Below are 41,363 nucleotides of genomic sequence, written 5' to 3'. Positions count from 1 at the left end.
ATGGAAACAAAAGAAATTAATGCAACTATTTGAATTTTTCTAAATCTTCTTTTAACATTTTCATCTTTTTCGTTAAAATTTTTATTGTTTTTTATATTATTGTCTCTAATAGAATATATTTTTGACTTGAATTTCCCCATAATAATTATCAACTCAATTTCTATTAATATTTTCTAAAGTAAGAATATTTTTTGCATCTCTTCTACCCATTTCATATAAATTTTCTAGCTGTGCGTGATCCTGTGTCAAAGTTTTTAAATTTCCAATATATTCTGGAGCGACAATTATAACTTTATTCTCATTCTTCAGTTCAATTGCCTCTTTCAAACTTTCGTTATAGACATAAGCCCTTTTTGCTAAAACTTTTGCAGCTACTGGATAATTTTTTTTCAAAATTCTGACAAGTTTTTTATCCTTTCTTGCTTTTCTAAAATAATCTCTTGGTCTTGTTAGAACTATGATTACTTTGTCACATCCTGCATCAAAGGCTCTTTTAAAGGGAATGGGATCGCTTAATCCTCCATCAAAATATGGAATTCCCTTTATTTCATAGGGTTCACAAAGAACTGGCACACAACAAGACGCCTTTATTGGATCATAATTATCTATTGTAAGATCGCTTTTGCTAAAATATTTTGCTTTTCCAGTACTAGCATCTGTTGCAACTATCTCGAAGTCCATTGGATTTTCCTTTAGTGTTTTGTAATCTAGTGGATATTCCCCATTAGAACTGCTTAATTCTGAATAGATATAATCTAAATCGATGTATGATCCAGTCCTTAGATAATTTTTAAAACTCATGTATTCTTTTCGAAAGGCATAATTATTGTAAAATACAAAATTTCTCCTAGGTTGCTTTGCAATAAAGGAAGCACCATTAGCAGCACCTGCTGACACTCCAATAAAATAATCTCCGCCAATGTTTTCTTCCATCAAATAATCAAAAACTCCTGCACCATAAATTCCTCGAGTTCCACCGCCTACATCTACAAATCCTAACTTCATAATTCATCTTCTTTCTTTATGTATTAAAAATTTTATTATTTTTATATATAGTATATAATATATTTATTATATTTGGTATTGTCAAAGACATAAGGATGTTTATATACTTTAAAACTAATTAAGTCTTTGAAAAAATGCTACAAGTAAAACTCATAGCATAATCTCTCTTATATTTAATTATTAGCCCGGTGGCCACTGTAAACTTCGTCCACCTAGTACGTGAAAATGAAGATGATCTACACTTTGACCTCCATCTTCTTTGCAATTATTTACAATTCTGTAGCCCTTAGTAAGTCCTTCTTCAGCACAAATTTTTTTTGCAACTAAAAATACATGGCCTATTAATTCCTTGTGTCTTTCCTCAAGTTCATCTGCTGATGCAATATGTTCCTTTGGCACAATTAAAAAATGCGTTGGAGCTTGCGGGTCTATGTCTCTAAAAGCATACACAAGATCATCTTCATAAATTTTGTCTGAAGGAATCTCTCCATTTATTATTTTACAAAATAAACAGTCCATTACTACCTCCTTATAGCTTCAACTTCTTTGCAAAGTTCATTCCACTGACAATCTTTGCAAATTTCCTCTCGTCTATCTTTACTAAATATTATATCACAGGTTAAAGTTCTAATGTCATTCCAAAAATATTTTTCATCTGAGCTTAAATTTAAAATTTTTAAAACTTTCTCATCATAGTTCTTTACTTTTTCATTGCTTTTACAGTAATCTCCAAGATTTTCAAGGCAGTGTTTACAAATATCATCTAAGTCTTTTATTAATTTTACCTCTGAATTTTCCCTTAATTTTTTTATAACTTCACTCATGTTTTTTGAAAAGTCTTCGCTATAACCTTTGTTCACAAAGTTTTCTGTGCAAAGTAAATGATGCGCCCTTATTTTTAACATTTAATCACCAATAATTTCACAATTTGCAATTTCACCAGTGTCTAAAATTTTTACATTTTTTATTTTATTTTTTAAATTCACATTACTTTTTGTCTTAACTCTAATGTAATTTGTTGTGTAACCATAATACTCTCCATCGTGTTCTTCTTCAAATAAAACTGACTGATAATTTTTCATATTTTCCCTTTCAAAAATTTCTTGATACTTTTCTCCAAGAGCAATTAATTTTTCTGACCTTTCTTTTTTTACATTGCCATCAATTTGGTTTGGCATTACAGCTGCCTTTGTATTCTTTCTCTTAGAATATTTGAAAACGTGAATTCTTGAAAACCCGACTTCCCTTACTATATTCATAGAATCCTCAAAGTCTTTTTCGCTCTCACCAGGAAATCCCACAATTATGTCAGTAGTAAGACCTGCATTTGGCATATATTCTCTAATAATATTTGCTTTCTCAATATAATCTTCTCTAGTATATCTTCTGTTCATTGCACTTAGGATATTATTTGATCCACTTTGCAAGGACAAGTGAAAGTGATCACAAAGCTTTCCAGTCTTTACTGCCCTTTTCATAAAATCGTGTGAAATAATTATTGGCTCAACAGATGAAAGTCTTATCCTCTCAAATCCATCAACTTCTGCAATACTTTCTATTAAATCTATTAACCTAATATCGCCAATATCCATGCCAAAGGATCCAATATGAATTCCCGTCAAGACAATTTCTTTAAAGCCACGATTAGCAAGTGTCTTTGCTTCTCTCACTGAATCTTCAATTGTTCTAGACCTAATTGGGCCTCTCGCAAAGGGAATTATACAATAAGTGCAAAATCTATTGCATCCATCTTGTACCTTCATGTAGGCACGAGTTCTGTTGTTGCTGTCAAAGTTTGTAGTATTTGCAAATTCACGAATATTTTTTAAATCCTTTACAATATTTATTTTTTTATGAGATTCCCTAGACTCTTCTATTAAATCAACAATTTTATCTCTTTCAGTAGTTCCAATTACTACATCTACACCATCAATATTTTTAACTTCTTCTGGGCTTACTTGTGAATAACAGCCCACAACTGCAATTACAGAGTCTGGATTTTTCTTTTTTGATTTTCTAATAAATTGTCTTGATTTTCTATCTGATAAATTTGTAACTGTGCAAGTATTTACAATGTACACATCGCTAAATTCATCATTATCAACTTGTTTATAGCCTCTCTTTTCAAAAATTTCGCTCATAGCTTCTGATTCATATTGATTTACTTTACAGCCAAGAGTTAAAATTGAAAAAGTTTTTTCCATTACTCACACTCCTTCGCGTGTATTATATAAAAAGATGCAGTGATTGCAGCTGTCTCTGCTCTCAAAATTCTCTTTCCAAGACCAACTTTTTTTGCTTCCTTTAAAACTTTAAGTTCTCTATCCGATATTCCGCCTTCAGGTCCAATTACAAGTCCTATATTGTCGCCTAAATTTGATATAATTTCTCTAAGCTGATTTTTATTTTCATCTTCATAGCAAAGGACTATATCGCCCTTAAAATTTAAAATATCATCAGTCTTTATTATATCGTGGACTATTGGGATAATATCTCTCTTAGATTGTTTTGCCGCAGACTCCACAATTTTTTGAAATCTTTCTTTTTTCTTGTCTACTTTTTTTGAAAGGTCAGAAATTGTCCTATCCATTAAAACTGGATAAAAATCGCAAACCCCTATTTCTGTTGCGTGACGCAAGACATCTTCTGATTTATTATTTTTTAAAACACCAAAAAATAAAGAAAGTCTTACTTTTGATTCATTTGAATCTTCTACCCTGCCAATTTTTTTTATTTTTTCATCAAAATATGCAAAGGAAAAAATTCCATCTTCAAATACAACTTGAAACTCTTCACCGTCATTAATTCTAATTACATTTTTTAGATGATGCAGAGTTTCCTCCTTTAAATTTGTATTTCCTTCAAATTTTCTATCCTCAAAAAATCTATACATTTAATTTTCCCACAATGGCAACCCAGTCATTTTTTTCAATTTCATCTACTATTTCAAATCCATTGTCCTTTAGAGCATCAATTACCATTTGTCTTCTTTCTTTAATAATTCCTGAAGTTATAAAAATTCCGCCATTATCCATGTGGTTTTTCAAATTTTTAATTTCATCTACAATTATTTCTGCAATTATATTTGAAACAATTAAATCTGCTCTTCCCTTTACAATGTCGAGAAGATTTCCCTTTTTGATTTCCATTTTATCTTCTACATTATTTAATTTTGCATTTTCATAAGATGCTTGAATGCACTTCTCGTCAATGTCTATGGCGAGGGCTTTTTTTGCTCCAAGTTTAAGTGCTGCAATTGCAAGTATGCCAGAACCACATCCAATGTCAAAAATTTCGTCATCTTCACGCACATATTTTTCCAAAAGTTCAAGACACATATAAGTGGACTCGTGAGTTCCAGTGCCAAATGCCATTCCTGGATTTATTTTTATAATTTTTCTTTCACTTTCATACTCTTCCCATTCAGGGACTACTGCTAAGCTTTCTCCGATTTCAAGAGGTTTGTAATATTTTTTCCAATTATTAGCCCAATCCTCGTCGTCTTTTTCTTCTATTGTCAAGCTTCCTAAATTTTTATCTTCAATTTCTGTTTTTATTTTTTTAGCATCTTCTAAATTTTCTGGATAAACTTTTATTTCAAAAATTTTTTTATCTGAATTAAAAAGAGGATAATCTATAAAATCCCAATCTTTATCATCTTGGTCAAGCTCCTCAAATAAATCACTGGAAACTTCTTCACAGTTATAAATTCCATAGTCAAAAAGAATGCCTTCTATTAAATCTTTTTTATCCTTTGAAGTATCTATTGTCATTTCAATGTATTTCAATCTAATCACCTGAATTCATTATATATTACCTTAAATTTTTATACAATTTAAAAAATGCGAATCAGTGATCCGCATTAGTCAAATAAATCCTTTAACTTGTCTAAAAATGATTTTTTATTTTCTTCAACTTCTGGCTCAGTTTCTCTTAATTCTTCCAAAAGTTTTCTCTGCTCATCAGATACTTTCTTTGGAATAATAATATTAACTTTGAAGAATAAATCTCCTCTTTGATTTTCCCTATTTACATAGGGAACACCTTCGCCCTTTAGTCTAAAAACAGTTCCACCAGTTGTGCCCTTAGGTATATCATAATCTACTATTTTTTTAAGTGTTGGAACTTTTATCTTTGCTCCAAGGACAGCATCTGGATAGGAAATTGGAATGTCAAGATAAATGTCATTGCCTTCTCTTTTGAAAACTGCATCAGATCTTACTCTAATGTAGACAAAGACATCTCCATTTTCTCCCCCATTTTCACCAACAGAACCCTGACCTCTTAGCGAAATAATATTGCCAGTGTCTACACCCTTAGGAATATTTACTTTTAATTTTTTGCTCTTTAAGACTGTACCTTTGCCTCCACATTTTTTACATGGCTTCTCTATAACTTCGCCAGTTCCATTACACTTGTCACATGATGAAGTCCTAACAAATCTACCAAAGGGTGTGTTTTGTTCTGAAGTTACTTGACCAGTTCCATTGCACTTGTCGCACTTGTGCTTTTCTGTTCCCGGTTCCATTTTAGTTCCATTACAATGTTCACACTTTTCTTTTACCTTTACAGTAATTTCTTTTTCAACGCCAAAAATTGCTTCAAAAAAATCCAAAGTTACATCCACTCTAGTGTCTGGTCCCTTCTTTGGTATGTCCCTTCTATTTGTATATTCATATCTATTGGATCTTGAACCTCCAAAAATATCAAAAATATCGTCAAAAATATCAGAAAATCCTCCAAAACCACTAGTTCCAGAGCTTCCAACATTGCCCTTTAAACCCTCTTCTCCATAGACATCGTAAATCTGCCTTTTTTCGTCATCAGAAAGAACCTCATAGGCATAAGAAATTTCTTTGAACTTTGCCTCTGCAATTTCGTCTCCTGGATTTAGATCTGGATGATATTTTTTTGCGAGTTTTTTATAAGATTTCTTTAATTCCTCTTTGGTTGCATTTTTTTTAACTTCAAGAATTTCATAAAAATTTCTCATCTTCCACCTCATTAGTTTTCCATTCTAATATAAAGTCTTGAAAAAATAAAGTTTATTTTAAAATTTGCTAAAAATCTATAAATTAATTATCAAAAATAAAATAAATTAATTTTTAAACATAAAAAAAGTTGCAGCCTAAACTGCAACAATTCTATTTAATTATTATTCTTCGTCATCATCTACAACTTCATAGTCTGCATCAACTACATCATCATCATTTTTTGCTTCAGATGATCCTGAGCCAGCTTGTCCTTGTGCACCTTGTTGTTTATAAATTTCTTCAGAGATTGCATAGAAAGCTTGAGTTAACTCTTCAGTCTTAGACTTAATTGCTTCAAGATCCTCGCCATCTTTTACGTCTTTAAGGTTCTTAATTGCATCTTCAATCTTAGTCTTATCAGCATCTGAAATTTTTCCTTCAACATCTTTTAATGTGTTTTCAGATTGATAGATCATTGAGTCAGCATTATTCTTTGCTTCAATTAATTCCTTCTTCTTAGCATCTTCTTGCGCATACATTTCAGCTTCCTTAACCTTCTTTTCGATTTCTTCTTCATTTAGGTTAGTAGAAGATGTAATTGTGATGTGTTGTTCCTTACCTGTACCAAGGTCTTTAGCGCTTACATTTACAATTCCATTTGCGTCGATGTCAAATGTAACTTCGATTTGTGGCACTCCCCTTCTTGCTGGTGCAATACCATCAAGTGTAAATCTACCAAGAGTTACATTGTCCTTAGCCATTTGTCTTTCACCTTGAAGTACGTGAATTTCTACAGAAGTTTGATTATCTGCTGCAGTTGTAAATACTTGTGACTTCTTAGTTGGAATAGTTGTATTTCTTTCAATAAGTCTTGTAGTAATATTACCCATAGTTTCAATTCCAAGAGATAGTGGTGTTACGTCAAGCAATAATAAATCTTTTACATCACCTGATAGAACTCCACCTTGAATTGCTGCACCAAGAGCAACACATTCATCTGGGTTGATATCCTTTTGTGGTTGTTTTCCAGTTAATTTTTTAATGCATTCTTGTACTGCAGGTATTCTTGTTGAACCTCCAACTAAAAGAACTTTATCTATATCATTTGCAGTAAGTCCTGCATCTGATAATGCATCCTTAACAGGTCCTTCAGTCATTTTTACAAGATCAGCTGTAAGTTCATCAAATTTAGCACGAGTTAAGTCCATATTTAAGTGAAGTGGACCAGCTTGTGATGCTGTAATAAATGGAAGATTGATATTAGTTGACAATGTAGAAGAAAGCTCCTTCTTAGCTTTTTCAGCAGCTTCTTTAAGTCTTTGAAGACTCATCTTGTCAGCCTTTAAGTCAATACCATTTTCTTTTTTAAATTCTTCAGCAATATAATCGATAACTCTGTTGTCAAAGTCATCTCCACCTAATTTGTTATTACCACGAGTTGCGTGTACTTCAAATACTCCATCAGAAAGTTCAAGGATTGAAACGTCGAAAGTACCACCGCCAAGGTCATAAACCATTACAGTTTGTGCTTCAGTGTCCTTATCTTCTCCATAAGCAAGAGCAGCTGCAGTTGGTTCATTTACAATTCTTTTAACATCAAGACCTGCGATTTTACCTGCATCCTTAGTTGCTTGTCTTTGAGCATCTGTGAAGTAAGCTGGAACAGTGATAACTGCTTCAGTAATTTTTTCTCCAAGATAAGATTCTGCATCAGATTTTAATTTTTGTAAAATCATAGCTGAGATATCTTGTGGTGTATAAGTTTTTGAATCTATTTTTACGTTAAAGTCAGAACCCATGTGTCTTTTGATAGAAGATATAGTTCTGTCAGGGTTTGTAATAGCTTGTCTTTTAGCAGTTTCTCCTACTAATCTTTCTCCATCTTTAGTAAAAGCTACAACAGAAGGTGTAGTTCTATTACCTTCGATGTTTGGAATTATTACAGCGTCTCCTCCTTCCATTACTGCTACTGCAGAGTTAGTTGTTCCTAAATCAATACCAATTATTTTTCCCATAATATATTTCCTCCTAAATAAATCACTTATTGTGAAACTTTGACCATTGCAGGTCTTAGCGTTTTGTCATTAATTAAATAACCTTTTTGTAAAACTTCAATTACGTAGCCACTGTCGTATTTATCAGAATCTTCAGTGAGCACTGCGTGGTGATACAATGGGTCGAATTCTTCGCCCAGAGCTTTCATTTCAACTATACCTTCTTTTTTAAGTACCTCAGTAAGTTGATCCTTTATCATCATAATCCCGTCATAAGTTGAATCCCTTTCACCAATAGAATCCAATGCTCTTTCAAAATTGTCAATGACAGGAAGTAAGTCGTTTACGACCTTTTTAACTCCTAGCTCAATATATTCAGTCTTTTGATCCTCAGTTCTTCTCTTATAATTTGCAAAATCAGCTTGAAGTCTCATAAACTTATCAGTTAGTGCTTGATACTTTTCATCATCGCTTACCTCATCTGTAACTTCTTCTGAATTTTCTTCTGTATTTACATCATTGTTAATTTTCTCACTGTCTTTATTTACATTATCTTTATTTTCATTATCTATATTTTTATTTTCATCAATAATTTCTTCTTGAATATCTTCTTTTTTTATATCATCATTTGTCATGTACTCCCTCACATTTCTTTTAATCCTTTAGTAAGTGCATCGCTAAAAATTTTAACGAGCTTTACTAATCTCATATAGTCAATCCTAACTGGTCCAATAATTCCAAAGCTTCCATAGATGCCATAATCCTTGGCAAAGGGTGCTCTAATAATAGTATTTTCTTTCATTAGACTTGCACTGTTTTCTGAACCAATTATTACCTCCACATCTCCTGTAAAGTTATCATCTTTTAAGATTTGAAATAAACTGTCTCTATCCTCAACTAAACTCATAAAATTTTTAGCCTTGTCAAGATCCCTATATTCGTCAAAATTCAAAATATTAGTGAGACCATCATAATAAATTTCAATGGATGAGACCTTTTTATTAAATTTGCTTGCAATTTTTATAACATTGGAAATAAAATTCCCATATCTAATCATATTATCAGAAAGAGAAATTTTAAGTGATTCAATTTTGTCAAAATCAATTCCCGACATTTTTTCATTTAAAACTTTCTCAATATAATAAAAATCTTCATCTGGGATATTTTCTATTTCTAAAAAATATCTTTCTATTACTCCCTTGTCCCCTATTAAAACTAATAGCACTGTATTTTCATCAATTTTTACAAGAGTAAGTCTTTTTATTTTTGTATCAGCCTTTTGTGGTGTAATTAAGTATGCTGTGCAATTGCTGATATTGGCGAGCAAATTAACAGAATTTTTATAAAAATCTTCTAAATTTCTAGAAGTATATAAAAGTCTATCTTTGATTTTTTGTGAAGCATCTATATCATGAAATTCACTAAAATTATTAAAAATTTCATCAACATAAAATCTATAAGCCTTGTCAGAAGGAATTCGTCCCGCTGACTGATGCGGCTTATTTAAAAAACCAAGATCTTCAAGATCCGCCATTTCATTTCTTATAGTCGCAGAACTAACTCCAAGATTATATTCTTTAGATAAAGTTCGTGACCCGACGGGAGTTGGCATATCGATGTATGCTTCAATTATGGCATTTAAAATATTTATTTTTCTAGCATCCATAATTTCCTCCTTTGTTAGCACTCATCAATGTCGAGTGCTAATCTATTTATATAGTACCCTCTTCTTTCCTCTTTGTCAAGGATTTTTCAAAATTTTTTTATTATTTTTTTCACAAAAGTAAAGAGTTGTTAATTGTAATAAATCAAAAATTTTCCAATCTTCTATATATTTATGTTAAAATTAGTTATTGGAGATGATTTAATTGAAAAAAAATGAAACTTTGTCTTTTATTCTTACAATTGTTGCTGCAGTTTTAATTGCACTATTTGTTAGGAATTTTATTTTTAATATAGCTGTTGTTAATGGAGAGTCCATGAACCCGACATTAAATGAAAAAGATAAGTTAATTTGTCTTTCTTACAAAAGATTCACTGACATACCTCGAGGCGAAATTGTTGTAATAGACGCACCAAATGACAGTAGAAATTACATTAAAAGACTTATTGGAAAGCCTGGTGATACAATTGAGTTTAAGGAAGGAAAAGTTTATTTGAATGGAAATCTATTAAAAGAAAACTACACTTCAACTGATGTCACAGAATCTGACCAAAAAAGTTTTACACTAAAAGACGATGAATATTTTGTTATGGGAGACAATAGACTGCCGGGCATGAGCATTGACTCAAGATACTTCGGACCAATCGAAAAGAAAAGAATAAAATCAGCTGCAGTTTACAGAATTTTACCTCTTAAAAGTAGAGGGAAAATTGAAACTTTGATAAAATAAAAAATATCCCCTAAAGTATGGAGGTAAAAATTTGAGAAATCAAAATAATATTAGAAATTTTTCAATAATAGCACATATTGACCACGGCAAGTCTACTCTTGCCGATAGACTTATTGAGTCAACTGGTATGCTCACAAAAAGAGAAATGGACGAACAAGTCCTCGACTCCATGGATCTTGAACGTGAGAGAGGAATTACAATTAAATTAAAGGCTATTAGGCTTATATATAAAGATGATAGAGATGGCAAGGAGTACATTTTAAACTTAATCGACACTCCAGGTCATGTTGACTTCAACTACGAAGTTTCTCGTTCCCTTGCAGCCTGTGAAGGTGCCATTGTAGTTGTAGATGCTTCACAAGGCGTTGAAGCACAGACTCTTGCAAATGTATATCTTGCCATTGATCAAGACCTTGAACTTGTGCCAGTAATAAATAAAATTGATTTGCCAAGTGCAAGGCCTGATGAAATAAAGGAAGAAATAGAAGACATTATTGGCATTGATACTGAGGGTATTCCCCTTATTTCTGCAAAGGAAGGTATTGGAATTGACGACGTACTTCACGCAATCGTAGATAAAATTCCTGCACCAAGTGGCGATTACAATGCACCACTTAAAGCACTTATTTTTGACTCAATTTATGACTCTTATAGAGGAGTTATTTGCCACGTTAGAGTTGTCGATGGTTCAGTAAAACCAGGTGATGAAATACTTATGATGGCTACGGGCAAAACTTTTGAAGTAGTTGAAGTTGGTGTAACTTCCAATGGTCATATCCCTCTTGACTCCTTAAACGCAGGCGAAGTTGGTTTTATAACTGCTTCAATTAAAAATGTTAAAGACGCAAGAGTTGGAGACACTATAACATTAAAAAATAATAGAACAAGTGAGCCAATGCCTGGCTATAAAAAAGTTGTGCCAATGGTATTCTGTGGTGTATATCCTGGAGAAGGCGAAGAATACAACAATGTTCGCGATGCCTTGGAAAAACTACAAGTAAATGATGCTGCCCTAGATTTTGAAGCAGAAACTTCTGTTGCCCTTGGCTTCGGATTTAGATGTGGTTTTTTGGGACTTCTTCACATGGAAATTATCCAAGAAAGACTAGAAAGAGAATTTAATTTAAATATTGTTACTACTGCTCCATCTGTTATTTACAATGTAATGAAAAAAAATGGCGAGATGATTTCTATTCAAAATCCATCAAACTTGCCTGATCCAACAGAAATTGATTATATGGAAGAACCAATTGTAAAGGCGGAAATTATGACTCCAACAGATTATGTTGGTCAAGTTATGGAACTATGCCAAAATAGACGTGGCGTCTTTAAAGATATGCAATACTTAGAGGAAACTAGAGCACTTATAACTTATCATATGCCTCTAAATGAGGTAATTTATGATTTCTTTGACGCACTTAAATCAAAGACTCGTGGCTATGCTTCCTATGATTACGAATTAATTGGCTATGAAAAATCTAATCTCGTTAAACTTGATATTTTAATTAATGAAGAACTTGTAGATGCTTTCTCACTAATTGTCCACGAATCCAATTCTTACCTTCGTGCGAGAAAAATTTGTGAAAAATTAAAGGATGTAATACCGAGACATCAATTTGCGGTGCCTATTCAAGCTGCAATTGGAAATAAAATTATCGCCAGAGAAACTATTCGTGCACTTAGAAAAGACGTCCTCGCTAAATGTTACGGTGGCGATATTACTAGAAAGAGAAAACTTCTTGAAAAACAAAAGGAAGGAAAGAAGAGAATGCGTACCGTAGGTAATGTTGACATTCCACAAGATGCTTTCTTGTCTGTATTAAAGTACGATGAAGAAAAATAAAATTTCAATTTACATTCATATACCTTTTTGCGAGAGTAGATGTTACTATTGTGACTTCTGCTCTTCTCTTTTAAATAGAGAAAATGAAGAAAAATATTTTCATTATTTGGAAAGAGAAATAAAATTACGAGAAAATATTTTAAAAGAAAGAACTATTGACACCATTTTTATTGGCGGCGGTACTCCCTCTTCTGTGAACGAGAAATTTATCGCAAAAATTTTAAACATTTTAAAAAATTATGATATTAGTGAAAATGCAGAAATTACAATAGAGTCCAATCCCAATTCTCTCACAAGAAGAAAAGCAGAAATCTTTTTTAGTTCTGGAATTAATAGAATTTCTATTGGAGCTCAATCCTTTAACGACGAAATATTAAAAAAGATTGGAAGGATTCATAAATCCGATGATATTTATAAAGCTGTTGAAAATGCAAGAGCTGCAGGATTTACAAATATAAATTTAGATCTAATGCTTGCACTTCCAACACAAAAATTTTCTGATATATTAAAATCAATTGATGAAGTAAAAAAATTAAATCTTCCTCATATTTCTTATTACTCATTGATTTTAGAAGAGGGTACAATTCTTTATAAAGTGCACAAAAAAACTCCTCTCGCCTTTCCTAATGAGCTTGAGGATAGAAAAATGTATCACTATGTAGTAACAGAGCTTGAAAAAATTGGTCTACACCAATATGAAATTTCAAATTTTGCAAAAAGGGGTTTTGAATGCAAACACAATTTAATTTATTGGAAACTAAAGGATTATATTTCCTTTGGGCTAAATGCTTCATCAAATATAAAAAGTTTGAGATACAGAAACTTTTCTGACTTTAAAAATTATTATAATTCAATTGATAAAAATAATTTGCCCATAGAATTTTCTGAAAAATTATCTAAAAATGATAGAATTAATGAATATATAATGTTGGGACTTAGGCTTAATTCAGGAATAAATATAGATGAGTTCAATGAAAAATTTCAAAAGGATTTCCTTAAAGTTTATGAAAGTGAAATAGAAAAAAACATTACTCTTGGACTAATAAACTTTAGTGAAAATAAAATCTATCTCACTGAAAAAGGAAGAGATTTATCAAACCAAGTAGAATTAGATTTTTTTAGATAAAAATAAAAGTTAAACTTAATATTCAAAAAACAAGGTGATATAGATGCTATTTTCATTTACTAAAACGATAACTCGTTTCCTTGAATAGATATCTATAGCTGTGGTTTGATAGTATCTATGGCAGTTACTTGAAAAACTATACAATTGTTAAGTGTATACTTAACATCTATATGAACCATATCCCCTGGATAACTACAGAGCCTTATTTTCTTCTTTTTATTTCTCTTATATATCTTTTTTCTTTTTTGTTTAACTTCATTTTTCTTATTTACCTGCACATGGAGTCATAACTTCTAATGTAACCTTCATCTAAGCACCTACAACAAATATGGGCTAAGCCACTATGCTCTGCTAGCTCATCTTTGGTATGCTGATTGGAATGTGAATATGATCTAATAGATTTTTTTCTAATAGATTCTTAATGCCATCATATCTATTTCACCAATAACTAACATATTGACTTGTTGTCCCATACCTTCTTGCAGCTTCAGCATTATTGTTTTATTTTTAAATCTATTTTATTATTTTATGAAATTATCTAAATTTATATCATATCCAAATCCTGTAATCTTTTTTACGTTAGAGGGATTTTTATATTAAAAATTATCTTTAATTGAATTGTGTCATTAACTAGTATAAAATTAGTTAATGTCAATGTATGTTTTTAATTTTCATCTATACATTGTATCAAAAAAGACGAGTTTTTTATTATCCTCGCCTTTTTTTGGTGTTTTTGCAATAGCCCCATAATAATCTATATTCAAATTCAATTTATATTATATTAATTATTTAATTTCCATGATTCAGCCTTGCTCTTTGCATTAATTAAATCTGAATAAAGTCCATTATTTTTAATAAGTTCATCGTGATTTCCACGCTCTACTATTTCTCCATCTTGTAAAACTAAAATCTGGTCTGCATTTCTAATTGTCTTTAGTATATGGGCAATCATTATCACTGTCTTATCTTTTGTCAAGGACTCTATGGCTTCTTTTAATTTGTCTTCATTTTCCGGGTCGATATTTGCAGTGGCTTCATCAAAAATTATTATAGGTGCATCTTTTAGCATTGCTCTTGCTATGGATATCCTTTGTTTTTCTCCTCCTGAAAGGCTTGCTCCTCCTTCTCCAATGATAGTGTTATATCCCTCTTGAAGACCAACTATAAACTCATGACATCTTGCCTTTTTCGCAGCTTCTACAACTTCCTCATGACTTGCACTTTGTTTGCCAAATTTTATATTATTTTCTATGGTATCTTCAAATAGATAGACATCTTGAAATACCATGGAAATAGACTTCATTAGATTTTCTATTTTATAATTTTTTATATTTTCGCCACCGATTAAAATCTCGCCAGAGTTTACATCCCAAAATCTAGCAATTAAATTACAAAATGTAGTCTTGCCAGATCCAGATGGTCCTACAATAGCAGTCATGGTATTTTCATTTATCTCTGCTGAAACGTTTTTTAAAATGGGTCTGTCATCATAAGAGAAGCTGACATTTTTAAAGACTATATCATGATTTTTTATAGGATCTGTAAGACTTCCTTCTCTCATATCAGGCATAGAGTCGATAAAACCTACAGAATCTATAGCATTTTCGCAAGCTCTTAGGATTGCCATGTTTGATCCTGCCCCGATTAAGCCTTCAAAGATAATAAAGGATGCCATAATCATAAGAATTGTTTCAGCAAGTGGAAGTTCACCAGATAAATTTAATTTTAATGATACATAGACCATAGCTACTGTTGTTATTCCCATTACAATTCTTTGGATAACTGTGTATGGTGCTACAGATTTCTCCAGGTCTAAGAGTATTCTTGATGTATCTTTTATAGACTTTCTTAAGGCTCTGTTATTTTCTCCACCAAGATTATAGGATTTTATAACCTGCATTCCTTGTAAAGTTGCTAATACTTCTTTTGTAAGTCTTGTTTGTGTTTCTGTCATTTTATTTGCATTAGCTGATGATTTTTTCTCCATCATTGATGTTACTATAAAGAATACTATTACACCCACCACTGCAACAAGCCCTACCTTTACATTAAATATTAAAGTTCCAAGGACAAAGACTAAAGTATTTAAAACTCCACCAAGTACAAGAACCAAAAGCATAGGCACCCACATTTCTGCTTGGGAAAGTGAAGATGTAGCAATAGTAGTTAATCTTCCTAATGAAAAGCTTGAAAAGAAACCCATAGGAACTCTTTTAATTTTTTCTCCTATTTCTATTCTCTTGTGAGCTGCCATAAAATATCCAGCGTGTGTTTGTGCCATTTGTGATGATTTTTGTGTCATTATCTTTCCAACAAGGGATATAACTAATATTCCAAGACAAACAAAGATAGCTTTATAGTCTAAAGTTTTAGAGAAAATATTTACTAACATATAGTAAATTGCACCAAACTCAAGAGCATTAAATACTGCGTGCAAAAATCCAGCGAGAATAGATTTCTTAATATTTACCTGTTCTTCTTTTGAAAAATTCCATATCTTTTTAAACACATTAAGCATTTTCTTCACCCCTTAAATTTGCAGCATACATTTCCTTATAAAGTTCTGATGACTTTAATAGTTCTTCATGAGTACCATAAGAATTTAATTTGCCATCTTTAATAACAAATATCCTATCTGCATCAACAATTGTCTTTAACCTATGAGCGATTATGATTAAAGTTTTACCCTTAACTAGATTTGCCAAGGCGTTTTGTATGAGAGCTTCATTTTCAGGATCTATATAAGAAGTTGCTTCATCTAAAATTACGATTGGTGCATTCTTTAGCATGGCACGAGCAATAGATATTCTTTGTCTTTCTCCTCCAGATAGATGACCTCCACCTTCACCAACTCTTGTATCATAACCATTAGATAGATTCATAATAAAATCATGGCAGGCAGATTTTTTACATACCTCTATGATATCTTCATCGGTAGCTTCTTTATTTCCAAGCCTAATATTTTCCTTTATAGTCATATCAAAAAGAAAATTATCTTGGGATACGAAAGAAATTAATGAAGACAAGTTTTCGAGAGACAAATCCTTTGTTTCTACTCCACCGATTTTAATAGAACCTCTATCTACATTCCAAAAACCAGCAATAAGTTTTGCTATTGTGGACTTACCTGACCCAGAAGGTCCAACGAGGGCTGAAACAGAAGATTCTTTTATTTCCATAGAAAGATTATCAATGACTTTCTTTTCTCCATCGTAAGAAAAGTCTACGTCTTGAAGTTCTATATTATAGGATTCTATTTTTTCTCCCTTGTCAATATTTTCTAACTCTCTTGAATCTAAAATTTTTCCTATTTCAGAAGTTATAGTTGATATTCTTGACATATCATCCATATAGTTCATGATTTTTAAAATGCTAGAAACCGTAGCAAAGGATAAGACGATTAAGGTAATTAAATTTCCTAAATCAATACTTCCATTTATATAAAATAAAATCCCAAAGGGTATGATTGTAATAATTCCCACAGGAGAAAGTAATCTACCTATGGCAACCCTATTCATAGATTCACCCATCCAGTTATAATAAAAGCTTGCATTGTCATAAACTGCATCAGCATATTTTTTATAAGATGATTCGCTTTGATTAAATGTCTTTATTACTTCTATCCCATTTATATACTCAACAATGGAATTATTCATATGTTGACCAATGGCAACTGACTTCCCAAACATTTCCTTATAATGAGCATTCATAACAGACATCATTGTAGCCATTCCTACTACAAATGGAATTAGTGATAGCAAAGTCAATCGCCAATCTAAGGTAAACATATAAATAAACAATAGAACAGGTCCTACTAAGTTTGCCGTAAATTCTGGCACAAGGTGGGCAAGTGATGTTTCCATAGAATCAACTTGCTCAACTATAATATTTTTTAATTCTCCAGATGATCTTGATAACACATCTCCCAATGGCATCTTAAATAATTTTTTGGAAATATCATTTCTAATTTCTCCTAATGAATTAAAGGTTGCCGTATGAGAAATACTTGTTGATATTCCTGCTGCCACTTCTTTAATAACAAACGTTATTAAAATACTTATGCAAAGTGGAGTGTATAAGCTTATATCCTTTATGCCATTAATCAAATTTACAATAATTTTTGCCATGTATATATAAGAAAAAAGCCCAGCCACTACTCCAATTATTGCCAGTAAGATTGACATAAAATATGAGCCTTTTCTCTTTTTTACATATTGTTTTATTAGATCCATCAAATCCCCTCCTTAATAAATCTTCGTAATAATAAGATAGGTCTATCCATTCACTACTTTATAGATAGACCTGCCTTAAATTCAAATTATTAACCTATTCTCATTTAGCTTTTACACTATAAATATTGAAAAATTGTGGTGTACTTGTAAAGTCATATCCACCAATTTTGTCATTTCTATACAAAATCATTTCTTTTGAATAAGAAAGAGGCAAATCCATAGCATTTTCGTTTGAATATACTATAGCTTTTTGTATATTATCTTTAATCTCCCCTTCGTTTGTAGAAGTGGAAGCCTTCTTTATTGCATCAATATATATGTTTGAATCAGAAAGTGCTTTTAACGGCATCAAATGTGGATCCATTTCAGTGATTGATTCTTGTAAGAACTTATGAGGTTCAGTATAAGAACCCTCTGTATTCCAGGTTGTCAAATGGAATTCTCCCTTTATACCATCTGTCCACCATGACATTTGATCTTTTTCAACTAGGTCAACATCTATACCTACTTCTTTTAATTGCGTCTTTATTGCAAGTGCAGTTTCCTTAGCAAGTACTAAATCTGACCAGTAAACATATTGAAGCTTTAATGGACTTCCGTCCTTTTCTCTAATTCCTGTATCTTTATTGAATTTCCAACCCGCTTCATCTAGCAAGCTATTTGCCTTTTCAGGAGCATAACTATAATTAGTTGGATAATTTGCATCACAATAAGCTACATCTTTAGGGAATAAAGTTTCAGCTACATCTTCATATGAGTATGTTAAACTGTCGACAATGTCTTTTTTGTTAATTGCATAATTAATTGCTTGGCGAACTTTTAAATCTTCTAATTCTTTTTTACTTGGATTTAAAATTAGATTCTTAGTCAAAGTCCTATTTTTATTGACTTCTCCAGTAACATCCTTAATTTCAGAACCTTTTTTGAAGTCATCATAATTTATTAAATCTGCTCCATAAATTAAATCTATTTCCCCCTTATTTAAGGCTTGAAGTCTTGAGGAAGCATCGGGAATATATTTGACAATAACTTCATCATAATAAGGTTTTTCCCCATGATAATTTTCATTTCTAACAAATTTTGTATATTCTCCAGATTTAAATTCTTCATATACATAAGGACCTGTTCCTATATTTTCGTTAAATGTCTCAAAGTTTCCCTCAGTAAATGACTTTGGAGATGGCATCCCCAATACATTTTGGAAACAAAAGCCATTTATATAAAATTTAGACGGATTTTCATAGTGAACAGCAATCGTATTATCATCAATAACTTCTGTTGATTTTATCTCTGCAACAGCCCTAATGCCTGCAAAATTAGGGTTAGACTTATCAAAATCTAATATCTTTTTTACTGCATCAGCATTAAAATCTTCACCATCTGAAAACTTTACCCCGTCCTTTAATTTAAAGACTAAAGTTTTGCCATCATCTTTATATTCAAAGCTTTCAGCAAGTTTTGGTACAATTTCACCGTTTTCATAAGCTACTAGGGTTTCGTAAATTAAACCACAAGCCATATTATTTTCCTTATTCATTGTTAAAGTCGTAAGGTTTGTCAGTTCTTTAGCAGTACATAAGGTTAAAACCTTCTTGCTTTCATCTTTTGTGTTTTCACTTGCTACATTTGAATTTTCTTGTGCTTTTTCTTGATTCTTTTGGCAACCTCCTAGTAAAATTGAAAAACTAAATACAAGTGCCAATAAAACCATCATATTTTTTCTAAGTTTGATCATTTCTATCTCCTTTGCAATTTTCCTTCTCTCAATATTTTTCCTTTCTTTATCTCTATGATATAATCTGAAATCTGTTTTGCTTGATTTATATCATGAGTGATAAAAATATAAGAAATACTATGCTTAGATTGATAATAAAAAAGTAAGTTTAATACTTTTTCAATCGTCAGTAAGTCAAGCCCAGCTGTAACCTCATCTAGTATTAAAAAATCAGGATTAACCATAAGGGCTCTTATGAGCGACAATCTTCTTTGCTCGCCTCCAGATAGTTGGTGAACGGGCACATCTAATATTTCCTTTTTTAAATGTAAATCCTCGCAAAATAATAACACCTTTTCCTTTCTTTCCTTTTTCGACAAGTTTGTTAAATTAATAAGCCCTTCTTCCAAATTTTTAAAAGTGCTTATACCAGGATTTAAAGTACCAGATGTATCCTGGAAAACAGACTGGATATTTTTTCTATATTTCCTTATTTTTTTTAATTTTAATTTTGAGATATCTACAGAATCATAGAGTATAGATCCTTCATCTATTCTTTCTAATCCTATTAATGCTTTTGCAATGGTGCTTTTACCAGATCCACTTTCACCAATTAAACTTAAGTTATCTCCTCTTTTTAGTGAAAAGGAAATTTGATCTAGAGCTTTAAATGTCCCTTTTACTGTTTCAAAAGAAAGGCTAACATTACTCATAGCTATTTCGTCCATTTCCATTCACCTCCAGAATCTAATATTTTCTGACTACAGATAACAAATTTTCTTGTCCATTCTTCTTTAGGGCTTTCAAATATATCTTCATTATTCCCCTTTTCTATAAGGCATCCATTTTCTATCACATAGATGCAATCGCTATATTTTTTAAGAATATCAGCCTCGTGTGTTATTAACAAAATTCCTTTGCCTTTGAAATTTGTTTTAATCAATTCAAAAAATAATGATGAGTTATAATTGTCTAAGGCTGATGTTGGTTCATCAGCAATTATATAATCAGTATTTAGCCCCATAGATATCGCTAAAATCACACGCTGAATCATGCCTCCAGAGAGTTCAGTTGGATATGAATCTAAAACTCTTTCATATTCAAGATTGACGCTTTTGAGCTTATCTTTTGCTATACTTAATGCTTCTGATTTATTTATATTAAGATTAGCAATATATGTTTCAACCATTTGACTTTTTATCTTTTTTCTTTTGTCAAAAGAAATCATGGGAAGTTGAGGAATAAAAGCGATGTTTCTATTGTTGCTATTGATATTATCTTTTTCCAATATATCGAAATCATTTATAGTAATTGTTCCAGAACTTACTTTTAAATCCTCTGATAAAATCCCAAGTATTGTGTTTACTAATGTAGTCTTCCCTGCACCACTGGGTCCAGTGAGACCAATAATTTTCGCCATAGGAATACTAAGGGAAATATTATTTAAAAGATTGTTTCCTTTTTTATCTGTAACTTGTAATTGATTAACCAAAATCATATCTTCACCTTCTATTCGCTTCTTTTGCAATAATATTAAAAGACATTGTAGTAATAAAAACTGCAAAAATCGGGTAAATTATGAGTTCTGGCTTAATAAATATTGAATCTCTCGCTTCTAAAATCATAGAACCCCACTCTACAACATTTTCTCCAAGTCCAATTCCTATAAATGAAAAACCAGTAATTGCTAAAATCATATCCGCACAGGACAAACAAATATAATGAACTAAATCTAATAATATATTTGGTAGTATATGAACTAGAACCAACCTAGTCTTTGAAGCACCAAGTGAAATCATACAAGTGCAATAAGCTTTATCATATTCAATATTTATTTGAGTTCTAACAAGTCTTAAAAATCTCAATATATATGAAACAACCAAAGCGATTAATGTAGTTTTTATTCCATTTCCCCAAGATGCTATAAATATGATTAAATAAGCAATTGGTGGTATAGCCGTTACAGCATTAATAATCGAATCTACTATTACATTCTTTTTCATGGTAACTTTTGACGTTAGTGTTCCTAAAAGCAAACCTAAAGTAAAAACAATAATTGATGCCGTCATAACCATAAATAATGTAGTTTTTCCCCCGTACAGTATTCTCGATAAAACGCACCTGCCCATGCTATCATTTCCCAAAAGATACTTAGAACTTGGATTGGCAAATCTAAGGGGAAGATTAACTTCTAAGGGATCATTAGGGGCAAAAAAACTTCCAAAAAATATAAATAAAATCACTAGGAAAGGAAATAATGTCCTTTTGTTTATTTTCATTAATCTCCCCTTTCCTTTATCAAAAGATCGTTTATCAAATCTGATATTATATTAGTAAGTGCAATAAATAATGCTAAAAAGAAAACCAACCCATGAATCATCGTTGCATCACGATTTATTACAGAATTTACAATCAAATATCCAAATCCTGGAATAGAAAAAACTCCCTCAACTATTGCCACGTTTGCAATCATAAGTCCAATACTCTGAAAGAAATTTGGAATTAACTTTACTATCGAGTTTGGCAATATATGTTTCACGAACAAAGTAAATTCCTGTAGACCATTTGCTCTAAAAAACATAATATAATATTCACCATTCTCTTTGTCTAAAGCATCTTTAAATAGTGGATAATAAAAAGAAGCCCCAAATATCCCTAAAGTTATTGCAGGAAGTAGATAGTTTGTAATGCCAATATTACCTGCTACTGATAGCAAATCCCACTTTACTGCAAATATATCAAGTAAGATAATAGCAATATAAAAGCTAGGAATTGAAACACCAATAAGGCATAAAAGATTTATAAGCTTATTGATTATCTTGCTCTTCCATAAGAAAGTAATGCATCCCAAAGATAATACTAAAATTACCTGCAATATTGCGGAAAAGAAAACAACAGATAAAGTTTTTGGCAAAGCCAACATTATATTATCCCAGACTGGTTTGCCATTGCTTAAAGACTGTCCTAAGTCTAGAGAAAAAAGATTTTTAATCCAGTTAAAATATTGCTTATATACAGGTTTGTCAAAACCAAATCTTATTCTTACTTCTTCAATTTGCTCAGGTGATGGACTTCCGATATGTCTTTTAGCATATGCAGTGGCTGGATCGACGGGAGATAATTTCATTAAAACAAATGATAAAACACTGACAATTAACAATGTTAATATTAGTTCGCAAAATTTTTTTAATATTGTTTTTTTTATGCTCATTAACTTATCTCCATATTTATAATCACTCAAATTCTTTAGACAGCTTTTCTCTCAAATAATTTTCTAACATGTTTTTTATTACTTTTTTATTTTCAATGAAAATTTCTTTTTGATTTAAACTTTCATAGCCTAAGATAAGAGTATTTACAAAAGTTACTAAAAACTCATCTTTAAAAATATTTGACACCTTATCATTTGTCGGAAAAATAGAGGATAAAATTCTTGTATTTGTTTCTTTTAAATCCTCAAACATTTCATATAATCTCTTATCTTCATTTTGTAGTTTTAAAAAAATCGCATAGACACTTTTAAATTTATTTTCATCGAAAATTCTATTCATCATCATTTCAGTGATAGCTTCTATAGTAGTTAACTTAGATGTATCTATGTTTTTGCTTTTTTCTCCTCTATATTTGATACCTAATTTCATAAAATCATAAATCATGTCATAGGTTGAACCGTAGTGATAATAAACCCCGCCCTTGCTCAATCCAACTTCTTTTATAACATCTTCCATAGTGGTATTCTGAAAGCCTTTTTCTAAGAAGCATTTCTTTGCTGCTTCTTGAATTTCCAACTTCCTTTTTTCTCCAACTTTTAATTTTTTATTATCCAAAATTAAACCTCCCTTTAATTATTCCGACGGTATCGTCAGTTTTATTGTAGCCTATTTGATATGGATTTTCAATAGCAAGAAGTTAAAAAATAAAAAACAATACATAAAATTTGTACAAACAAAAAAAGCTTGATAAACTCCTAAACTAGGAATCATCAAGCTTTTTAACTAGTCTTATTAAATTAACTTATTTACTCTTTTCTGAACTACATAATAGTCATGTCCAGCTTGAGTAAATCCTTTTTTCTCCACACCATTATTTTAATGACTTCCATATTTAACTGATCGATTGTTTTATCAAAGGGATAAATTATCTCTACCTTTGTGTCAAATTCTTTTAGTCCAAATCTATCGGCTCATCTTTTAGACATTGGACACCATGATATTCTAGACAAGTTTTGACAATAAGTCTAAATAAATTAGCGTCAAAAAAAATAAAAAAATCTAAAAAACCATAAAATAAAAAACTACCTAAAAAAATTTTTTAATCAAAAAGGTAGTGGATAAATTCAAAATTTAATAAAAAAGTGAAGCAAAATAGATATTTTATTCTGTACATCACTTTTATTCTCTCAAACAAAAAAGAGAAACTTTCCCGGGAAAATTTCTCTTAGCCAGCGATTTTGCTGTTAAGTTCCTTAGCTAGTCGACTTAGCTTTCTGGAAGCTTGTTTTTTATGAATTACATTTTTATTAGCAGCTTTCTTTAATTTTTTATCTGCAAGGATTAAAAGTTCTTTTGCATCATCAATTCTATTTTCATCAAGTGCGATTCTAAAATTTTTAACTGCATTTTTCATTTCAGTTCTTATAGGTTTGTTGCGCTCAGAATTTCTTCTAGCTACATCTATTCTCTTAATAGCTGATTTAATATTTGCCATTATTTCACCTCCATATTTAACGCTTTTGCTATTTTACCACGAATTTACTTTCATTGCAAGGTTCTTTTTTGCACAACTTTGAATAGGAGTTTAAAATCATAAATTATTGCAATATTTTATAATAATTGTTTCCAAAATAACAATTTCATCCACAGAAGAAGTTTTTAGTAGCTCGTCTGCTTTAATTAATTCATCATGAAATTCTAATAAAAAATTTTTTGAAAAATTTCCCTCGTAGATTAATATTTTTTTTTCAAATTCAAATTTCTTTACATCCATTTTATTCATAATGTCATTTCTGCTCAAATTTTTTTCAGATAAAATTTTATAAGACAATAGGTTTTTAACTTGTCTAATGATCATGTGAAAAATTAAAGGAAGAGGCTCTCCTAATTTGTCGAGATTGTGAAGTTCTTTTATTGCAATTTCTGTATTTTTGCTAAGGAGTGCATCTAAAAATTTAAAAATATTTGTATCTATATTATCTGAAATTATACTTCTTATATCACTTTCTTTTATAATATTATCCTTGGCTACTGCTGCAATTTTATCCATTTCAGAATTTAAGTCAAGAAGTCTTACATCTTCATTTTTTGAATTATATCCACTTTCTTGGATAAAAATAGCAACTTCACTATCCTTAATTGATTTTCCCTTTCTTATAAAATATCCCTTAATAAAATTTCTAAGATCAGCTGAACCAAGCTTGTCGAATTCCATATCTATATTTTTTTTGTGAAAGTATTTATAAAATTTTGTAGTCTTTTTAATGCTTTGAGTATCCCAAAAAATTAAAATGACAAAATCAGATAATTTGTTTAAAAAATCATAAAAAGAATCCTTTAATTCATTTTCGTTTAGAAAATCACAGACATCTCTAAGAAGTACAATTTTTTTTTCATTCATAACGGGATAAGTTTCGCAGGCAGAAATAATATCTTCTGGCTTTACATCAGAACCCTTAAATTTGGTATAATTAAAGGCTTCTGTACCCTTTACATATTTGTTTATTAGATAACTAAGGGCATTTTCTATTAAATATTTTTCTTTTCCAAAAAATAAATAGGCTCCACTATGTGTCTTATCTCTGTAAATTTGTTTGTAATTCATAATTTTCCCTCGCTACAATATATAGTAAAGTTGTGTTTAAAATTATTAGCAAAATATAAAATCTTAAATCTACTTCTTCCTTTTTTGTGTCAATTCTAAGATTGTCGCCCTGCATTTTTAAATCCACTTCGCCGTCTTTTGCAGTAACATAATATATGATACCATGTTTTTCCAAATTCTGTATCACTTCTTGATGTGGATGACCATAGGAATTGTCGACTCCTGCTGAAATTATGGCAATTTTTGGCTTTGTTTTGTACAAAAATTCATTTGAGGTTGAAGTTTTTGAACCATGATGGGCAACCTTTAAAATATCAATTTTACTATTTATTTTCTTTTCAACTTGTTCTGAAATATCGCCAGTAAAAAGTGTCTTAAAACCTCTGTGATTTATTAACAATACCATTGAATTATCATTTTCATCTTCGCTATTTAAAACATCGCTTATTACTTCAATAGTTGTTTCTTTGGAAATTTTTATAATGTCGCCCTTTTCTAGCATTGTAACCTTAGAAAATTTTTTTGCATCTTCTAAAATTTTTGGATCTTCTGGCAAGTGATTTATATATACATTTTTTACATTATATTTTTTTACGAGTTTGCTCAAGTTACCAGCGTGGTCTTCGTCAAAGTGAGATAAAAATATTCCGTCGATTTTTGAAATTCCTCTCACCTTTAATGTTGGAAATAAAAACTTTTCTGCAATTTTATTTTCAAATCTCGCCCCGCCAGTGTCTATTAAATAATTTTTATCGCGAAAACTAATTAATGTTGAGTCCCCTTGGTCGATGTAAAGATGACATTCTTTGTATGTATTGTAATCCTCAAATATTCCTAAAGATGTTGCTACAAAAAATACTACCATATAAATTTCAATTATTTTAATATTTGGCACAATAATTTCTTTTAACTTATGTCTATATAAAATTAATATAAGTAAAATGTAGTATATAAAAATGTACTCAAATTTAAAAGCCCTCAGTAAAAGGAAAAAACTTCCCTTTGAAACAAATAAACTTTCCAATCCATAAGTTGCATTCATTAAAGTATTTAAAATTTTGCCAAATAATCTCGGTAAAATGCCCACACCTAGAAGAAAACCAAGAGAAATTATAACCGAATAAATTGGCACTATCACTAAATTTGTGATAAAAACCAAAATAGAAAAACCGTCGAAATAATAATTTATTATTGGAAAAAGTGAAATTAATGCAGATGCTGTTCCCAAAATTGATTTTTTAATAATTCCATTGCCAGCCACCCTATTATTTAACGCTGGATAGACAAAAACTAATCCAAAAATTGCACCGTAGGACATAATCATTGAAATTGAATAAATTGCCATGGGATTAATAAATAAAATTATGGACAAACTTAGAAAATAAATTTTTTTCACATCTAAGTCTTTTTTCAAATAGATATTTCCCTTGTACGAAAGAAAAAATAAAAAGGCACGCAGAGCCGAAATTGGAGCACCAATAGTAATTATGTAAAAAAGTATTGCTATTGTAACTATTAAATCTGTGAGTTTCCTATCTTTAATAAGTTTCTTTGTTATGCTTTCTAAAAAAATAACGAGAACGCCAATGTGAAGACCTGACACAGCCAAGATGTGACTAATGCCAAGATTATTAAATCTATCTCTATCTCCCTCTCCCATTAAAGATTTATCGGCAAGGACAATCGAAGACATTAAATTTGAATTTCTCTCATCTAAATTTTCTGAATAAAATTTTTTTGCCCTATTAATACAAAAATTTGAAAATCTATAAAAAGCACTTGGTTCAGAAATCTTTTTATAACTTTTTATATTTCCAATAGAATAAACTCCTTGAGCCTTGTTGTTTTTTTCAAAATCAAAAGTTCCATAATTCATCGCAGGAAGTGGCGAACTAAATTTTCCAAAAATTTTATAATTTGCTCCACGTTCTAGTTTTTCGTAGACCAAAATTTTTGTCCTAAGGTTTTTACCCCTTATGGAATTTGTTTTAAGTACCGATTTATTTTCATTTGAAGAAATAACTGTTCCTGTTACTTCGCCAGTAAAATCTTCTATTTTATAATCTCTAAAACTAAAATTTATGTAAACTGCACAAATTATGAGAGGAAATAAAAATAATTTTATATCTTCTTTTTGCGTTACAATAACAAGGGCTAAAGCCAAAAAAAAGATTGCCTTTATTAAACTTATCTTAATAAAAATTGAAAGTAAAATTCCCAAAAAAATTGTTCCAAATAAATACATAGGCACCCCTTCTTATTATATATCTTTTTAAAGCGTGAAGTCACGAAATATGATAATATATTATAGGAGGTAATTATGAATTCGAAATACAAAAATCCTTACAAAAAAAATTATAAATTAAAAATTATTGATAAAATAAATCGAAATGGAATTACTTATGGAAAGCTTGAAGATGCACCTTTCTTCACTGGAAGCGAAAATCTTTTAGCTGATGAAATTAAAATAAACGGAGAAAAACCACTATTTTTATCTGGCAATAAAAATTACTTTAAAGTTGATGAAAACAAAGATGAAGTTGAAATTGAAATAAACTGGAAAACTAGACTTCTTTTGATGCAAGAAAATCTTGGCAATGCACTAATAAGATATTTCCTTACAAGTAATACCAATTCAGAAATTTTAAATTACAAAGTTGGAAAAAACTCTTCTTACATAGATGTGAACGCAAAAGATTTTAAATTTATGACCATAAGAAATATTGAATCTCTTGCTAATTATGCAGTCTTCTCTAATTTAGCAATTGAAAATTTTGATGATTATTTGTCAATTGAAAGACTTGCAAAAATTTCTTATGAAGGTCCTGCACTAAAAAGAACTGGTGAAATTGGAATGATCCTTATTTCTTCCGTTGACAAGGTAAATTCTGCAATTAGACTTACAATTGTATCAGGTGAAAATGCCTACAAACTTGCGAGAAATTCCATTAATACTCTTGAAAATATGAAGATGTACCTAAATAGCGATAGCATTGAAAATGTGTTTTCTGATGTAAAAAAGCTTAAATCTACTGGATTAATTAATGCACCAAAAATTTCAGCCGATGAAAACTCTTTTGAAAATAAAAATGACGTTAAAACAAAAGCTGAAGGGAACATAAAAAATTGTGATTCAAAAAAAATTGAGAATAATGAACAAGGGGAAAATGAATTATCTTCAAAAGAAAATTTAAAATTTGAAGAAAGCAAAATAGATTTAGAAAAATTTAATTTTAAACCAATGCCTAAAAAAGAATTTTTTGTAAAATCAGAAAATTCTAAGGAAGAAATAAAAAATGATGAAGTTAAAAATTATTCCCAAACCCAAAAAATTTTAGAAAGAGAAAAAATTTCTAATCCAGATGAAAATAAAGTACCCTCAAAAATTGATTTAGATAAAGATAAGGAAAAATCCCCTCTTTTTTATCAAGCAGTAGAAAGCTTTAAGCGATTTGCCACAGATGTCGCTGGAATAAACTATATTTACAAAGTTCTTAACGATGTCAACTTAAAAGAACTCCGTGAAATTTCAAATTATATTTTAAAGGAAGACAATTTTATACAAATTTACGGATTAAAAAATGGAAATAGGTCAAAAGTAATAATACTTCGCTCACAAAATTTGAATTTTGACCTAAAGAAAATTTATAAAAAATTAGAAGATAATTTTGAATTTACTGGAACTGGCAATATGTACACTCTTGATTTGGAATGTAGGGAAAGTGACATGATAAGAATTATGGAGAGCTTTTTAATTGAAATTAAAAGATACGCAAAATAAATTAAGCTTAGAAAGCAAAAAGGGCTGAGGGGATATTTCCCGCAGTCCTTTTTTAATAATATTTTTCATTTATATAGTGATCTATAATTGATGTCTTCATTTTGCTGTCAAAAATATTTTCATCTTTTAGAATTCTCAAAAGCCAAGGAGCCTTTGAGTGAAAGATTGCCTCTTTCTTGTCCTCTAAAACTATTTCATAAAGTACATTTCTAAGTGCCTTTGATTGACACTTAATATAATAAGCCTTAGTATTTCTAAAATCTTGTATCTTTAAAATATTTAAGACAGATTTGTCTTTAAGTTGATAATATTTATTTGTTAAATTTAAATAATAATTATAATACTTTGAATGTTTTTTTGTATTCCTGACATCTTTGGAAAGAGCTCTATAATACTTTGCCATTACATTGTAATACTGATAATTGTACATTCCCTTTTCATAGGAATCTACTTTAATGTAAGGCCTTGCATTTCTTAGAGCAAAATAATCAAAATTTTTTTGCAAAAATTCTCTCTTAGAGATGTCGCCATTTGTGTATTGCATTATGAGAAAGGATCTGTGCTCAAAAAAATCTTCAAAAAGTCCCTTCTTTTTATTAACTTCCACGAAGCACCATTAAATTACACTTAGAACTATTGGAATTACCATGGCAATAATAAGTAATAATGCAATAATCCTAACCACTGTTTTTCTATCCACTTATAACACCTTATTTACCAGTTACTTCTAGACAATTATCTTTTAGAGATTCAGGCATATCTTCTTTTAGATAATCAACATTGATGTAGATTTCTTTGTTTTCTGCATCAGGAATTTTAGAAACTTTATTGTATAAATGTTCTAAATCTTCAATATTTAGTTTCAATACTTTGTAGATTCCGTCAACATAAATTTTGTGTAAATCATAATCCATTGCAAAAAGTCCGCAAATGAATCCATAAAAACTATCAATAGAATTTAATCTGTATTCAGTTGCATTGATAAGTCTTACATTGTAATCTAAACTGAAGATGTGATCGTCGTCAACTTCTACGAAAGCAATATTTCCATCGCCCTTTTTCATATCATCATTTGCGTTGTCGATTAACCATCTTGTCTTTCCAGAGCCTTTGCTCCCTAAAATATACTTTATCATAGTATTTCTCCTTTCACTAGATCACCTTGATTGTATTCATTTTCATGCATAACATCTATAATATCATCTCTAATTTTCCACCATGATGTATTCCAATTGCAAAAAAGAGAATCTTCATAAGGTGCTCTTCCTATTATTCTTTCCACTATTATATCATCTTTAAGATTTCTTAAAAAGAGTATAACTTTTTTCTTGTAATCATCTAAAGAAATAGGATTTATTTGTCCGCGTTGATACATCTTTCCAAGTGCAGTGTCCTTTAAGATATAAAGGGCGTGAATCTTAACTTCGTCTATGCCAAGGACATTTAATATTTTTGCACATTCAATAATGTCTAAATCGTCATCCCAAGGAATTCCAATTATTATATGAGTACAAACATTTAAATTCCTTCTTTTTAATTTTAATGCAGCATCTATAAATTCAGAAAGACCATGTCCTCTATTTAATTTTTTCAGACTGTGATAATTTGGCGTCTGAAGACCAATTTCAACTGTTACAAAATAATTTTTCCCTAATTCTTCCAAATAATCTAAATGCTTTTCTGGAAGATAATCAGGTCTTGTGGATATACTTACGCCAACTACATCTTCTATGAGAGCTTCTTCGATAACTCTTTTAAATTCATCAAAGGGCATATAGGTATTGGTAAAATTTTGAAAGTAGGCAATAAATTTATTTGCCTTATATTTATTTTTTATGTGGTCTTTATTTTTCAAAAGTTGCTCCCTAACAGTTCCAAAATTATTTTCAAAACTGCCGCCTTCTTCACCACAAAAAATACAACCGCCAACTCCACAAGTACCATCTCTATTGGGGCAAGTTAAATCAAGTTTTACGGGAAGTTTGTAGACTTTTTCGCCAAACTTTTCCCTTAAAAAATCAGAATATTTTCTGTAAACCATTTAGGAAATTATTCTTCTTCCTCATCATCAAAAATTTCTTCAAAAGTTTTTGAAACTTTTTCAAATTCTTCTTCAGATTCAATTATGTCAAGTTCAACTTCTTCTTCGTCAATTTCTTTGTACTTATAAAGAAATACATCTTCTCCATCTTCTTTATCTTCAGGAATAAGAGCAATGTATTCATTATCTTCACATTCAAATATTCCAAGAACTATACACACCATTTCACTGTCATCATCTAGTGTAAGTGTAATAGTTTGGTAACCTTCCTCGTGATCGCAACCACAATCGCAGTTTTCGTCGTGTTCATGTAAGTTTTTTTCTTCGTTATTCATATTTCCTCCAAATTTATTTTAATTTTTCTAGTATTCTTAATAAGAAATCAAATACTCTTTCAGTTGATGAAATTGAAAGGTGTTCGCCAGGTGCGTGAACTCCCTTCATATTTGGTCCAATTGAAAGCATATCGATATCGCCAATTGTTTCGACAAACATTCCACATTCAAGTCCTGCGTGAATTGCTTCTAGTTTAAATTCTTTACCACTTACTTCTTTGTAAGCTTCTTTTGCAACTTCACGTAATGGGGAATTTTCTTTGTACTCCCATGCTGGATACTTTGTCATGACTTCTATTTCTGCGCCAAGACTATCAGCTGCAATTTTATTTACAAGTCCAATATATTCTTTAGAAGACTGGACAGAAGATCTAATATTAGAAATAATATTTATAGATTCTTCTTTATCTTCAATTACTCCAACATTCACAGAAGTCTCTACTAATCCGTGAATATTTTTACTCATAGCAATTACGCCATTAGGAAGTATATTTAATAGGCTTAAAATTTTATTTTTCAATTCATCAGTAAAGGCTTTTTCTGAATTGACCTTTGTTTTTTCAAAATTTAACCTTACATCAGGATCAACTTTTCCAAGTTCTGTAACGAAATGAGAATTAAGTTCCACGATTATGTCTTGAATTTTTTTAATATCTTCTTCTTTTATTGCAACTATTGCCTTTGCATATCTTGGAATTGCATTAGGTTTTGCTCCGCCTTCAATTTCAACTAAGTCTCCGTCAACTTTTTCAAAAATTTTGTAAAGACTTCTTCCCAAAATTTTTATTGCGTTGCCTAAACCAACTTGAATTTCTTGACCAGAGTGTCCTCCTCTTAATCCATTTACAATTATTTCGTATAGCGTTTTTTCTTTGTCTAATTTCTTGAATTCTTTTTTAAATTTTATAAGATCTCTTTCTGCACCAGCACATGAAATACATCCCACGCCTTCAGTTTCTGAATCGAGGTTTAAAAGTCTTTTTGACGTAACCATTCCCTTTTCAAGATTGGCTGCACCAGTCATTCCGCTTTCTTCGTTAACTGTGAAAAGTGCTTCTATCTTTGGATGTTTATACTCCTTTGACTCTAAAAGAGCAAGTATCATGGCAACAGCAATTCCATTGTCTGCACCAAGAGTTGTATCGTGAGCGACAATAAAATCGCCATCTATTTCATACTTTATTGCATCCTTGGAAAAATCAATTATACATTCAGGAGTTTTTTCACAAACCATGTCCATATGTCCTTGCAAAATTATGCTATCAACGTCTTCATAGCCCTTTGTTGCTTCTTTTACAATAACAACATTTCCTATTTTATCAGTTTTATATTCTAAATTATGTTCTTTTGCAAATTCAATTAAGTAATTTCTAATTTTTTCTTCTTCAAAGGAACATCTTGGGATTTTTGTCAATTTATCAAAATAATAAAAAATTCTATTATCCAACAAGGTATTCATATCTTTCATTTTAACCTCCTAGTTACATTATACATAAGTGTAAAGGATATTTATAGCTTAAAAGGTGTAATTATCTTTAAATATTTTAATCATTTTTTCTAGGCTTGTGGCATCACTTTTATTAATTTCACAAAGAACAGAGTTGAATTTATTTAAAGATGTATTCAAAAGAAATTCTATAGTTGTTTTTTCTCTAAATTCATCAATTACTGAAGACAAAAATACACTTTCCACTTGATCACGTTCATCTTTTGAAAGATCTTTGCTTTCAAAAAGATTAGATAAACACATCATATATTCGTATCTCACAAAAATAATAAATTCTGTAAAAATTTTGCCATAGGATTCTTGAGAAATTAATCTTATTATTTTAAATAAAATATTCCAATCCAAATCATTGTTTATAACTTCTCCAAGAATTTCTGTGATTTCTTTTGAAAAACTGTCATAATATTTTGGATTCTTTTCAAAAACTATGTATTCCTCAACATTCATCTCATTACCTGAAACAGAATTAATTTTATTAATTAAATTAATAAAATTTTCTCCGTAACTTAAATCTTTATTTTTTGAAGATTTCATAAATAGAAAATCAACAACTACGTCTGTAATAATTTTTATATTTATAAAAAGTCCAAGTTCATCGTGTATTTTCCTAGTGAAAACATCGTGAAGAATTTTTGAGAGAAGTTTCTTTAGCTGAATTTCTGCAGAAATAGTTTCAGAAGCATCTTGTTTTTTCACATGGTCGTATAAAATCATTAATTGTTTGTCGATCATCTTCAAGCTGTCATTAATTGAATTCATTATTTCTCTAAAAAAACCTTCTGTAATAATGTAATTGTAATTTTTGTAAAGAAGTTTGTGATCAATTTCTCCCCAAAAAACATTTACGAAGGATTTTATTTGAAGTTCAAAACAATATATAAAAGAACCTGTGTCATATTCGCCATCTAATTTATACATTTTAAAACCATTTGCAAGAGTCTGAGGCTGTGGGTCATCTAATTTTAATCTAATCTTTTTATTAATATTTGACTTGTAATAGCCTCTGTCAGACTTTATAGTAAAATCTTCAATGATTTTTTTATACAGTGCTTCTTCATCTTTAATAAAACGACATTCAACTCTAATGCCAACTAAATCTTGAATTTGTTTAAAGCCACGAACGGGATCAGGAAACCTCATGAAAAAATTTCTTCTAATTAATTTTTCACGAAGAGATTCCTGAGTTTTTATTCTCGTAGTAATATTTGTGAGTCTATCGTCATCTAAAAATATGTAGGAAAAATACTTTTTAAGCTCTTTATTAACTCCTGCAAGTTCAATTTTGTGATAATCAAAAAGATCTAATACATCGTCGATGTAATTAAAAAGCTCGAGTTTCATATTTCACCTAGACATTCATTTTCACTTCATATTTATCTTTAAGTTCAGTTATTTTTTTGTTATAAATTTCTTGTTCTTTTTGCCTTCTAATTTGTGTAGCAATTTTATCCTTAACTTCATCAAGGGTTAAATCTCTACCTTTATTTTTGTCGTTAATTTTAATAATGTGATAACCAAATTGTGTCTTAACAGGTTGGGTAACTGTTCCAACTTCATTTGCAAATACTGCGTCTTCAAATTCCTTTACCATTTGTCCCCTAGTGAAAGTCCCTAATTCGCCGCCCTTTTCCTTTGATGGACAAGTAGAAAATTCCTTTGCAAGACTTGCAAAATCTTCGCCATTTTTTATTTTTTCATAAATTTCTCTTGCCTTGTCTTCTTCTTCCACTAAAATATGAGAAGCATTTGCACTTTCCTTTTCTTTAAAAGCCTCTTTATTATCTTCGTAGAATTTTTTAATTTCGTCTTCTGTTACAGTTACCTTTGCAAGAAGTTTTCCAAGAGCGTAAGTTTTTAACATACTCTCCTTAGTTTTATCTAAAACTTGTATAAATTCGTCATCTTTATCCATTCCCTTTTCTATTGCATCTTGGTACAAAAGAGTTTGATATACAAGTTCATTTACAACTTCTTTATTCATCTCTTCCCCGCCAAAATATTGTTTAAGCTGTGGATTTAGTGAATCTATAAATAAATTGTAGTCCACTCCTGTAATTTTCTTGCCATTTACCTCTGCTAAAAGCTTGTCCTTATCCATTATTACCTCCGCAATTTATATCAATTTATAAGTTTTCCATAATTTTATGTTACCATTTGAAAAAACTTTTTTCAACTAATATAGTGGCAGCAAACTCTCGCATAAATCTCGCTTTTTTCTTTATTTCTAAAGAAAAAGTAAAGCTTATCATCTTCTAAATATACATAAATAAAGACACGATCACCGTATTTCAATTCCTTTACATAATTTATATTCACATCAGTAAATTTTATATTATATAAACTTTTAGGCAATGCTTCATAAAGTAGTTTGGCATAGACGCTATTGTTCACATGATTATTTATATCTATATCATCTTTTAATATATTATAATCAAAATTATTTATAGCCTCTATGTCCTTAGGCTCATTAACTCTTTCAATTTTATCAAAATTCTTCACATAATATGTGCTATAAATTTCAGAAACTTCTCTTGGAATTTTTATTGGCTTTAATTTTTTTAAATCAATTAATAGAAAAATGGAAGATGCCGAAACTATTTTTTCACCTTCTACATACATTTCAAATTCACGAAATGCGTTGATACCCTTAAAACCACTTGCCCAAGTTCTTACTTTTATTTTTTGATAAGCTTTTGGATATTTTAAAATTTTTATAAACCATTTATAAATCATCCAAGTGTAACCTTTACTTATTAAGTTGTTACTATCTTCGCCTAAACTAATTGACTGACAATTTGATGTCTCCACAAAATAATTAATTATATGATTAAGTGGAAGTTCTCCATTTTTGCACAAAAAATTTTCCACAATATACTTTTTTTCGTAAATACTCATAACTACCTCCAAATTTATTTTAACACATTACTTTTTTTATTTTTTAAAATAAAATTTACAAAAATCATCATTTATCTTTAAAAGTTTACTTTAAATAGCCCTTATGTTAAAATCAACTGAAGAGATAAAAATAATTTAAGCGCCTGAGCCCTAGTGGCTGACGAGGGATAGAGTTATCGAATATCGGCGGATGCTCTAAAGGTTTCACAGCCTAAACATTTTACAAAAAATAAAAGCAATTTTATAACAAAATAAATGTAGTGAGTCTCTAATAAATTTGGAGGTAGAAATATGTGCGGAATAGTTGGATATATTGGAAAAAACAACGCAACGAAATTAGTGCTAGAAGGTCTAAAAAAATTAGAATACAGAGGTTATGACTCTGCAGGACTTTCTATTATAAGAGATAATAAATTGATGACCTTTAAGAAAAAGGGTCGCATAAAAGTTTTGGAAGAATCCTTTGATCAAGATGAATTCTCATCAAATATCTCAATTGGACATACAAGATGGGCAACTCACGGAGAGCCAAATGAAATAAATGCTCATCCTCATCTATCAAGTGACGGCAAAATTACTGTGGTTCACAATGGTATCATTGAAAATTACTTAGAACTTAGAAATGATTTAATAAAAAAGGGATATAATTTCCTTTCACAAACGGATACAGAAGTAATTCCAAATGTAATTGCCGATAATTATAAGGGCGACATCTTAGATGCTGTTTTTAAGGCAACTGAAATTTTAAAGGGAGCTTATAGCATTGGCATACTTGATGAAAATGAACCTAATAGACTTATCGCTGTTAGAAATTCATCTCCCCTTCTTTTTGCAATTTGCAAAGGCGGATATTTTATTGCAAGTGATATTACATCAGTAATTGAACATACAAATAAAATTATTTATCTCGAAGATGGCGATATAATTGATATTCGAGAAAATTCCTATAAGATTTACGACAAAAACCACAAAGAAGTTGAAAGAGAAATAACTGAAGTTAATATTTCAGCAGCTGACGCATCTAAGGAAGGCTACGACCATTTCCTAATTAAAGAAATTCACGAGCAACCTCGCGTTTTGCGTGAAGTTATTTCAATTAAACACAATAATTATGTAATAAATCTTCCAGCAGAGGGAAGTCTTTCACTTGAAGAATTAAAAAATATTAACAAGATTTATATCACTGCATGTGGAACTGCCTTTCATGCAGGAGAAGCAGGAAAATATGCAATAGAAAATCTTGCAAAAATTCCAGTCATTTCTGAAATTGCTTCTGAGTTCAGATACAAAAATATGTTTGTAGATGACAAATCCCTCGTTATTTTTGTATCACAATCAGGAGAAACTGCAGATACTTTAGCTGCATTGAGAAAAGCAAAGGCGATTGGTGCAAAAACTCTTGCCATTACAAATGTAGTTGGCTCATCTATTTCAAGAGAAGCTGATAAAGTTGTATATTGCTATGCTGGTCCAGAAATTTCTGTCGCTTCAACTAAAGCTTACACTACACAAGTTATTTCCCTTTACTTCTTGGCGATGGACATAGCGCTAAAATTAAAGGCAATCACTCAAGAACAGGTTAAAGATATAATTCAAAACATGGAAAAAATTCCATCTCAAATTGAAGAAATCTTAAAACACAAAGATGAATTTAAAAAAATTGCAAATTCTATTAAAGATGCAAAATCAATTTTCTACACTGGAAGATCACTTGACTATATAACTGCAAAAGAAGGTGCACTAAAACTTAAAGAAATTTCCTACATTCACACTGAAGCCTTCCCTTCAGGCGAATTAAAACACGGTTCCATCGCCCTTATTGAAGAAGGAACACCAGTTATATCAGTAGCAACTCAAAGTTCTATTTTGGAAAAAACAATTTCAAATAACCAAGAACTACTAGCAAGAGGTGCCACAGTAATTTCAATTGCAGAAGAAAAAAACAAATTTGTAAAGGACTCTTCTGATGTAATGATTGAAATTCCAAACACAATAGATTTGTTAACACCACTTCTCGCAGTAATACCAGAACAATTGATTGCATATTACGCTTCAGTCTTACTTGGCAATGATGTAGACAAACCAAGAAACTTGGCAAAATCTGTAACAGTAGAATAATTATAAGAGCTGCCTTTGTGCAGCTTTTTTAGTTTTCATAAGGACATTTCGGGTATATAATATAAATGGAGTTGAATTTTATGAATGAATACATATACCTTCTCATATCCATTGTGGCACTTTACTTTTCATATTTGTTTACACTTATAGAAAATGCCTATCTTGCCCTTGGACCTGTAAAAATTTCAAAATTAGAAGACTTAGAAGTTAAAAATCTTGCAATTATAAAAAAACTTGTTAAAAATGAAAATATTTATTCTTCAACACTTATTTTAGATTATTTTTCCAATTCACTTACTGTGATTTTTATGTCTTTATTTTTCTTTTTTAAATGGAATCATATTGGAATGATTTTTGGAATAATAATCTCCACTATAATTGTAATAATTTTTGGCGAAACCTTGCCTAGAAACCTTGGCAAAAATAATTATGAAGTAATTGTACCTAAGTACGCAAAATTTTTAAAATATTTAATAGTTTTTATGCGTCCACTTTCATTACTAATTACATTTCTATCTCAAAATATTATTAAATTAATTATTAAGGACAAAAGTTATAAAGAGCCAATAATTACAGAAGATGATTTAAAAGATGCAATGGACCTTAGTATAGAAGAAGGAATTATAAATAAAAATGAGTCCATGATGATTCAAAATGTAATTGGATTTAAAGATACCTTTGCAAAAGATATTATGACTCCAAGAACTGACATTGTGGCAATTGATATTGAAGACGACTATGAGGAAATCATCGAAAAAATTTCTGAATATTCTTACTCGAGAATGCCAGTTTATCAGGATAGTTTAGACAACATCATTGGCATATTAAATGTTAAAGAACTCTTCCACATGGATAGGACAAAAACCCTTGCTGAAAATAAGTCTTTTTTCAAAAAGCCTTTTTTCACCTACGAGTACAAACCTACGGGAACACTTTTTAGTGAAATGAGACAACATAAATTATCTGTTGCCATAGTTACTGACGAATATGGCGGCACCGAAGGCATGATTACCTTTGAAGACATAATTGAAAAAATAGTGGGACAAATCTCTGACGAGTATGACACAGAGGAAGATGAAGACATAATAAATATCGCTCCTGGAAAATATTTAATCGACGCATCAGTTAATATAGACGAAATAAATCAAAAATTTGGAACAGAACTTGAATGCCAAGAATTCGATTCCCTTGGCGGATTTATCATCGAAAACATCGATAGATTTCCAAAGCTAAATGAAGTTTTAAATATTTCTGATTTAAAATTTACAATAGCAAAGAAAACAAAAAATAGAATTAAAAAAATAATATTAGAATTTCCACAAAAGAATATGTAAAATAAAACCTCCCTTTGAATTTCTATTAAAGAAATTCAAAGGGAGGTTTGTTTTTTACTTCATTTGACAAAGAGCCTAAAAAAACAATAAGACTACGATTAACCTTATTATCCCACTCTTTCATTAAATGATTTTAAAGTTTTTTGGTAATTTATATTTCTATTTACATGAAATAAGTACCAGTGATAGGAACTAACTTTTAATAAATTACTGTCTCTATATGATGAGATTTAAAGCACATTTATTAACTTTAAAAACCAAGCCACTATTGTATAAAGATATGTGGATATGGCTTTAAATAAATTTAATGATGCAAGCCCAAAAAACACTATAAATACAAAAATATTCGGAGCCAACAACAGTACTAATATTACCCAAACAATCCAATTTTTATTGACAAAAAATAATCCTAAAATAAAAGTTACAGCAGATGAGAACAATAAAAAAGAATCCAGAAAGTATATATTTCCATGTAATTTAGTTAAAAAGTTTAGCTCATCTAAATTCATTAAAATAATATCTACTATAAACGAACTGATTATTATTAAAGAAATAAGGTAAAATAACCTTCTTACCTTTTGACTTTTCTTTAAATTGCTCCTTAATCCCATAAAAAGTCCTTCCTTTATTCTTTAATAATCTAGCATCCATATCTCCAATTTTCAAATGCAAAATAACTTCTAACTACTTTAGCAATTTATCTTTGCCCACCAGTCATACAATCAATATTCCTATCTATAATAATCTAATTAAATCTATAATTTTTTTGTAATTTAATTTAAGAACCGCTTATTATCTTACCGAAGAATGATAAGAAAATCGGATTGTAAATATCGTCAATTATTACTGCAAAGGAAGGATAAAGTACCCAAGCAATAGTATTGTATCCATAAGTATCCATTACTGCCTTTGTATTAGCTACTGCATTTGGACCTGATCCACAACCCCATCCGCAGTTTCCTGCTGCCATGACTGCTGCGCCATAATCTCTGCCAAATAAATTGTAAGAAACAAAAATTGCAAACAATGCCATAAGAACTGCTTGAGCTACTAAAACTATTCCCATTTGTCCTAAATGACTTAATAATTTAGTAATATCAATTGTCATGAGAACTAGCGCAAGATAAAGCTCAAGGAACATATGCTCAATAGTGCTAATTTCAGCTACATAAGTGTCCCTTTTAGATTTTTCAATGATATTTCTTGCAATTGCTCCAGCAAATAAACAACCTATAAATTTAGGCATTTCAATTTTTGGAATGCTGTCAAGCAAGAAGTAAATTGGCATACCTAGAGCCGCTATTAATAAAACCATGGCAAAAGCCACAATCATTCTGCTGTCAACTAAAGGCACTACTTTATCGCTAAGTTCGGATTCTGGTCTATCGTTTGGATCAGCTTTTAAATTATACTTGCTAATTAAAAATGCTGCCACAGGTCCACCAATTAATGAACCCATAATATTTCCCATTGTTCCTGCTGCAACTCCAATTTCTGTTACTCCATCAGGTGCTCCCCATTCGGCAAAAATTGGTCCAAAGGCAGATGCAGTTCCAACTCCACCTGACATAGCTGCAGATGAACATTGAAGTGCAAACAACGGATGCATACCTATTGCCTTAGCAACTAATACTCCAACGATGTCTTGCAAAGTTATCAATAAGCAAGCTGCAAAAGCAATATTGAAAATCAATTTTCCTCCTGCTTTTTTAAATAAAGATGTAGAAAATCCATATCCAACTGTTAAAAAGAATATATTCTGTGCAAGATCCTTTGTAATCTTTGCATCAAAATGAAGGGCAATAATTCCTGATAATTTAATGATTGCCACAATAATAGAAAATATAAGTCCTGATACAACTGGTGCAGGAATTGCATATTTCTTTAAAGCAGATGAATGACTTACACACCACCTACCAGCAAAAATTACTAAAGCCGCAATACCTAGTGTACAAAGGTATTCAAATTCAAAACTTGCAACTTCGCCATTTTTACCGGGAGTATAAGTTCCAAAATAACTAAGAACGTGTTCTAATGTCATACTAAAACCTCCAATAAAATTTTTATCATAATAAGCTTATAAAATTATAAAAATTATCATGATAAACTATAATATCACAATACTTTTTCTTTTTCTATCAATCTTTTTTTGTAATATTTATTCAAGAAATCAAAAGTAGCTTTTTTATATATTTTGAAGGTTTATATAAAAACCTGCTAACAAAAGTCAAGCCTAACCTGAAATTAATTTCAGG

37 protein-coding genes are annotated in these 41,363 nt (G+C 30.3%); 7 read left to right on the top strand and 30 right to left on the bottom strand.

Going from position 1 to position 41,363, the window contains the following annotated elements:
• Positions 1-153 precede the first annotated feature (153 nt).
• The 10 genes from ACQRC6_RS07660 to hrcA form a co-directional block, all read right to left on the bottom strand.
• Positions 154-1,005 (bottom strand): patatin-like phospholipase family protein, encoded by an 852-nt coding sequence (locus ACQRC6_RS07660; protein ID WP_427848433.1) that lies wholly within the window; start codon positions 1,003-1,005, stop codon positions 154-156.
• A 180-nt stretch (positions 1,006-1,185) separates the two neighbouring features.
• Positions 1,186-1,524 carry a histidine triad nucleotide-binding protein gene (locus tag ACQRC6_RS07655; RefSeq protein ID WP_320850059.1) on the bottom strand — a complete coding sequence of 113 codons (339 nt, stop codon included), beginning with the start codon at positions 1,522-1,524 and terminating at the stop codon, positions 1,186-1,188.
• A 2-nt stretch (positions 1,525-1,526) separates the two neighbouring features.
• Positions 1,527-1,910 (bottom strand): DUF1284 domain-containing protein, encoded by a 384-nt coding sequence (locus ACQRC6_RS07650; RefSeq protein WP_427848432.1) that lies wholly within the window; start codon positions 1,908-1,910, stop codon positions 1,527-1,529.
• Positions 1,911-3,209 carry a tRNA (N(6)-L-threonylcarbamoyladenosine(37)-C(2))-methylthiotransferase MtaB gene (gene mtaB / locus ACQRC6_RS07645; RefSeq protein ID WP_427848431.1) on the bottom strand — a complete coding sequence of 433 codons (1,299 nt, stop codon included), beginning with the start codon at positions 3,207-3,209 and terminating at the stop codon, positions 1,911-1,913. It lies immediately after the preceding gene.
• The gene (locus ACQRC6_RS07640) at positions 3,209-3,898 is read right to left on the bottom strand and encodes an RsmE family RNA methyltransferase (RefSeq protein ID WP_427848430.1); all 690 of its coding nucleotides are present in this window, start codon (positions 3,896-3,898) and stop codon (positions 3,209-3,211) included. The genes mtaB and ACQRC6_RS07640 overlap by 1 nt, the downstream gene beginning before the upstream one ends.
• Positions 3,891-4,793 (bottom strand): 50S ribosomal protein L11 methyltransferase, encoded by a 903-nt coding sequence (gene prmA / locus ACQRC6_RS07635; RefSeq protein ID WP_427848429.1) that lies wholly within the window; start codon positions 4,791-4,793, stop codon positions 3,891-3,893. The genes ACQRC6_RS07640 and prmA overlap by 8 nt, the downstream gene beginning before the upstream one ends.
• A gap of 74 nt (positions 4,794-4,867) precedes the next feature.
• Positions 4,868-5,998 (bottom strand): molecular chaperone DnaJ, encoded by a 1,131-nt coding sequence (gene dnaJ / locus ACQRC6_RS07630; RefSeq protein ID WP_427848428.1) that lies wholly within the window; start codon positions 5,996-5,998, stop codon positions 4,868-4,870.
• Positions 5,999-6,160: 162 nt separating this feature from the next.
• Positions 6,161-7,993: a molecular chaperone DnaK gene (gene dnaK, locus ACQRC6_RS07625; protein ID WP_427848427.1), complete on the bottom strand. Its 1,833-nt coding sequence runs from the start codon at positions 7,991-7,993 to the stop codon at positions 6,161-6,163.
• Between the two features lie 26 nt (positions 7,994-8,019).
• A complete protein-coding gene (gene grpE, locus ACQRC6_RS07620) occupies positions 8,020-8,607 on the bottom strand; it encodes a nucleotide exchange factor GrpE (RefSeq protein WP_427848426.1) in 588 nt (195 codons plus the stop codon).
• An 8-nt stretch (positions 8,608-8,615) separates the two neighbouring features.
• Complete coding sequence (gene hrcA / locus ACQRC6_RS07615) at positions 8,616-9,638, bottom strand: heat-inducible transcriptional repressor HrcA (protein ID WP_427848425.1); 1,023 nt, start codon at positions 9,636-9,638, stop codon at positions 8,616-8,618.
• A gap of 202 nt (positions 9,639-9,840) precedes the next feature.
• Here hrcA and lepB point away from each other — a divergent pair, with 202 nt between their 5' ends.
• The 3 genes from lepB to hemW are packed head-to-tail and all read left to right on the top strand — an operon-like array spanning position 9,841 to position 13,334.
• Positions 9,841-10,365: a signal peptidase I gene (lepB, locus tag ACQRC6_RS07610; RefSeq protein WP_427848424.1), complete on the top strand. Its 525-nt coding sequence runs from the start codon at positions 9,841-9,843 to the stop codon at positions 10,363-10,365.
• A gap of 31 nt (positions 10,366-10,396) precedes the next feature.
• The gene (gene lepA, locus ACQRC6_RS07605) at positions 10,397-12,208 is read left to right on the top strand and encodes a translation elongation factor 4 (RefSeq protein ID WP_293559657.1); all 1,812 of its coding nucleotides are present in this window, start codon (positions 10,397-10,399) and stop codon (positions 12,206-12,208) included.
• Entirely contained in the window at positions 12,195-13,334 is a 1,140-nt protein-coding gene (hemW, locus tag ACQRC6_RS07600) for a radical SAM family heme chaperone HemW (RefSeq protein WP_427848423.1), read from the top strand. The genes lepA and hemW overlap by 14 nt, the downstream gene beginning before the upstream one ends.
• A gap of 781 nt (positions 13,335-14,115) precedes the next feature.
• Here hemW and ACQRC6_RS07595 read toward each other — a convergent pair.
• The 11 genes from ACQRC6_RS07595 to ACQRC6_RS07545 all read right to left on the bottom strand — a co-directional run bounded on the left by ACQRC6_RS07595 (position 14,116) and on the right by ACQRC6_RS07545 (position 27,342).
• Positions 14,116-15,852: an ABC transporter ATP-binding protein gene (locus tag ACQRC6_RS07595; protein ID WP_427848422.1), complete on the bottom strand. Its 1,737-nt coding sequence runs from the start codon at positions 15,850-15,852 to the stop codon at positions 14,116-14,118.
• On the bottom strand, positions 15,845-17,566 hold the full coding sequence (locus ACQRC6_RS07590; protein WP_427848421.1) for an ABC transporter ATP-binding protein: 1,722 nt from the start codon (positions 17,564-17,566) through the stop codon (positions 15,845-15,847). The genes ACQRC6_RS07595 and ACQRC6_RS07590 overlap by 8 nt, the downstream gene beginning before the upstream one ends.
• Positions 17,567-17,666: 100 nt before the next feature.
• A complete protein-coding gene (locus ACQRC6_RS07585; RefSeq protein ID WP_427848420.1) occupies positions 17,667-19,301 on the bottom strand; it encodes an ABC transporter substrate-binding protein in 1,635 nt (544 codons plus the stop codon).
• A 2-nt stretch (positions 19,302-19,303) separates the two neighbouring features.
• Entirely contained in the window at positions 19,304-20,014 is a 711-nt protein-coding gene (locus ACQRC6_RS07580; RefSeq protein WP_004838636.1) for an ATP-binding cassette domain-containing protein, read from the bottom strand.
• The gene (locus tag ACQRC6_RS07575; RefSeq protein WP_427848419.1) at positions 19,996-20,778 is read right to left on the bottom strand and encodes an ATP-binding cassette domain-containing protein; all 783 of its coding nucleotides are present in this window, start codon (positions 20,776-20,778) and stop codon (positions 19,996-19,998) included. The genes ACQRC6_RS07580 and ACQRC6_RS07575 overlap by 19 nt, the downstream gene beginning before the upstream one ends.
• A gap of 4 nt (positions 20,779-20,782) precedes the next feature.
• Complete coding sequence (locus ACQRC6_RS07570) at positions 20,783-21,559, bottom strand: ABC transporter permease (RefSeq protein WP_004816322.1); 777 nt, start codon at positions 21,557-21,559, stop codon at positions 20,783-20,785.
• Complete coding sequence (locus tag ACQRC6_RS07565) at positions 21,559-22,491, bottom strand: ABC transporter permease (protein ID WP_427848418.1); 933 nt, start codon at positions 22,489-22,491, stop codon at positions 21,559-21,561. The genes ACQRC6_RS07570 and ACQRC6_RS07565 overlap by 1 nt, the downstream gene beginning before the upstream one ends.
• 22 nt (positions 22,492-22,513) lie before the next feature.
• On the bottom strand, positions 22,514-23,107 hold the full coding sequence (locus ACQRC6_RS07560) for a TetR/AcrR family transcriptional regulator (protein WP_427848417.1): 594 nt from the start codon (positions 23,105-23,107) through the stop codon (positions 22,514-22,516).
• A gap of 610 nt (positions 23,108-23,717) precedes the next feature.
• A complete protein-coding gene (gene rpsT, locus ACQRC6_RS07555; protein WP_293559661.1) occupies positions 23,718-23,987 on the bottom strand; it encodes a 30S ribosomal protein S20 in 270 nt (89 codons plus the stop codon).
• 96 nt (positions 23,988-24,083) lie between these two features.
• Positions 24,084-25,097: a DNA polymerase III subunit delta gene (holA, locus tag ACQRC6_RS07550; protein ID WP_427848416.1), complete on the bottom strand. Its 1,014-nt coding sequence runs from the start codon at positions 25,095-25,097 to the stop codon at positions 24,084-24,086.
• Positions 25,069-27,342, bottom strand: coding sequence for a DNA internalization-related competence protein ComEC/Rec2 (locus ACQRC6_RS07545; RefSeq protein ID WP_427848415.1), 2,274 nt, complete (start codon positions 27,340-27,342; stop codon positions 25,069-25,071). The genes holA and ACQRC6_RS07545 overlap by 29 nt, the downstream gene beginning before the upstream one ends.
• A gap of 75 nt (positions 27,343-27,417) precedes the next feature.
• Here ACQRC6_RS07545 and ACQRC6_RS07540 point away from each other — a divergent pair, with 75 nt between their 5' ends.
• Positions 27,418-28,878 (top strand): alanyl-tRNS synthetase, encoded by a 1,461-nt coding sequence (locus tag ACQRC6_RS07540; protein WP_427848414.1) that lies wholly within the window; start codon positions 27,418-27,420, stop codon positions 28,876-28,878.
• Between the two features lie 52 nt (positions 28,879-28,930).
• Here ACQRC6_RS07540 and ACQRC6_RS07535 read toward each other — a convergent pair whose 3' ends face one another.
• The 8 genes from ACQRC6_RS07535 to ACQRC6_RS07500 all read right to left on the bottom strand — a co-directional run bounded on the left by ACQRC6_RS07535 (position 28,931) and on the right by ACQRC6_RS07500 (position 35,656).
• Complete coding sequence (locus ACQRC6_RS07535) at positions 28,931-29,485, bottom strand: DUF6648 family protein (RefSeq protein WP_293559669.1); 555 nt, start codon at positions 29,483-29,485, stop codon at positions 28,931-28,933.
• A 103-nt stretch (positions 29,486-29,588) separates the two neighbouring features.
• Positions 29,589-30,014, bottom strand: coding sequence for a hypothetical protein (locus ACQRC6_RS07530; RefSeq protein WP_320849920.1), 426 nt, complete (start codon positions 30,012-30,014; stop codon positions 29,589-29,591).
• A complete protein-coding gene (locus ACQRC6_RS07525) occupies positions 30,011-30,919 on the bottom strand; it encodes a TIGR01212 family radical SAM protein (protein ID WP_427848413.1) in 909 nt (302 codons plus the stop codon). Before ACQRC6_RS07525 ends, ACQRC6_RS07530 begins: the two co-directional genes overlap by 4 nt.
• 8 nt (positions 30,920-30,927) lie before the next feature.
• The gene (locus tag ACQRC6_RS07520; RefSeq protein WP_293559675.1) at positions 30,928-31,254 is read right to left on the bottom strand and encodes a DUF1292 domain-containing protein; all 327 of its coding nucleotides are present in this window, start codon (positions 31,252-31,254) and stop codon (positions 30,928-30,930) included.
• A gap of 13 nt (positions 31,255-31,267) precedes the next feature.
• Positions 31,268-32,722 (bottom strand): aminoacyl-histidine dipeptidase, encoded by a 1,455-nt coding sequence (locus tag ACQRC6_RS07515; RefSeq protein ID WP_427848412.1) that lies wholly within the window; start codon positions 32,720-32,722, stop codon positions 31,268-31,270.
• A gap of 48 nt (positions 32,723-32,770) precedes the next feature.
• Positions 32,771-34,102 (bottom strand): GTP pyrophosphokinase, encoded by a 1,332-nt coding sequence (locus ACQRC6_RS07510; protein ID WP_427848411.1) that lies wholly within the window; start codon positions 34,100-34,102, stop codon positions 32,771-32,773.
• A gap of 7 nt (positions 34,103-34,109) precedes the next feature.
• Complete coding sequence (locus ACQRC6_RS07505) at positions 34,110-34,859, bottom strand: peptidylprolyl isomerase (protein ID WP_427848410.1); 750 nt, start codon at positions 34,857-34,859, stop codon at positions 34,110-34,112.
• A 71-nt stretch (positions 34,860-34,930) separates the two neighbouring features.
• On the bottom strand, positions 34,931-35,656 hold the full coding sequence (locus ACQRC6_RS07500) for an acyl-[acyl-carrier-protein] thioesterase (protein ID WP_427848409.1): 726 nt from the start codon (positions 35,654-35,656) through the stop codon (positions 34,931-34,933).
• Between the two features lie 291 nt (positions 35,657-35,947).
• On the opposite strand from ACQRC6_RS07500, the gene glmS reads away from it, so the two are divergent.
• The 3 genes from glmS to ACQRC6_RS07485 all read left to right on the top strand — a co-directional run bounded on the left by glmS (position 35,948) and on the right by ACQRC6_RS07485 (position 39,669).
• Positions 35,948-37,774, top strand: a complete 1,827-nt coding sequence (glmS, locus tag ACQRC6_RS07495; protein ID WP_427848408.1) for a glutamine--fructose-6-phosphate transaminase (isomerizing) — start codon at positions 35,948-35,950, stop codon at positions 37,772-37,774.
• A gap of 80 nt (positions 37,775-37,854) precedes the next feature.
• On the top strand, positions 37,855-39,108 hold the full coding sequence (locus ACQRC6_RS07490; RefSeq protein WP_427848407.1) for a hemolysin family protein: 1,254 nt from the start codon (positions 37,855-37,857) through the stop codon (positions 39,106-39,108).
• Positions 39,109-39,396: 288 nt separating this feature from the next.
• Entirely contained in the window at positions 39,397-39,669 is a 273-nt protein-coding gene (locus ACQRC6_RS07485; RefSeq protein WP_427848406.1) for a hypothetical protein, read from the top strand.
• 217 nt (positions 39,670-39,886) lie between these two features.
• Here ACQRC6_RS07485 and ACQRC6_RS07480 read toward each other — a convergent pair whose 3' ends face one another.
• The gene (locus ACQRC6_RS07480; RefSeq protein ID WP_427848405.1) at positions 39,887-41,149 is read right to left on the bottom strand and encodes a sodium/glutamate symporter; all 1,263 of its coding nucleotides are present in this window, start codon (positions 41,147-41,149) and stop codon (positions 39,887-39,889) included.
• Between the last annotated feature and the right edge of the window lie 214 nt (positions 41,150-41,363).

The sequence above is a fragment of the Peptoniphilus sp. SGI.035 genome (assembly GCF_050315115.1).
Classification (GTDB): domain Bacteria; phylum Bacillota; class Clostridia; order Tissierellales; family Peptoniphilaceae; genus Peptoniphilus_A.
Note: the sequence above shows the minus strand (reverse complement) of the source record. Positions and strands in the feature narration are given on the sequence as shown.

Bases quoted from the DNA above. Each gene is read 5' to 3' on its own strand.
- ACQRC6_RS07485 (WP_427848406.1), top strand. From the start codon at position 39,397: ATGGCTTTAAATAAATTTAATGATGCAAGCCCAAAAAACACTATAAAT.
- ACQRC6_RS07520 (WP_293559675.1), bottom strand. From the start codon at position 31,254: ATGAATAACGAAGAAAAAAACTTACATGAACACGACGAAAACTGCGAT.
- ACQRC6_RS07595 (WP_427848422.1), bottom strand. From the start codon at position 15,852: ATGCTTAATGTGTTTAAAAAGATATGGAATTTTTCAAAAGAAGAACAG.
- ACQRC6_RS07515 (WP_427848412.1), bottom strand. From the start codon at position 32,722: ATGAAAGATATGAATACCTTGTTGGATAATAGAATTTTTTATTATTTT.
- ACQRC6_RS07655 (WP_320850059.1), bottom strand. From the start codon at position 1,524: ATGGACTGTTTATTTTGTAAAATAATAAATGGAGAGATTCCTTCAGAC.
- glmS (WP_427848408.1), top strand. From the start codon at position 35,948: ATGTGCGGAATAGTTGGATATATTGGAAAAAACAACGCAACGAAATTA.
- ACQRC6_RS07580 (WP_004838636.1), bottom strand. From the start codon at position 20,014: ATGGAAATGGACGAAATAGCTATGAGTAATGTTAGCCTTTCTTTTGAA.
- ACQRC6_RS07490 (WP_427848407.1), top strand. From the start codon at position 37,855: ATGAATGAATACATATACCTTCTCATATCCATTGTGGCACTTTACTTT.
- ACQRC6_RS07480 (WP_427848405.1), bottom strand. From the start codon at position 41,149: ATGACATTAGAACACGTTCTTAGTTATTTTGGAACTTATACTCCCGGT.
- ACQRC6_RS07570 (WP_004816322.1), bottom strand. From the start codon at position 21,559: ATGAAAATAAACAAAAGGACATTATTTCCTTTCCTAGTGATTTTATTT.
- dnaK (WP_427848427.1), bottom strand. From the start codon at position 7,993: ATGGGAAAAATAATTGGTATTGATTTAGGAACAACTAACTCTGCAGTA.
- grpE (WP_427848426.1), bottom strand. From the start codon at position 8,607: ATGACAAATGATGATATAAAAAAAGAAGATATTCAAGAAGAAATTATT.
- dnaJ (WP_427848428.1), bottom strand. From the start codon at position 5,998: ATGAGAAATTTTTATGAAATTCTTGAAGTTAAAAAAAATGCAACCAAA.
- mtaB (WP_427848431.1), bottom strand. From the start codon at position 3,209: ATGGAAAAAACTTTTTCAATTTTAACTCTTGGCTGTAAAGTAAATCAA.
- hemW (WP_427848423.1), top strand. From the start codon at position 12,195: ATGAAGAAAAATAAAATTTCAATTTACATTCATATACCTTTTTGCGAG.
- rpsT (WP_293559661.1), bottom strand. From the start codon at position 23,987: ATGGCAAATATTAAATCAGCTATTAAGAGAATAGATGTAGCTAGAAGA.
- ACQRC6_RS07545 (WP_427848415.1), bottom strand. From the start codon at position 27,342: ATGTATTTATTTGGAACAATTTTTTTGGGAATTTTACTTTCAATTTTT.
- ACQRC6_RS07510 (WP_427848411.1), bottom strand. From the start codon at position 34,102: ATGAAACTCGAGCTTTTTAATTACATCGACGATGTATTAGATCTTTTT.
- ACQRC6_RS07660 (WP_427848433.1), bottom strand. From the start codon at position 1,005: ATGAAGTTAGGATTTGTAGATGTAGGCGGTGGAACTCGAGGAATTTAT.
- holA (WP_427848416.1), bottom strand. From the start codon at position 25,097: ATGAATTACAAACAAATTTACAGAGATAAGACACATAGTGGAGCCTAT.
- ACQRC6_RS07585 (WP_427848420.1), bottom strand. From the start codon at position 19,301: ATGATCAAACTTAGAAAAAATATGATGGTTTTATTGGCACTTGTATTT.
- ACQRC6_RS07650 (WP_427848432.1), bottom strand. From the start codon at position 1,910: ATGTTAAAAATAAGGGCGCATCATTTACTTTGCACAGAAAACTTTGTG.
- ACQRC6_RS07505 (WP_427848410.1), bottom strand. From the start codon at position 34,859: ATGGATAAGGACAAGCTTTTAGCAGAGGTAAATGGCAAGAAAATTACA.
- ACQRC6_RS07540 (WP_427848414.1), top strand. From the start codon at position 27,418: ATGAATTCGAAATACAAAAATCCTTACAAAAAAAATTATAAATTAAAA.
- ACQRC6_RS07565 (WP_427848418.1), bottom strand. From the start codon at position 22,491: ATGAGCATAAAAAAAACAATATTAAAAAAATTTTGCGAACTAATATTA.
- ACQRC6_RS07640 (WP_427848430.1), bottom strand. From the start codon at position 3,898: ATGTATAGATTTTTTGAGGATAGAAAATTTGAAGGAAATACAAATTTA.
- ACQRC6_RS07575 (WP_427848419.1), bottom strand. From the start codon at position 20,778: ATGATTTTGGTTAATCAATTACAAGTTACAGATAAAAAAGGAAACAAT.
- ACQRC6_RS07525 (WP_427848413.1), bottom strand. From the start codon at position 30,919: ATGGTTTACAGAAAATATTCTGATTTTTTAAGGGAAAAGTTTGGCGAA.
- ACQRC6_RS07590 (WP_427848421.1), bottom strand. From the start codon at position 17,566: ATGGATCTAATAAAACAATATGTAAAAAAGAGAAAAGGCTCATATTTT.
- ACQRC6_RS07530 (WP_320849920.1), bottom strand. From the start codon at position 30,014: ATGATAAAGTATATTTTAGGGAGCAAAGGCTCTGGAAAGACAAGATGG.
- ACQRC6_RS07500 (WP_427848409.1), bottom strand. From the start codon at position 35,656: ATGAGTATTTACGAAAAAAAGTATATTGTGGAAAATTTTTTGTGCAAA.
- hrcA (WP_427848425.1), bottom strand. From the start codon at position 9,638: ATGGATGCTAGAAAAATAAATATTTTAAATGCCATAATTGAAGCATAC.